This window comes from Virgibacillus sp. 6R (genome assembly GCF_001895305.1).
Classification (GTDB): Bacteria; Bacillota; Bacilli; order Bacillales; family Amphibacillaceae; genus Virgibacillus; species Virgibacillus pantothenticus.
In genome coordinates this window covers 1,499,459-1,557,129 of sequence record NZ_CP017762.1, presented here as the reverse complement: position 1 = coordinate 1,557,129, position 57,671 = coordinate 1,499,459, and the positions used below count along the sequence as shown (strand labels likewise).

Here is a 57,671-nt window from a genome sequence, read left to right as displayed (position 1 = left end):
CCAAGCAGAAATTCCAGTAATTACTGTAGATAGAAGCTCTGAAGGTGGCGAAGTTGTCACGCATATTGCTTCTGATAATGTAGCAGGAGGAGAAATGGCAGGTGAATTCATCGCTGATCAGCTTAATAAAAAAGGAAAAATTGTAGAATTAGAAGGTATCTCTGGGTCATCAGCAGCTAGAGAAAGAGGAGAAGGATTTCATAACATTATTGATGAATTGCAAGATATAGAAGTAATTGCTAAGCAAACTGCCGATTTTGATCGAACAAAAGGCTTGTCCGTCATGGAAAATATTATCCAAGGTACAAAAGATATAGATGCCATATTTGCTCATAATGACGAAATGGCATTAGGAGCAATCGAAGCATTGGAATCACAAAATATGCTGGAAGATGTAATTGTTGTAGGTTTTGATGCAACTGAGGATGCAGTGGTTGCTGTAGCAGAAGGAAGAATGGATGCAACAGTAGCTCAGCTACCGAAAATGATTGGTGAAAAAGCAATTGATGCTGCTAGGAAGGTTGCGAACGGGGAAAAAGTGGAAGCGTTTATTCCTGTAGAACTTGAACTAGTTACAGAATAAACATCTATACTAAAAATTACAGTATATCAAAATATAATCCTAAAACAACTGGCAGGTTATAGTTGAATGCGTTGATTATCCGATTCAACTATAACCTGCCATTTTTATATTAGTCATATTCACCAGCTGTTTGGGTAAGTCTTTTCTTTGTTTGACGTTGTTTAAATGCAATCCAGGATGTTTTTAATGACGCGTACGTCCCAACAGCGGCTGCACTATAAAAACCTCCCATAAAAACTCCTGCCCACAAATCGTTTCGGTGACTAATAAATATGGAGATACTAAATCCAATCACACTGGCAATGGTAGGGAAGTATTGGCGGGGAATAGGGAACAACTTAAATATTTGTGTCATGATTACGATTAGTGGAACGGCAATAACGCCATCCCAAAAATTGGTATGAATAATTGGAAATTCCATTTTGTAACCTCCAGTAAAAGTGTTATCCCTTAAAGATATTTTTTTATAAGATAAGGAAGTATAAAATTAGGTGCTTGTGGATAACGAAATAAACCGAATAGCCACGTCCGGCGCATGAGCCCAGCAACTGGGAGACTATAGAAATGCGCCCTACGGTCCTCACCGGTGGTTCGCCTCTAAGAGGAAGGCCGACTAAAAACGTGCTTGCCGCACAGGCGTCGGCATACCCCTGTTTTTTGTGGCATGATTCCTTTATCCCGGATAAGATGCTGTAGACTCCCACTTCAAGAAGTGGTGAGCTAAACAAGTCGAAGTGGGAGGTAACAGCACCTAAATCCCCAATTCGTTCAAGTGCCTTTAGGTCATACCCTGGTGGTACTAACCATCAGCGGGGATGGAAGGTTCACTTTATCTTTCGTTGATTCGTTACATTCACTACGTGGCGCCCCGCGCCTTTGTTATTCTCCCCTAACTTTTTACAATAATTCTCCTTCAAGATGTTATTGCATTCATTGGAATAATATAGTAATCACCATATTTTACCTGTTTTTGTATCATTAAAAAAATATTGACACTTCTATTATTTTTTATGTAATATAAAGAAAATTAGTAAGAGTAGGAGAGATGCCTTAATGGAAAAGTTCACCAGAGACTATTTACATCAACACAAGCAGTTTTTTGAACAAGTAAGCAAGTATATTTTTGAACATCCGGAAACAAGGTTTGAGGAGTATGAATCCTCTGCATTTTTAGCTGCAGCTTGTGAAAAACAAGGATTTGAAGTGGAAAGAGGAGTCGGAAATATCGACACTGCGTTTGTAGCGACTTATGGAGAAGGAGTCCCAGTTATTGGCTTTTTAGGTGAGTTCGACGCGCTTTCAGGTTTAAGCCAAAAGCCGAACCAGACGACCTACCAACCATTGGAAGCAGATGTTGGTCATGGATGTGGGCATAATTTGCTTGGTACAGGAGCTTTCGCGGCAGCTTGTGCTGTAAAAGAATACCTTAAGGAAAATAATCGTTCTGGCACAGTGAAGTTTTTTGGCTGCCCTGGCGAAGAGGGTGGATCTGGTAAAACATTTATGGTGAGGGAAGGCGTATTTGCTGATGTTGATGCTGCACTAACATGGCATCCGTCCCCGGTCAATGCGATTATGAGTGCTTCGAGCCTTGCCAATTATCAGATATCTTTCGCCTTTAAAGGAACTACTTCGCACGCTGCTAATTCGCCTCATCTAGGTAGAAGCGCGCTTGACGCTGTTGAACTGATGAATGTAGGAGTGAATTATTTACGAGAGCATGTTGTATCTGAAGCAAGATTACATTATGCGACAACAAATACAGGTGGGATTTCACCAAATGTTGTACAAGCCAATGCAGAAGTTTTATATTTAATCCGTGCTCCAAAAGTGAGTCAAGTAGATGATATTTATCAACGTGTTTGTAAAATAGCCCAAGGCGCTGCATTAATGACGGAAACAGAACTTACGATAAGGTTTGACAAAGCTTGTTCTAATTACATTCCAAACAGAAGTATGGAACAGCTATTGTATCAGCATTTGCTCACATCAGGTGTGGAAAAGCCAACCGAAGAAGAAAAAACGTTTGCGAAAGAAATTTGGCATTCCCTTACAGAATCAGAGCAAGAAGGATATTTAGAAATTATTGAAGGCTTCGGCTATGTTGGTAATGGAAATGAATTTGCTGATAAATATGTCACAGAGACCATTTCCCCTTATGAAGCTTCGGATAAAATTTTACCAGGCTCTACAGATGTTGCTGATGTTAGCTGGGTAGTGCCGACTGCACAAGTAACTGCTGCCACTTCAGCTTTAGGTACTCCATTACACTCTTGGCAAATGACTGCTCAAGGCATCAGTAGCTTTGCACATAAAGGGATGTTGCGAGCGGCCCAAGCGATGGCACTGACAGGAATTCAATTGCTAACCGATCCAGTTGCATTGCAAGCAGCAAAAGAAGAATTTCACCAATTTATAGCACAAAACCCTTATAAATGCCCTATCCCCAATGAAGTGCAGCCTTCTGTATTAAAAACATAGTCAGAATTTATAAAACAATTACACCAAGAAAGAGGGAATACGATGAAAGAAAATACGAATAAAAGTTTGTTTCAAAGGTTTCTAAACGGGATTGAGAGGGTAGGTAATAAACTCCCGGACCCATTTATCTTATTTATTGCATTAGCTCTCATCATCATTATCGCTTCTTCTATCTTTAGTATGTTTAACGCCTCTGTTGTCCATCCAGGTTCTGGAGAAGAACTTCCCATTAAAAGTTTGGCTTCTGGTGAAGGGATCCAATACATTTTAAGTTCCATGTTAGATAATTTTACAGGTTTTGCCCCTTTAGGGTTAGTATTAGCGATGATGTTAGGAATTGGTTTATCTGAAAAAGTAGGATTGTTGGATTATGCGATTCGGAAAACCATTATGAAATCACCACCGGCTTTAATTACGTATACGGTTGTATTTGTTGGTATTATGGGTAATTTAGCATCCGATGCTGCTATGGTGCTTATTCCACCACTAGCTGCTATGGTATTTTATAAAGTTGGTCGCCATCCATTAGCTGGTTTAGTTGCAGGTTATGCAGCTACAGGTGCAGGATTTACAGCGAACTTATTTATTGCCGGAACAGATGTGTTGTTAGCTGGTATATCGACAGAAGCTGCTGCCATCATTGATGACTCTATTACAGTAACGCCTGTAGATAATTGGTATTTTAATATTGTATCTGTTTTCGTTATTACCATTGTAGGCGGACTTATTACTGATAAGTTTATTGAACCGAGATTGGGTAAGTATAAAGGTGGTTCTGTCGAGGCTGCGCTGGAAGAAGATCACCCTAAAGCAGGGAAAGGTTTTCGTAATGCCGTTATAGCCGGATTAGCCTACATTGCTTTGATCGTAATTGCCATTTTTATACCGAATAGCCCTTTAAGAGGTGAGGGTGGTACTATTGTTCCATCTCCATTTTTAGATGGAATCGTCCCAATTATCCTAATTTTCTTTGTTGTTATTGGTGTTACTTATGGGATTACTATAGGAAAAATCAAATCAAGTAAAGATGTAAGTGGTTATATGGCTGAATCAATGAAAGACATGGCTGGATACATTGTCTTAATATTCGCGATTGCTCAGTTTGTAAACTATTTTAGCTGGTCCAATATTGGCACGTGGGTAGCTGTAAATGGAGCCGATTTTCTAAAAGAAGTTAACTTTACTGGGATTTGGCTCATTATTGGGTATATTCTTTTTACTGCTGCGTTAAATTTTCTAATTACTTCCGGTTCGGCGAAGTGGGCGTTAGAAGCCCCGGTATTTATTCCGATGTTTATGCAACTAGGATATAGTCCAGCATTTACTCAAGCAGCTTATCGTGTGGCTGACTCTTCCACAAACATTGTTACACCACTAATCCCTTACATGGTTATCATTTTAGCGTTTATGCAAAAATATGATAAAAAGGCCGGAATTGGTACCTTTATTTCATTAATGATTCCATACTCAGCCGCGTTTTTATTAACATGGATTATTCTCATTTTAATTTTCTTTTACGCAGGTATCCCATTTGGCCCTGGTGTTACACCGTTTCTATAAATGCATCATGTATGTGGAGGCTATGTCGCCTCTACATGCATTTTCTACATATCTGAAATGGACGAATAAGAAACAAGCAGCTCGATCCCTAAACGGGGTGATGAGCAGTTAGTTCAATATATACATTTCAAACCGCTTTTTATATTATAAAATCAAATAAAGGAGAGGACATAGCTATGACAGTGGAGTTGAAAGAGAAATTAAGCAACTGGCGAAGAGACCTTCACCAACATCCTGAAACGGGTTTTTTAGAAATACGAACAGCATCGATTGTTGCGTCTGTTTTATCAGAATTAGGATTTACGTTGGAAATGGGTAAAGAAGTCATGTCCGAAAAACATTGCATGGGGAAACCTGATGAAAAAGTGACAGCAGAACATTATGCGTGGGCACTTGATAACGGGGCAAATAAAGCATTTGTAGAGACCTTTAAAGAAGGATACACCGGTATTGTTGCGACTTTGAAAACCAATATTCCAGGGCCTACGATTGCTTATCGTTTTGATATGGATGCACTTGATATTTATGAATCAGATGCGGATGATCATGTTCCTGTTAAAGAAGGATTCCGGTCGCAAGTCGATGGGAAAATGCATGCATGCGGTCATGATGCGCATACTGCGATTGGACTTGGCTTAGCTACATGTATTGCAGGCGAAAAAGAAAATCTGTGTGGAACGATTAAGCTTATTTTCCAACCGGCTGAAGAAGGAACTCGTGGTGCCAAATCAATGGTTGAAGCTAATGTTGTAACAGATGTAGATTATTTTATTGCTTCTCATATTGGAACAGGAGTGCCTCATGGCCATTTTCTGGCAGCCAATAATGGATTTTTAGCTACTTCAAAGTTGGATGTATGTTTTCGTGGGACTGCTGCACATGCTGGTGGAAGTCCAGAACAAGGGAAAAACGCCTTATTAGCTGCTGCAGCTGCTGTATTAAACATCCACGCAATTTCTCGTCATTCGCAAGGAGTTTCTAGAGTGAATGTCGGTGAACTGCATGCAGGAAGCGGAAGAAATATTATCGCTAATCATGCAACGATGAAAGTCGAAACTCGTGGGGAGCATGCCGCTATTAATCAGTATATGAAAGAGCAGGTAAAGTCCATTGTTGCTGGAGCTGCTAAGATGTATCAAGTGGATTACGAAATAAAGACAGTAGGTGAGGCGATTAACTGTACATGCTCGGAGGAATTAGCACGTACGCTTTATGAATGTGCTAATGCATCGCCAGACATTATTCACGCCGAATTGCAAAATGATGCTGGGGCGGGATCTGAGGATGCAACGTACTTTATGGAGGCAGTCCAGAAAAACGGCGGCTTAGCGACATATTGTATTTTTGGGACAGAGTTAGCTGCCGGGCATCATAACGAAAAATTCGATATCCATGAAGCAACGCTGCTCTCAGCAGTACAAATTTTATATAAATCTGTGTATAAACTGTTAGCAGAAGCAGGCTGTTAGTAACGAATCAGTTAGTAGTTGTGATAGATATAAGATGTTGCCATGTGAATAATGAAACTATGGAAGAGGGAGATTTTAAATTAGTTGTCGGGCATCTAAATATTCAGTATAAGTTAAAATATATACAGGGATATTTGTTATTATATTCGCATTTGCGAGATCATAAGAAGAGGGCACTCACCTTTGTTATAATAAGTTTTTGGATAGAAAACTGAAGCAGTATTTCTAGAACTTCTCTTAAAGAATAAGAAAGTATAAACTTAGGTGCTTATGGATAATGAAATAACCGAATAGTCACGTCCAGCTCCATCGCCCAGCAACTAGGCGACTTCACGAAATCGCCCTACGATAAGTCATCATCGGTTCGTCGCTAAAAGGAAGGCCGACTAAAAACGGGCTTGCCGCCCGACGTCGGCATACCCCTGGTTGCAGGGGCATGATTCCTAAATCTTTAGTTGATTCGTTCCATTCGCTACGTTGCTAAACGGGCGCTTGCGCCTTTGTTCAATTAACTCGACATCAAATAAAATCATATCGTGAGATTGACTCCTGTAAATAATCGATAGCCTCCATATTTATCCCTTATAGAAGGTGCTGTAAGACTCCCGCTTCAGAAGTTGGGTAATCTACTGTAACAAGTCTAATTAGGAGATAACAGCACCCAAATACCCTATTTCGTAAGCGGCTTTTAGTTCATACCATTACGGTACTAACAATGAGTGGAGGAGGTTGAAATTCACTTTATGAAAGTTTTTCCATCTTGTTTCAATCATGATAGAATAATAGATAACATATATTATTGGAACAAGGAAGGATCGTATGACAAAGCAAATTCTGTTTAATGACTGGCAGCCATTATTAAAAGAAGAGTTTCACAAGCCCTATTATCTTCAATTGCGGGAGTTTTTGAAACAGGAGTATACTTCTTACATCATTTATCCAGATATGAACGATATATTTAATGCGTTACACTATACTTCATTTGAAGATGTGAAAGTAGTTATTTTAGGGCAAGACCCGTATCATGGTCCGAATCAAGCTCATGGGCTAAGCTTTTCTGTGAAAAAGGGAGTCGCACTTCCCCCGTCTTTAAAAAACATATTTACCGAAATGAAACAAGACTTGGGGCATCCGATGCCTGCCCATGGCTCACTGGAATCATGGGCAAAACAAGGAGTATTATTGTTGAATAATGTACTTACTGTTCGTAAAGGTCAAGCACATTCACATCGAGGAATGGGATGGGAGCAATTTACCGACCGTGTCATTCAGTTGCTAAACCAGAAGAATGACCCAGTTGTGTATATTTTATGGGGAGGAGCTGCACAAAAAAAGCAGGCTCTTATTGATACGGGTAAGCACTACATTATCAAATCCCCCCACCCAAGCCCTTTATCAGCATATAGAGGATTTTTTGGCAGTAAGCCTTTTTCTAAAACGAATAAACTATTAAAACAACTGGATAAACAACCGATTGATTGGCGAATTGAATAGAAAGCGGATAATTGAAATAAAATGAAGAACAAAGGCGTGGAATGATGGTAATTCCATGCTTTTTCCAAATTACGTAAAATGGAGGTTAGCCCTCTTAAAGTTATTTTCTCATTTACAGTGTTCCGCCTTCTAAGAAGAACTCAACAAACTTAAAGCTTTCTCTAGTTGAAAAATTAAATATTGACATCGGATATGGTGCTAGATTAGTATATTAATAATATATTATGCATATTAATACACCGGAGAAGCGAGGAGAAGTCATGGAGCATATGGGGGTTATTTCTTTAATTCCACCAATAATAGCAATTGTTTTAGCCATTATATTTCGGAATGTTATTGTATCTTTATTCACGGGTATATTTGTGGGACTGTTAATGCTCACTAATGGAAATCCAATTACTGCAACAACGAGCACCATCCGCGACTATTTATTCCCACAGTTAACTGATAGCTACAATGCAGCCGTAATCGTTCTATTATGTTTTATCGGCGGGTTTGTTGCCCTAGTGGAGCGCTCGGGCGGGGGCGCAGCTTTAGCAACAAGAACGGTTAAGTGGATTAACACAAAAGCGAAAACCCAATTATCAGCATGGTTTGGAGGCATCATTATCTTTTTTTCCGATATGGGCACGCCTTTAATTGTTGGTCCGGTATTCGAAAAATTGTTTGATAAAGTAAAGGTATCGCGAGAAAAATTGGCTTGGATTCTTGATTCTACATCCTCACCCGTTGCTATTTTAATTCCGTTCATAGGTTGGGGAATATATATCATGGGTATTATGAAAGAAGAATTTGATCGATTAAGTATCGCATCGTCTGAATTTACAACGTTTGTTCAAGCAATTCCATTTCAATTCTATGCTATTTTATCAGTAATTATTGTTCCAATTGTAGCATTAACCAAAATGGATTTTGGAGCGATGGCAAAAGCAGAAAAACGAGTGCAGCAGACAGGACAAATTTACTGGCAACAATCAAAGCCGTTGCGCAAAGCGGATGTAACCGAAGAGTCTTTGCCCGCGAGTCATCCGATGCTAATTTGGCTGCCCCTTGCTGTATTGTTTATAACCTTATTTAGCTTATTGATTGCTTATGGTTTTCCAGTCAAATCTGTATCAGGCAGTGATTTCCGAGTCGCTTTAAGCACGGCTTACTTATTTGCTGCCGTCACATTAATGATATTAATGGTATCATTTAAAGTGAAGAAAATAAATGCGATCTTGGATATTTATTTAAAGGGCATGCAACGAATGGTTCAAGTTATTTTAATTTTAGTTTTGGCGTGGGCATTGGGCTCTTTATTAGGTGAAATGGGGACAGCAGCGTATATCGTTGAACAGCTAGATGGGAATGTGCCGGGCAATATGGTACCAGCAATTATTTTCTTAGCAGCAGCAAGTATGTCATTTGCAACCGGAAGTTCATGGGGAACTATCGCAATTATGCTTCCGCTTGCTATTCCTATGGCAGATGGTCTTGATGCTCCAATGCTTGTTAGTATAGGTGCTGTATTATCAGGAGGGTTATTTGGTGATCATTGCTCGCCAATTTCAGATTCCACCATTTTAGCGTCAACAGGGGCAGGCTGTGATCATATTGATCATGTGAAAACGCAATTACCATATGCGTTAACCAATGGCTTGATTGCCCTAGTATCATTTATTATCGCTGGATTTACAGAGAGTCATTGGACTGTATTAATAAGTGTTGCGCTGATGGTTATGATATTTGTAGTTTTTTCCCGAATAAAAGGTGCCGTAATACCCCTCCCCTCAACGAGGAGATAGAGTAGATACTAAGCGTTTTAAAAGTGGGGGAAAGGCTCCTAAATTCTTGATTCGTTCAAGTGCCTTAAGGTGGGGCATATCCTTGAGGTACTAACAATCAATGGGACGAAAGAATTCCCACTGATTGAAGGTTCACTTTATCAAAAACGGAAAAATAAACAGTAGGGAGTGGAAAACATAGTATGAAGCTTTGGGGCGGACGGTTTACAAAAGAAGAAGACAAACTGATGGAGGTATTTAATTCATCATTGGAAGAGGATCTGGCTTTAGTGGAAGAGGATATTGCCGGGAGTATTGCTCATGCAGAGATGCTCGTTCATTGCAAAATATTATCGCAAAAAGAGGGAGAGAAAATACTCCAAGGTCTCCATAATATAAAACAAGATATTGAAAGTGGAAAACTTACAGTAGAAGGAGAGCATGAAGATATTCATAGCTTCGTGGAAGCTACATTAACAGAGATGATCGGAGAAGCGGGAAAGAAGCTGCATACGTCACGAAGCAGAAACGATCAGGTTGCTACAGATTTAAAGCTATATGCGAAGAAGCAGGCGTTGGAAACTATTCGCGCATTGCAATCATTGAATGATAGCTTGGAAAAAACGGCAGCAGCAAATCGACAAATCATCATGCCTGGTTACACTCATTTGCAGCGTGCCCAAGTAGTGACCTTTGGCTATCATTTACGTGCATATATAGAAATGTTTAAAAGAGATATCAAACGATTGGAGCACACGATGGAGAATTTAAATGAGAGCCCATTAGGTTCTGGGGCATTAGCAGGAACTACTCATACCATTGACCGGCAAATAACTGCAGAAAAACTGGGCTTTCGCAAACCGACAGTTAATTTTATGGATGGAGTAAGCGATCGGGATTTTATTATCGAACTATTATCTGATTTCTCGATGATTATGATGCATTTAAGTAGGTTAAGTGAAGAACTTATTTTATGGAGCAGTCAAGAATTTTCTTTCATTAAAATCGATGATGCATATGCTACAGGCAGCAGTATTATGCCACAAAAAAAGAACCCTGACGCTGCTGAATTGATTAGAGGAAAGACAGGAAAGGTATACGGTGCACTGGTGGCTGTATTAACAACGATGAAAGGTTTACCACTTGCTTACAATAAAGATATGCAAGAAGTAAAGCTACCGATGTTTCAAGCAGTAGACGAAGTATTGCTTTCTGTGCAAATGATGGATAAGATGGTCACTACCCTCCAAGTGAATGGCGAACAAATGAAGCAAGCGATCAAAGCAGGCTTCTTAAACGCAACTGAAGTAGCAGATTACCTTGTGCAAAAGGGCGTTCCTTTCCGTGATGCACATGGAATTGTCGGAGCAATCGTCTTGTATTGCGAAGAAGCAGGGAAAAGCATTGAACAATTGACTTTAGAAGAGCTGCAGAAATTTAGTGATAGCATGGAAGAGGATATATTTGATTATGTGGAATATACGAATTTATTAAAGCGGGGAAATAAACAAGAAATGTTGAGTAAATAAGCTTTGTTTTTGGCTGTTTCAAATTTCAACCTAATTGCTGTGCTGCCTTTGTCTGTAGTGTCGAAGCAGCACAGCAATAAAAGTGAACATAATTTTTTTGCCTTCCCGCTTGCATCAGCGGGAAAGCATGTTGCTTGAGTCATGCATGTCTTCAAAGTAATTGATGTCGTTTAAAACTACGCATCAACCCATCATTTTCAGCCTTTGACGTGATTTCTTTGGCCACTTTTTTTAAATTCTCTGTAGCATTTTCCATGGCAATTCCATAGTGAACAGCTTTAAACATTTTAATATCATTGTTCCCGTCTCCATATGCCATGCTTTGCTCTTTGGGAATTTGTAAATAATCTAATACAAATTCTACGGCTTTGTATTTATCTACTCCTTTAACAGCGATTTCTCCACTTTCTGAACCAAATTGTGCAACCGTTGTTCGATACATGGTAAATTCTTTGTCAAATGTATTGCTGATTTCTTGAAATGGATGTGCTTTGCTGCTAATGAAGGATATTTTATTCACATTTCCATAGTCAATGGCTTTATGTTGATAACTGTCCAGTAGTTGATAAAACCAGTGAAATTCTAGATCTGCATTTTCAAATGCTTCACTTCCTTCAGGTAAGCCCTCTGTAATACGCTTTCGTATAACATCTTTACAATTTTCACTTCCGAACAGTCCGTCATTGGATTCAAGATAATAACCAATTTGATAGCGATGAAAATATGCAATGATTTGGCGTACTGAATCTTCTGGCATTGTTTGATGATGAACAAGCTCATTATTTACTTCAATATAGCCGCCTCCAGCTCCAATAATTCCATCAAAACCAATTTCTAATATACTGGAAATTATTTCAGGTCTAGACCGCCCTGTACAAAGATACACGATATGGCCATTCTCTCTGGCAGCACGAATAGCATGTTTAGCAGATGAAGGGACTTTTCCGTCTGGTGTAGTTAATGTTCCATCCACGTCGATAAAAATAACTTTCTTATTCAAAATTATTAAACCCTCCCAAATATTAGACCACCCAAGAAGGAGAAGCCTTCTAGGATGGTCCCTTTTATCGATATATAAGTTTCTGTAAGACTTTTACTTCAGGAGCGGGATAATCTTGTACTGCAACAAGTCTAAGTGGGTGATAAATTTCCCTAAATGCCTGTTTCTTTCAGAGACCTTTAGGTCATACCCTTGGACTACTAACCATCAGTGGGGAATGAATCAAACCCCACTGATTGAAGATGCAATTTATTGCTTATTAACCTAGATTTTCACCGTTAGAAGTAATTACATGTTTATACCAATAGAAGGAATCTTTTCTATATCGTTTTAGGCTTCCATTTCCTTCGTCGTCTTGATCGACGTAAATAAATCCGTATCTTTTTGACATTTGTGATGTACCACAGCTAATTAAATCAATACATCCCCATGTGGTGTATCCCATTAGTTCAACGCCATCTTTAATTGCCTCTTTCATTTCGATAATATGTTTTTTAATATAGTCAATACGATATGGATCATGGACTTTTCCATCTTCGGTGAGTTCATCTCGTGCGCCTAATCCATTTTCTACGAGAAACAATGGTAATTGATAACGGTCATACAATTTGTTTAATGAAATACGTAACCCAATTGGGTCAATTGGCCAATCCCATTCAGATAGCTCCAAATGCTCATTTTTGATAGGGCTGTCAAATGAACCAGCTATTTTGGCAGCATCAGGGCGTGCTTCTGTCACATGGCTCATATAATAACTGAAAGCAATAAAGTCAACAGTTCCTTCCTGCAATATTTTTGCATCTTCAGGTTTTGTATCAAGGTTGATATTGTTCTCTGCAAAATAGCGTGTCATATATTTTGGGTATTTACCACGAGCTTGTACATCAGGATAGAACATATTAATTTGATCCGCTTTTAACGCTTGTAATTGATCCTCTGGTTTGGTTGTTCGTGCATAAGATTCAATTTGGTTAATCATACAGCCAATTTGAGCATTGGGCATGATTTCTCTTCCCGCTTTTACAGCAAGTGCACTAGCTAAAAATTGGTGATGAGAAGCTTGATATGCTGCTTCCTCGACATGTTCTACTTTATCAGCCAGAACACCGGCACCTGTATAAAGACTATTTAAATTCATATTCATTTCATTAAACGTAATCCAATACTTTACTTTATCTTTATAGCGTTCAAAAAGAACACGAGCATATTTTTCAAATAGACCTACTAATTCACGACTTATCCAGCCGTTATACTTTTGTGTTAAAGTAAGTGGCATTTCATAATGAGACATGGTTACAAGCGGTTCAATGCCGTGTTTTGCACATTCATCAAAAACCTTATCATAGAAAGCTAAACCAGCTTCATTTGGTTCATCTTCTAATCCAGTTGGAAAAATACGTGCCCACGAAATAGATAAGCGAAATACTTTAAAGCCCATCTCTGCAAATAGCGCAATATCTTCTTTATAGCGATGATAGAAGTTAATTCCCCAGCGCTTAGGGAATAAATATTTATCAGGATGATTTAAATACGCTTCTAATTCCATAGAGTTCACATTAAATGTGAAGTTATCTACTTTACCTCCAGCGTATGGATCTTTATATGCTGCCATGTCAGAAGTAGATAGACCTTTTCCATCCTTGTCATAAGCACCTTCAATTTGGTTAGCTGCAGTGGCTCCACCCCATAAGAATCCTTTAGGGAATGTTGTTTGTAATAATTGTTTCATCTTATAGTCCTCCTTTAATTAATAGCTATCTATATGAACCCCCGATAGATGGGGATGTTCACTTAATTAACATGACTAATTTATCATCACATGCAGTGACGCGTTTTTTAGATGTAGCAATTACATCTAAGAAATGAGCTGAATTTGTTACGATAATCGGTGTAATAATTGAAACGTCTTGTTTTTTAATAGTTTCAATATCAAAGGTTAATAGCTTGTCTCCGAGTTTGATATCATCATCGACTTGTACATTTAATGTAAATCCCTCACCGTTTAAATTCACCGTTTCTAACCCGATATGAATGAGTAATTCAACCCCATCATCAGAAGTAATGCCAATTGCATGGCTCGTGGGTGCTATCGTTGTTACTTTTCCGGAAAATGGTGCGACTACGACACCGTCTTTTGGCTCAATAGCTAGCCCTTTTCCAACAAGGCCCTCTGCAAACGTGGCATCTGGAACCGATTCTAAGGGCATTACTTTTCCAGTAATTGGTGATAGAATGTCAATGGTTATATCCTTTTCTGTTGTTGTATCGTACGCTGCAGGTTGTAAAGGGTTTTCTTCGTCCTTAAAGCCAAGTAATAAAGTCATGATAAGTGAAACAGTAAAACTTGCTGTGACACCTATTAGCGCATAGAGTAAATTATTGGTACCACTCATGATGTATGTGGGAATAGACATGATACCTGGTACTGTAAATGCTGTTGTTTTTACGACAAGTGTTCCAAAAATTGCTCCACCAACAGCACCCCCAACTAAACTTGCATAAAATGGTTTCTTTAATTTCATCGTAACTCCGTATATAGCTGGTTCAGTAATCCCAAACATTGCTGGTATAAAAGTGGAGAAAGATAGCTGTTTCATTTTTTTATTTTTTGTTTTAATTAACACGCCTAATGTTGCACCAGCTTGCGCTAGGTTAGCGACAAAGTTCATTGGCAAGAGCATGATGTCATACCCATATTTATCGAAGCTAGCAAATGATCCAGGGAAAAATGCATAGTGCATACCTGTAATAACGATAAGTGGCATCAGTCCACCCATCAGTAATCCAGCAAATGGGCCAGCGACATCAAACAGACCTGAGAAAAATGCATCTAAATAGATACCGGCATAGCTTCCTAATGGTGCGATAAATAATAACGTTAACGGTGCAGTTACGACCAAGGTTAATAATGGAACGAAGATAATACGTAACGACCGTGGAACGATTTTATCTGCACCTTTATGAATATAACTTAAAAGCCAAACACCTAATATAATGGGGATGACTGAGGAAGCATAGCTATTCATTGGTATTGGCAAGCCAAGGAAGCTTAAACTATCTACTTCTGTTCCAGCCGCATATTCCATTATCTTTGGATACATCAGAATACCTGCCAATGCAACAGAGAGGGATGCATCGGTATTGAATTTTTTCGCAGCCGAAAATGCGATTAAGAACGGTAAAAAGTGAAACGGTGCATCAGAAATAAAATGTAAAATTTCATATGTTGAACTCTGATTAGAAAGTAACTGTAAGGCTATAAATAAAGCTAGTAATCCTTTTAATAATCCAGCACCAACAATAGCTGGTAGAATTGGCGTAAATATACCAGAAATAACGTCAAATATGCGTTCAATGACATTCCCTTTTTGTCTTTTGGAGGATGAAGGATGGTTGCTTCCATCACTACCTGTTAATTGGCTGACTGCTGCAAAAACTTCTGCTACTTGATTACCAATAATGACTTGGAATTGTCCGCTTTTAAATTGTGCTCCTAATACACCGTCAAGTGCTCTGATTTTGTCTATATTTACTTTGTCATTACTAATTACATTAAAGCGTAAGCGAGTAATACAGTGCCAACTTTGCAAAATATTTTCTTTCCCGCCCATTTCTTTAATGATTTTTTCTGCAAGCTTTTGCTTGTTCATTATTCGTCCCTTCTTCCGTTTTATTATGGTTGCTAAAAGCAAAGCATGAATAAAAAAAACCTAAGCGAAATTCACACAGCAGTTAATTGCTGTCGCAAATTTTGCTTAGGTTAATGCCTGGTTAAGTAACACACCTAACAAATTATTTATCTATTCTCTTGGAAAATACGCTCTATATGAATAACTAAAAATGCAATTTCGTCATAAGTAACTTCCCAGTTGAATTCTTTTTCTACCATTTCTTTAATAATTAACCCACACGCATAGCTTTTCATATATCTTTCTTCAATAGTTTTCTTTAAAGCCTCATCCATTTGAATGTTTTCCCGGTGGTTCATCTTTTGTCGGGCTATGAAATAGCGTAGATGGGTAATAAATCGAGAATAGTTAATGGTCGTTTTATCGATATTTACTTCAAATAATCGTTGAATAATTTTTACAATATTTTTGATTAGCTTGGTAATTTGTATCGTTTCTTCCATGGATGAGCTATCAATTTGCGCATTGACAAAGTGAAGCGCAATGAAGGCAGCTTCCATTTCCGGAAGGCTATAGCCTAAATCTTCTTTAATTATTTGGACAGCCATTTTACCTACTTCATATTCTTCATAATACAAGTAAGGAATTTCCCATTGTAGTGGGTTATCTTTATTTATGTCATGGTTTCTTTTATCTGTAGCAAATTGCAAATGGTCTGCTAAAGAGAAAAGAATGGACTGATTTAATTTTTTGTGAAGCTTTTCTTCACCGAAACGAATAATTTTCTCTGTAACTGCTAATAGTTCTGGAGAAATTTGTTCTAAAAAAGTACTTGTTTGCATGTTTTTTTCTGCCTTGAAAATTTGGGTGGCTTTTGATTCATCCACTAAATCACCATGTTTTTTTTTGAAACCGATACCAGTGCCAAATATAATTAATTCTTCATTTTCTTCTGACTTGGCTAAAATGATATTGTTGTTTAATGATTTTATGATTGTAAGCAATTTGGTCTCACCCCTAAAAAAGCCATAAAAAAACACCAATATCAAAACATAACAGAAAATGAAGAAAGTTCACTTACGTTACATTTGACTTGGTGGTGCCTGATCGAGTCAGTAACACTCCTGTATCCTACTTTAAATTTATCATATATGTAAAGCGTTGTCAATATCTTAAAATGTGGGGAGGCTGTCAGATATTTATGGGAACTACTTTAAAAAGTGGATACAAATAACTTGAAGGAAAAGTAAAATTGCCTAAAATCAAAACTTTTACTTTGTTGAAAAATGATTAAAAGTATGCTTTGTTTACAATCAACACATAGGCTCTTTTTTTGTTTTATACATTAAATGAATTCAGTTAAAATCATTTGCTAAACGTTCGTAATGCTTATATAAAGAATGGAAACTACCATAATACGTTTTGTACCAAGGCTTTTTTTTGCCACAAAAATGAATAATCGATGTATGATTTATCACATAGTCCATATCGACTTTATGTTTGCTCTTTATTTTATAATAATAATAAAATCGCGCATCAAAATTATAAATCACTTCATCGATATCTTTAATGTATTTAGAATATAGACCGTTTAAAATATCCTGATCCGGGAGAATTAATTTCTTTTTATTTTCTTCGACAAACTCATAAATTGCTTGCTCCGATATGGACTCTCGTTGTTCTGTTAAATTTAGTAACAATACACCAGAATTATAATAGGCTTCTACATCATATGGTCGTAATCTGAGTTTATTAATATTTGTAATTGGCGTACGATCATGATAGGCAGCAGCATACAAATAGCCAGAAATGTCCATGCTATACAAATCTCGTATGGAATTGATAACCAAAATATCTGGATCGAGATAAAGAACTCTATCCAGTGAAGTAGGCAAAAACTTATATGCTAATAACCGGTAATACATTTCCTTTGAAAAGTGTTTAACAACAGGAGCATTAGCAAAATGATGCCCTTCTACGGTGATGATTTCTAACTGATGTCCATGTTCTTCTACAAAGTTAGTCAGCATGTTTATTTCACCATCTCTTAATGAAGATTGCATGACGTAAATGCAGAATGAATCTCTTTGATGATGGGCAAATAGAGAATAAAGCATCACTTTTAATGGATGCAAATAATTGGAATCAATCGTAACTAAAATATTCATAAACATATCTCCCAATATCAGTTTGTTAAGTGACTCCATAAATAAAATGGACCATATTGCATTTCTAACCTTGTTTATTTTTTAAAGATAAGAAACCACCATGGCTCGCCAAGAGCGCGAGCCACCATCTATGATGAAAAATTTTGCTATATAATGTTTAGATTCTTGAAATACTACCTAAAATAAATAACTTATATAATGGTAAAATAGCGTTTTTTTCATACAAAAGTATAAACTTAGGTGCTTATGGATAATGTAATAACCGAATAGTCACGTCCAGCGCATGAGCCCAGCAACGATGCGACTTCACGAATCGCCCTACGATAAGACCTCATCGGTTCGTCGCTAAGGGGAAGGCCGACTAAAAACGGGCTAGCCGCTCAGGCGTCGGCATACCCCCAGTTTTAGTGGCATGATTCCTAAATCTTTAGTTGATTCGTTCCATTCGCTACGTTGCTAAACGGGCGCCCCGCGCCTTTGTTCAACAAGCATTTTATTATTTTCAAGCTTATTCACTTTATCTCACATATAAGGCAGTAAGACCTCTACTTCGACATTACGGGGTGAAATCTAGGAGATAAGCAACTCCTAAGTCAAATGCCTGAATTGATTCTGAGACCTAGACGATATTCTTGTGATACGAACCATTAGAAAGAATAACAGATCCCAAACTGATGGAAGATCCTTTTATAAGTAACGGTGGATTATTTATTAGTTTCCACTTAAAAGATAAATATGCTCTTTGCTTTATCACGATATGTAAAATAAAAATGGTGGGGCTAACCATTTTCTATGTCTTAAGTTTTGTTAATATTCGTCTGTGTTTTTTAATAACCATGTCGTTGTATCAGAATTTTTCAACCGCTATTGTTTATTAATTTGGATACGACGTTTGTTGCTATCTTTTGTTTTTGGAATGTGAAGGTATAGAATGCCGTTTTTATGGTCAGCACTGATTTTGTCTGTGTTTACATTATCAGGTAATGCGAAAGAACGCTGGAATGATCCGTAGCTGTGTTCAATAATACGCATTTCTGTTTCATTGTCTTCTGTTTCTATTTGCTGCTTTTTCTCACCTTTTATTGTAAGCATGTTGTTATCAACTTCAATTTCGATATCAGCTGGATCCATACCAGGAATTTCGGCTTCTACAATATACTTATCTTTCTTTTCACGGATATTGCAGGCTAATGATCCACCTTGTTCTCTATTCCAAAAACTTCTATTAGTGAAAAATGGGTCATTGAAGAAGCGTTCAAACATTCCATCAAGCTCATTTTTAAATTTGCGTAAAGGTTGGTCGTCTCCATTCCATCTTTTAATTGGATTCATTTCTATTCCTCCCTTAAATAACATTTTTCATTCCATCCATGTTGCTTTCATTTAATGAAAGGAAAAAATGGATACAACGACAAAAAAACTTAACGATGATCGAAAAGTTGCCACAGACGTGAGTTTCACTTTGGTTAGCCCTGTTAAACTCCCCTCTATATTATATATAGCCGTTATCAATAAAATAAAACCTCTAGCAAATAAAATAAAAAAATTCCGCAAAGACAAACTATTTTAACTAATCTGCCCATAAAATTTGATAAAAGGAAGGAAGGGAGCTAATTATATAACGTGAATCTTCCATCAGTGGGGGTTTTCATTCGTCGTCTAAGTGAGAGATAACAGCACCTCAATACCCTATTTCGTAAGAGACCTTTAGGTCATATGTTGCAGTACAAATTATCCGACTCCTCAAGCGGGAGTCGTACAGCACCTTATATGCGAAAAAATCTTTTGTGAAGCTTTAACAACTTACCTTACCTTGTATAGAAAATGATCCCGCTTATTGGCAATCTTTTTCTAAGGATTTAGTGGATAGTTGATTATCTTTTTCCATTAAATTTTCTAATAGGTTTATAACGAGCAAGCGCTTATTAACTCCAAGTTTTTTATAGATGATGCTGACATAGTCTCGAATGGTTTTTTCTTTTAAGTGCAGTATTTTTGCAATTTCCTGGTTCTTTTTCCGTTGATATAAGAGATAGACGATATCTAGTTCCCTCCATGTTAAGTCGATGTCTTTTTCCAATAGTTTGGAGTGTAAACGCTGCTTTTCGTCTCCTTTTTGTAGTTGGTGGACGATGGCCATAGCAATTTCCTTTGGCATCACATAATAATTATGATAAACGTTTTCGATCATGGATATAAAATTGGAATAATTTGATTGACTTAGGAAGAATCCCTCTACACCAACCTTTACACTTTTGTTAATGAAGGCTTGGTTAATAGAAGGCAGAATATAAATGATTTTTATTTGCTTTGATATGCTTTTGATCGTTTTAGTTAATTCTATCACAAAGGAATGCGATTGATTTACTTGGAAAAGGACAATATCCGGTTGTTTTTTTAATACCATACGCTGTACTTCATCTTGTTGAAAATAGACTCCTAAAAACTCCATATTCTCCTCTTTATCAATAATTAAACGTATCCCTTCACTAGATATTCCTTCACGATCTACAAGTAAAATTTTTATCACTGCTCATCTCTCCGTTCTCCATCAACTGATTTTCCTGTTCCTTATAGCTTTGCCAAAAAAAGTGATAAAAATGATCGATTTCCATTTTCCCTTTATGTATTGGATTTAATTTGTAGGGGTTTTGTCTATAGAAGTGACCTTGCTTTTATACACGATAAACATTTTTTAAAATGTATGATTAATCTAGGCATGTTACTAGGATAGAGTACGATTCTAGACAATTTCTAAACAAAGTGGAGAGAAGTGAGGACTTATAGATCAGGTGATTTTGCTTGCAATAGCCGTTAGTAGGTTTTTATAGTTATCTAGATGTTGGAGAGCAAAAAGTAAACGAAAAAATGGGGAGTGCTATTTTGGGATGAAGGGATGGAAAAATTAATTTTTTCATTAGAAAAACTTGGTTTGTCGCCAAATCTTATGGCGGAAGCCTTTGTTTTTCTTATACTATAAACCAAAAAATCTTATACTTTCCTATAGTGGAACAAAGGCGCGGGGCGCCCGTTTAGCAACGTAGTGAATGGAACGAATCAACGAAAGATAAAGTGAACCTTCCATCAGCGGGGTTTTCTTCATCCCCCGCTGATGGTTAGTACCACCAGGGTATGACCTAAAGGCCCTTGAACGAATCGGGGATTTAGGTGCTGTTACCTCCCACTTAGACTTGTTCAGTTTGCATCTTCTATTCTTGAAGTGGGAGTCTACAAACGCCTTTTTACGGGATAAAGGAATCATGCCACTAAAACTGGGGTATGCCAACGTCTGGGCGGCAAGCCCGTTTTTTGTCGGCCTTCCTCTTAGCGACGAACCGATGAGGTCTTATCGGAGGGCGCATTTCTAAAGTCGCATCGTTGCTGGGCTCATGCGCCGGACGTGACTATTCGGTTATTTCGTTATCTCCAAGCACCTCATTTTATAGGTTCCTATACAATAAAAAAACTCCCCAATGCTTCGCGCAAAGGGGAACCTGAAAGACGATTATTTTTTAATCAGCTATTTATATTTTACAGCGTTTTTGGCACTAACTCAAAACAGCGTTTATAAATCCATTGGTAGTCCTTTTCAGTTAAATCTCGTGGATTACCAACCGTTTGAGGATCGTTCATAGCTTCTTTTGCTAGGCGATCAATCATATCTGGAGAGACACCTTGTTCTTTAAGTGTAGGGATATCAAGGTCCTCAACAAGCTGATATACTTTATTTACAGCCGCTTTTGCTGCTTCTTCGGTTGTCATATGAAATGTATCAACACCTAACGCTTGTGCAATGCGAGCAAATTTATCAGGATGTCCTTTCCAGTTAAATTCCATCACCGGACCAAGCATAGCGGCGACGCACTGACCGTGAGCAACTGGAATAATTCCACCTAATGTCTGAGACATGGCATGAGCTGCACCAGCTGATTCACTTCCGTAAGACAGCCCAGCAAGCATAGCAGCTTGAGCCATTCCATAGCGAGCTTCTAGATCACCGCCATCTGCATATGCACGTCGAATATATTTCCCTACATATTCCATTGCTAATAGTGCGACAGCGTCTGTTACCGGCTGGGCAAAATGCATGGTATAGCATTCAATCGCATGAGCTAATGCGTCTATTCCTGTCATTGCTGTTACATGTGGCGGCATAGAGACATGTAATATAGGGTCAATGATTGTTAAATGTGCTGCGATTAATGGACCACCTGTATTAAATTTAAATTCTCGCTCTTCATCAGTTATAACTGCCCATTGGGTAACCTCGGATCCAGTTCCTGCTGTTGTCGGAATTGTTATTAAAGGTGGGATGCGATATGCTAAAGGTTTTTTTCCTTCTGCAGCTTCATAATCTAATACACTAGCATTATGCGTAATTTCAACACCAATAGCTTTAGCAGTATCCATGGAGCTACCTCCACCAACAGCAACGAGCCCATTACAATTTTCTTGCCTATATAATTTGGATCCTGCTGCTATTAACCGTAGAGGCGGATTTGGCTCTACTTTATTGAAAATAACTATTTCAACTCCAGCTTCTTTTAAATACTTTTCTACTGATTTTGTTACCCCAGCTTTATAGATGCCAGGGTCAGTGACTAATAAAACTTTTGATACACCAAGTTGTTTCACTTCATTTCCGATAGATTGTATGGCATTAATGCCATGCTTTATAGTAGTCGGTATTTCAAATGTATGCAATTTATGCATATGTTCAATTTTCATATTTAAACCCATGAATGAGCCTCCTATTGTTTGTACTTTTTGTAAGCTTTTTAAGCGAACGATGTGGACAAATTCACTTCCATTATGTAATAGTTTATGTCCCTTTGGTTAATCGAGCTTTCTTTAGAACCAGTTCAGCGCTTTTGGTCGTAAATTTTGAAATACATGCTTTGCTTCTTGATATTCTTCTAGTCCTGCTTTACCAAGTTCGCGACCAATGCCAGATTGCTTAAACCCGCCCCAAGGTGCATGTGGGAAGTAGACATTATAATCATTCATCCAAACGGTACCCATTCGCATTTTGGCAACACAGCGTTCTGCTTTGGCAATATCCTTCGTCCACACACCCCCAGATAGACCATAGATAGAATCATTGGCTAACTGAACGGCTTCTTGTTCGGATGTGAATGTTTCTATTGTTATTACAGGTCCAAATCCTTCGTTTTGCACGACACTCATATCAGATGTGCAATTCGTAAGCACGGTAGGTAAGTAAAAGAATCCATCCTTTAATTCAGGAGCATCAGGCTGTTTTCCACCGACAGCTATTACTGCGCCCTCTTTTTTTCCGTTTTCGACATATTGGATTACTTTATGCAAATGTTCTTTAGAAATAAGTGGTCCCATTTGGGTAGAAGATTCAAATCCACTTCCTAACGTGATGTTTTTTACCCGTTCAACTAAAGGTTCAACAAAGGAATCATGAATCTTTTCTTCAACAATGATTCTTGTACCGGCAGAACAAATCTGCCCCGCATGAAAGTAAACCGCATGTAATGCTTGATCAACTGCTATATCTAAATCGGCATCGGCGAAAATAATATTGGGGTTTTTTCCACCTAATTCGAGAGCAAGTTTTTTTACATTTGAACTAGCCGACTGCATAATTTTCTTTCCGGTATTAATTCCCCCCGTAAAAGAAATTAAATCTACTTCCTGGTTAGATGATAGTTCAGCGCCAACGGTATTTCCCTTCCCTAGTACGAGGTTGACAACACCGTTTGGCAGCCCGGCTTCTTCCATTAATTCAAAAACTTTTACTGTTGTTAATGGTGTTATTTCGCTTGGCTTCATAATTAATGTATTTCCTGCAGCTAGTGCTGGCGCTATTTTCCATGAGGCTTGTAATAGTGGATAATTCCATGGCGTAATTTGACCACAAACACCAACAGGCTCGTAAACTACTTTGCTAATGGTGTTTGGAATAGGAGAGTCGATAACTTCTCCGCCATGTTTATCTGCTAATTCGGCATAATAACGAAATACACCAGCTATATCCTCCATATCGCCGCGACTCTCATCAAGTGTTTTGCCTGTATCGAGGGTTTCCAACTGAGCTAGTTCTTCATTATCTCGTTCGATGAAGCTCGCTATCGTATGTAACTTTTTACTACGTTCTGTTGCTGATGTCCTCGACCATTCTCCTTTATCAAATGCTTCTCTTGCAGCAGCTATGGCATATCTTGTATCCGTTTCATCGCTCTCTGTCGCTTGAGCAATGATTTCTTGGTTAAATGGGTTCATAATATCACGTTTGTTGCTTGTATGAGAGGGCACCCATTTGCCATTGATAAAATTTTGTTTGAAATTCACTATTCTCCCTCCAGTTTTATTAAATTTGTTAAATTTTTATTTAACGTTCTTAACATTTTTAACATAACATGCTATGATTAGAATTGTCAAAATAAAAAATGAAATTTAAATGTTGAATAGCAAAAAAATCTTTAAACCGGTGAAGATTGCATTTGACATATTTTATTGATGCGTTAACATTAAGTTTGTAAAATATATATTTAACGTATTGAACGAATCTATCCCACATATAAGGTGCTGTAAGGCTCTCACTTCAGGAGTTGGATAATCTGTCCAGCAACGAGTCTTGTGGAAGATAACAGCACCTAAATGCTCGATTCGTTCAGAGGTTATTTAGGCGATACCATTACGGTACTAATCATCAGTGGGGGATGAATGAAAACCCCAATTATTGAAGGTTCACTTTATTTTAAAGGAGGGAAGACAATGGCTGCATCTCATGATGAAATAGCACGAGAAAAATTGGAAGAAGCAAAAGGTTATGTTATCGAAACCATCGCAGAAACGATGGATGTGTATGGTGTAACACCAGCCGCAGGGAAGCTTTATGCAACCATGTATTTTAAAGAGCAAATGAATCTCGATGAAATGCGCGAAGAACTCGGCATGAGTAAACCGAGTATGAGTACAAGCGTTAGGAAGCTACAAGAAAATGAAATGGTAAAGAAAAAATTTCAAAAAGGTTCTCGTAAACATACGTATGCTGCGGAAAAGGACTTTTTTCATTCCTTTATGTCTTATTTTTGTCAATTGTGGGACCGAGAAGCAAAAATGAATATGGAAGCTATTAAACAAGCAGAATTTACGTTAGATCAAATTTTTGAAGATGAGAATGTGTCAAGTGAGTTGATTGAGGAAGCACGAGAAATCTATGACCAGCTTGAACAATCAAAGGTATATTACCGGTGGCTTGAACGTTTAGTCGCTAGTATACGATCAGAAGAGATTTACGAATTTTTGCCGAAAAATCCGTAATATAAGGTGACCAAAAAAGTAACAAAATATTCCTTAGGCATGTATTTTGCGACTTAGGTTTAAAATTTTTCTTAAAAAAGCACTCATGTATGGTAAGGAATGAAGAAGTAGGTTGCCCTAGTTAAGCTTGTTACTAAAAGGTTCGGCACTGATAAGGTGCAAGTTTTGATCCAGTAATAGGAGTACGAAGGTTATAATTGACCTTGTACGGTTTTGCAAACGCAATACAAAATAGGATGGGAGAGAGTAACTCAATTTATGTTTTTTATGAAGAGAAAGTTAATCAGTTTCAGTTTGGTGTTAGTCGTTCTATTAGCTGCATGTGGAGAAGAAACAGACTCAAAAAATGAAACAGATTCATCAACAGGGGAAAAAGGTACAATTGAGATGGCGCAAATTAGTTGGGCAGAAAATATTGCTGTTTCTAATATGTGGAAGGTTATTTTAGAAGAACAGGGCTATAAAGTGAACTTAAACTTGTTAGATATGGGAACCATTATGAAAGCCTTAGCAGAAAATGAACTGGATATTAATTTAGAGGTGTGGCTTCCTGTACAGGATCAGGCCTATTTACAAGAGTATAAAAATAACGTATTCTTCTCTGAAGAACCTTGGTATGATAATGCAAAGGTTGGACTTGTTGTTCCTGAATACTTAGAAGAAATTAATAGTGTGGAAGATCTAAATAAACATAAGGATATGTTCAACGGGGAGATAACGGGCTTTGACGCTGGTGCAGGAACGATGGAAGTAACTGAAGAATTAATAAAAGCGTATCATTTAGATTACGAATTGATTCCAAGCTCTGAACCGGCTATGATTACGGAGATCGCTCAAGCAATGAAGAATGAAGAGCCGATCGTTGCTCCACTTTGGAATCCGCATCGGGTATTTTCTCAATATGACTTGAAATATCTTGAAGACCCGAAGCAAGTGTACGGAGAAGTAGAAAAAATCCATCATGCGACAAGACAAGATTTTAAAGATGACTTTCCAGAAGTATCCGAATGGCTGAAAAATTGGAAAATGGATGATGCATCGATCGGAGAGTTAATGACTTATGTGAATGAAACAGAGGAGCCGATTGATGGAGCAAGAAAATGGGTCGAGGATAATCAGGAATTGGTTCATCAATGGCTAAAACTAGAAGAAGAATGATAATTAATCATTTTTGCAGAGACTGTAAGACTGTCGAGAGCCTCGACAGTCTGTTTTTGTACTATAGGAAAGCATAAGATATTTTGGTTTATAGTATAAGAAAAACAAAGGCTTCCGCCATAAGACTTGGCGACAAGCCAAGTTTTTCTAAAAAGATAAGAAACCAGCATGGCTCGCCTAGAGCGCGAGCCACCATCTATCATGAAAAAACTTTTGCTTTATAATGTTTAGATTCTTAAAATACTGTCTAAAATAAATGAGTTAGATAAGTTAAATAGAGTTGTTTTTCATACAAAAGTATAAAATGAGGTGCTTATGGATAACGAAATAACTGAATAGCCACGTCCGGCGCATGAGCCCAGCAACGATGCGACTTTAGAAATGCGCCCTACGATAAGTCATCATCGGTTCGTCGCCTCACCGTATTCCTTTATCTCCGTTGATTCGTTCCATTCGCTACGTTGCTAAACGGGCGCCCCGAGCCTTTGTTCTTTATCCTGTATATAAGTTACTGTAAGTATCCCGCTTCAGGAGTAGGATAATCTGTACTGCAACAAGTCTAAGTAGAGATAACAGCACCTATCTGCCCTATTTCGCAAGCGGCGTTTAAGTCATACCATTACGGTACTAACAAGCGTGGGAGATATGAACACTCCTACTGATGGAAGATTCACTTTATTTGCTTAGAGGGTTTGAATGAATTTTGTTAAAAAATACTTTTCTAAATCCAATTCATGGTAGTCATCTAAACACAAATCGAATAAAGCACAGGATTCCTTTTTATGTGCCATTTACATCAACCTGACTTGATAGACAAGAACAATCGGATACAGTACCTTCCTAAAATATGAAGGCGTTATCATCTTGACGATAAAGATGTGTTTCAATTATTATAGTTTTAAAATAATACGTTAAAAATGAACCAAGTACATGGTATGATGATCCGTGCTGGGGTGATTTATTTTTAGTAGATTATTTCATTGGCTCAGAAGCAATCCATTCATTTTCTTCTTGCTTATGAGTTATTAGCAGCTAACTTTACAGCAAATTTAAAGGAGAGGGACGTGATGAACATTCGTAATAAAGGAAATGGTATTTTTAAGCGATTAATAGAGCGATATGATACAAAGCTTGATAAAAATGGAATTTGCGGAAAACGGATAGCTGAGCGTTTACATACACTTTCCCAAATCGGATTAACCGCTGATAACGGCTCTAACCGCCCTGGTTATTCCGAAGACGAGGCAAGAGCTCAAGAACTGGTTTCCAGCTGGATGAAAGAGGCTGGGATGGAAGTGAGACGGGACGGGGCTGGTAATCTTATAGGCAGGTTAGCTGGCAAAAGAAATTTCCTCCCTGCTATTATGAGTGGTTCACATGTAGATACAGTTCCCAATGGGGGACATTTTGATGGCACATTAGGAGTAATTACAGCGTTAGAGGTTGTTGAAGCTTGGAAGCATGAAAAGTATCAACCGGTACACCCGCTTGAAATTGTTGTATTTGCTGATGAAGAAGGCTCACGTTTTAATGGGGGGCTAAATGGTAGTGAAGGGATGATTGGCGGTAGAGATATAGAAGCGAAAAAGCAATTGATCGATCGAGATGGCTATAGCTTTTCTGAAGTATTGCAGCAACGAGATTTAAGCATTGATAGCTATAAAAATGCGACACGTGATATGGAAGAAGTAGCGCTTTTTATTGAAGTACATATTGAACAAGGTAAACGATTGGAAAAAGAAAATCTACCTTGTGGTATTGTAACAGGGATCGCTGGTCCTTGCTGGCTTGAAATTACTTTTTATGGTGAAGCAGGTCATGCAGGAAATACCCCGATGAATGATCGAAAGGATGCTTTAGTCGCAGCTAGCGAATTTATTTCGAAAGTGAATCAACTTCCTGGCAACATCAATGATACGGCAGTAGCGACAATCGGTAAACAATTGGTAGAACCGAATGGAGTAAACGTTATTCCAGGTAAGGTAACATTATACGTGGATATAAGAGATATTTATGAGCAAACGAGAGATCAGCTTGTTGAAAAGGTGAAGCATTTGGCTGAGACAATAGCAAACGATCAGCAGCTAAAAGTTGCGGTAACGGAAAAAACGAAAGTAAAGCCTGTACCAATTAAAAAGGAAATGCAGGATTTGCTAGCTCGTTCAATCAAGGAACAAGGTATACAGCCGTTTTATTTACCGAGTGGTGCTGGTCATGATGCGATGATTATTGGAGAGAAAGTGCCAATTGCTATGCTGTTTGTAAGAAGTGAGAATGGTATCAGCCACAATCCACAAGAGTGGACCAATTTAGCGGATTGCGTGCAAGCAGCACTTGTTTTAAAATCATTTATCGAGGACTTGCAGACAGACTGGGAAGACGACAATTTAAGTTGAAAGCAATTCAATCAAGGCTAGATATGATGAAGTAGATACACTAGGATGAAATCTAATTAAAATACATTGATTTTATTTCAGTTTTTTCATGTATATGCTAGGAAATTATAAATTCGCTAGATATTGTTTGATGGAATTTTATGTAAAGACACCGAAGTTCACAAATAGGTTTGCACCGACGTCTGTCAAGTGGACACGATAATTTGTTCACATTTTATCCCGTATATAAGGTGCTATAAGACTCCCGCTTCAGGAGTTGGATAATCTGTATAGCAACACGTCTAAGTGGGAGATAACAGCACCTAAATGCCCTATTTCGTAAGAGCCTTTAGGTCATACCATTACAGTACTAACAATCAGTGAGGGATGGATGAAAACCCCCACTGATTGAAGATTCACTCTATCATGCATAAACGGACGGTAAGACAGAACTTCCGTACTCTATGGGCAAACTTTTAGAAGGATAAGTTGGATAACTGACTTGAAGTAAACCTCTCCGTTCTGAACCGAGCTTTTAGGTCAGCCAACTTAGGGGCTGACCACCAATGGGCAAGGGGCCCAATTGGTGGAAGATTCCCTATGTGTTCTGGACATTGTAATACACGTTTCCTATTAATTTAACTTCTTCTTAGAATAAAGTGGGTAAATATTTTTTCTGTAAAAAAACATACTGTTTACAAGTAATTCATTATTTACAATAAACCTTCTTGTTCAAAGAGAAAATCATATGGAATATCAATAAAGATAAAACGATCTGAAGAAATAGGGTAAGAATACGTTCGAATTCGTTCATCTCTTTCAATATCGGTATATAAGTCCGATAGTATCCCTTTCTTTTCCATATTCATCCGTGCGATATTTTCAAAAAAGTATGGGCGCCAGCTCCAATTTTTTTGTCTGCCTTCGGGTAGTAAACGCCATGTACCATCTGCATCTTTCTCTGCATTGGAAGATAACTGAAAACCAGCTTCGTTACAAATATAGACTCGAAAACTATAATCATCACAGTTATTGGCAACAGAAAGGATCGTTTTATCGTAAGGGTCATCTGATTTAACAGTTTTTAATGTGTTCTTTAATTGTTCATTTATTTTTTCTGTTAAATCCAGTTGTGCCCACATTTTTTTTCGTTCGAACGTAATAAAATGCTGGAAGTCTTTTTTCACTTTTTCCTTACAGCTGTCCATCGGTATGAATTCCGACTGTGTTTTTTCTAGATATTCCCCTTGATAATAGCGCCCACCATTTCTCCACGCGTAATTTAATTGATGAAAAGAAGCGATTCCTTTAAATAATAAAGCAGCCCCAATTTTGCGAGAAAGCATTGAGAGTAAATGGTGAACATCCTGATATAATTGCGGCAAATCGTCCTCTTGTAAAAATGAAACATCAACTTTAATAATATTTGGTTTAATTAAAGCTAATTTATCTAAATTACCGTTTTTCTCTCCCACATCATCAATGGCAATTTGGATACCAAATGTTTGAATATATGCAAATAAATGCTTTAATGAAGCAATATGCTCGCTAACAAATGCTTCTGAAAACTGTAGAACTAGCCTATTCAATGAGAGGCCTTGGTTTTCATACGTTTCTAAAATAGATATCATACTGTCGCCATTGTTTTTGAGCAACAGTTTTGCATCGTAATGAATAAATAATAGTTGCGACTGATCTGTCGTCATATAAGCATCTAACACTTTTTGCAAAACATTATGCGTAAGCTCTAGCCTAAATTCACTTGGGATGCTGCTATCTTTAAAAAACCAAAGGAGATTATGTAATTCATTTTCATCGTCCTGAAAATATGGGATCGTTTCATACCCAATAATGAATTGATTTTCTGCACTTATAATCGGATCGAAGTATGGAACGATCTGATCAAGCCTCATCATGATATCTAGTGGATCCATACTAACCAACTCCATTTTTTACTTTAGTTTTCAGTATAGCATGGAAGTCCACCATTTTTCCTGCAAAAACCAATGATAAAGGGTACTCATTCTATTTCATATATTCGGATTTTTTTGTAAAAATATCGGTCTTATGTGGTGTTTTCCTCCTTGGAAATGGTTCCGTCTAGACCTGTCATCAAGGCTTGGAATAGCTAGAAAGAAGTAGATATACAAGAAGTTTCCTAATACATTTTCTTAGTGCGATGTTCACTGCCGTAGTTTTCCTTGTCCTGTGGAAATGGAACAGCCAAAATCTCATTGGGAGCCGTTTTTTGCTCCCGAGTAAGCACTGAATAATTGTTCGGTCGCGGAAAGCAAAAGTATGTATCTACTGCTGGTTCAGTAGCGATCATGCTAAAATTTTTCCTGAAATCAATCAAAACATCAAATAACAGCACATGGAGAGACTGGAGAAACTTTACAAAGTTTGCTTTCCCTTGTAGACGACAAGTAAGCAATTGTAGGACTTTTACTTCATGATTATTTGGAGTCCAAGCGTATCATTGTCAGCTGTATCGTTATGAAATCACTTTATTATACATAATACCATCTCTTAATCGAATTAATTTAAGTCGGTTTGTTTCTTTGATAAAAATGGATTTATATTCATTTTTGTTATCTGTATTCTCTATTAAAATAACACGCTTGTATGGATTGTCATCAACGATATTTAGCTTATAGTTGGCTAGATTTACTTTTTCTTCTAAAATGCTATATTCTTTTAAATCCTTATTGACCGGAACAGTATCTGCTGTGTTGTTTGTAGTGTTAGCTGGTTCCTCTATTGAAACCTGTTTATCATTGCAACCTATTAACAAACCTGCAACTAAAATAATTACAATGTATATGCTCATATCCTTTTAGCTCCTCCTTCCATGTTTAGTTGCTCTATACAGTTTATAATTAACGATCTTTCTATGAACGAAAGGAGAAGAAGATTAGAAATTGATTAAAAAATAAAAGACAGACCATTTTCCCGGTCTGCCGCTTTTATTTATCCTGCATATAAGATGCTATAAAAACCTAGGCTTCAATAGTGGAAAATCTGTATAGCAACAAGTCTAAGTGCGAGATAGTGCCCTATTTCGTAAAAGACCTTTGGTTCATATCATTGCGTACTAACAATCAGTGGGGATGATGAAAGCCCCCTTTAATTGAAGATTCATATTATCTAATATTGAAGTTATATAAATATTCCAATTTGAACTTATTAGCAAAGCAAATAAATTTTAATTCGTAGATGCCTGATTTGTTCAAACTGACAGGAAGTATTTTAGGTTTGCTTCTCCTTTAAAAAGGTTTTAATGGCAGGCGGCTCGTATATACGGAACTTTTCTATTAATGCTTTTGCCTCCGTATCAGATAAAACAACGTCGAAATGTTTTTGCTCCATAAATTGCTGTTCTGTCATATGTTGGAACAGGGAAAGTAGTGGATCATAATAGTGCTGGATATTTAATAACCCACAGGGCTTTCGGTGCAAACCTAATTGTGCCCAAGTAAACACTTCGAAGTATTCTTCCAGAGTACCAGGTCCTCCGGGTAAGGCAATAAAACCGTCCGCTAAATTTGCCATGGTCATTTTTCTTTCGTGCATGGAATCAACGATAATGAGTTCCGTTAATCCTTTATGATAGACTTCTTTGTTTTTTAGAAATTCAGGAATAACCCCGATTACTTCTCCGCCTTCATTAAGAACAGCATCCGCGACTGCTCCCATAATACCAACACTTGCGCCACCGTATACGAGGGTAATGTTTTGCTTAGCTAGTTCCTCCCCAAGCTTTGTTGCCTCTTCTACATAAGTCGTTGAAGCTCCAGGTCTCGAGCCACAAAAGACAGCTAGTTTATTCATCCTTTTACCTCCTTAATAGTTTAAGTATATAGAAGTTACTTTCGTTTGTTAACTTCCTTTTTGTTATGTAATAAAAAATTAAGGTACAGGGTCTTTAGATGAACTGCTTGTAAGAGGTTAGCCTTCAGTTAAATGAAGGTCTGAAAGTATAGGAGGGAAGTGCGTTGAGAACTGAACCTATTATCTTGCATTTAAAGTATTATTTCTAAAGGCAATATACGCATAGATTTTTAGGAAGTAGAAGTAAATTGATAAAATGCTCACCTTTTTAAGGAGTTAGTTTGCAGAAAATTATGTAATTAACTAAAAACATCTATCTCTTGCTATTATCAGCCGATATAATGGGCAACAGCGCTTAATTAAAACAGAAAGGGATGACCAAATGAAAAGACTAATGCGATTTAACCGTGTGAAACATAAATTATTCATAAGTTATATCATTATTGTTTTTGTTCTTATCGTAGTTGGCGCATATTCATTTTACAATGCTTTCAAAGCAAATCAACAAGTGGAGCTCATGGTAAGTTCAAAATTAGAGGCCGTCCAATTAGCTGAACGTCTCCGTGCTAACATATCTGAGCAGGATGCGTTAGCACGAGGGTATTTATTATATGAAGAAGAAAATCTTCGCCGACAATATGAAGATATACAAACAAAAGGAAATGAATTATTGAAAGCGTTACAGAATCTAGTAGCATCTAAACAAGTTACGGAATTATCCAATACACTGCAAGACTGGCACCGTGCTGTAGATGATAGTTTTAATCTGTATGAAGCCGATGACAAGGAAGAAGCAATAAATGTGATGACCACGGAAGCAGAAACTTTAGGATCTGAAAAAATTGAACCGCTCGTTCAACAGGTTTTAGATGTTGAAACAAAGAAGCTGGATAATGAAAAGAAAAAGATTGTTTCCGAAGCACAAGACGCACAAACATGGATTATCGTATCTACCGTGGGACTAATTTTGTTAGTGATTGTGATTGCCAGCGTGACGGTGAAGTCTGTTTCTAAGCCACTGGTGCGTTTGTTGGCACGAATGAAGGATATTGCTAAAGGAAAGGTGCATATGGAGCCATTATCTATTCATTCAAAGGATGAATTTGGACAGATGATGGAAACGACCAATAAAATAAGCGATAACCTTAACATCATTCTGCATAAGATCACTGTCGTATCAGAAGCAGTAAATAATTATGGGAAATCTTTTTCCTTATCTGCAAAAGAAGTGATGGAGGGAGCAGAACAAATAGCGACAACGATGCAAGAATTAGCTGCGGGATCAGAAACGCAAGCAAACCGAGCTAGTGATTTAGCAATAAATATGGAAGCTTTCACAAATAAAGTAAGTGAGACAAATGAGCAAGGAAAGCTAATTGGGCAGGCATCACAGGAAATTTTAACGATGACTGAAGAAGGGGATCAGATGATGAAATCTTCTTCGGAACAAATGAGCCAAATTGACCTCATCGTGAAAGATGCGGTAGATAAAGTAAAGCAATTGGATGAACAATCACAAGAAATTAATCATTTGGTTCAAGCGATTAAAGATATTGCGGAGCAAACTAATTTACTTTCTTTAAATGCTGCCATTGAAGCGGCAAGAGCTGGTGAGCATGGAAAAGGGTTTGCTGTTGTAGCGGATGAAGTAAGAAAGCTTGCAGAACAAGTAAGCGATTCCGTATCAGATATCACGCAGATTGTTACACATATTAAGCAAAACTCAGCTTCAGTAGCGGGAACATTGCAAAATAGCTATGAAGAAGTGGAAGCTGGCACATCTCAAATTCTTGCTACACAGCAAACATTTAGTGGAATTACCATGTTTGTAAGCGAAATGGTACAAATTATTAAAAATATGGCTACGCATTTACAAGAAATGAAAGAAAATAGCAGTCAAATGAATGAAGCTATTCAGGACATAGCGTCTGTTACAGAGGAATCATCAGCTGGAATTGAACAGACAGCAGCCTCAGCACAGCAATCAAGTGGTTCCATGGGAGAGGTTGTTGACCAATCTAAGGAGTTATTTAATCTAGGTAATGAATTAAATGAAATTGTGGATCAGTTTCAGTTGAAATAATGAAACAAAAATGCATTTTACGGATGATTAAAAGACTATAAAGTATATGGGGATTGAGTCATATAAGTTAGCAAAAGTATCTATTAGGAACATGGATTACTTTGAATGGAAGGTACCGCAAAATCTACGCTTAATAGTTGAGAGAAGGACAGGAAATCTAAGTAAGAGATAACGGCAATATAAATTCCAATTTGTTCAGGCAGATAGGGGGTGATTGGAGAAGGCGTGACACGCAAAAAAATGTTTTTTCAAACACACTTGAGTCCGTATCCTTTGACCGGATATATCAAAAAAATTCTTGTATTGAAAAATTACTTATGTATTTGCGAGGTTATTTTATATCCATCATTCATTCAGAGTGGGAGGGACAAATTCCACTCTGAATGAACATGGATAGCGTGTATCCTTGCTCGTTAGGCATTTTGTATTTGCTATCTTCGGTTACTCTTCGGGTTAAAGGCATCCCGTAACCCATCGCCAATAAAGTTAATGGATAATACGGTTATTAAAATGGCTAACCCTGGAGGTATCCAAGCCTCTGGATGGTCACGTAAAATTCGTATATTCTGTGCTTCAGAGATCATGTTCCCCCATGTTGGAGTAGGTTGGGGAATACCAAAACCGATAAAGCTAAGACCTGATTCAACAATAATGTATGTTGCCATCATTAACGTAGCATTTACAATAATTGGACCAATGGCATTAGGAATAAAATGCTTAAAAATAATTCGTATATCACTAGCTCCAATGGCACGAGCACCAAGCACAAACTCCTGTTCGCGTAATGATAAATATGTAGCACGTATTATTCGCGTAAGGTTTGGCCAGGATGTTAAAGCGATAATTGTAACAAATAGACCGATGGTAACTTTATCAATAACTGCCATAATGGTTAACACAAGTACAAGGAATGGTAACATTAACATTATATCTGCACCGCGCATGATGATGCTGTCAACCTTCCCTCCATAATAACCAGCGATTGATCCAAGCAGCACTCCAATGACTAAGGTAAAAAACATGGCGCTGAATCCAACAATTAATGAAATCCTTCCACCGTAAAGCAAACGGGCAAAATTGTCTTGTCCTTGTCCATTTGTACCTAATATATGTTCATCAGTAGGGCTTTTTTCAATGTTAAACACATCTGTCTCAATCGGATCTTGACTTGTCAATAAGGGAGCAGAAATACAAACAATAACAATAGCCAATAAAACAAATACGCTTATGACAGCTAACTTGTTTTTCAAAAATCGTTGGTACGCCAACTGAAATGGTGTTTTATGCTGATACTGTTGGTCAACAGGCGCATTTTCAGGTCCTGTAGGTAACGAGCTTTTTAAATTTGTATGCATATTGATTCACCTCAATCGTATCGAATTCTTGGATCGACAATACTATATAAGATATCGGCAATTAAATTACCAATTAAAATAAGAATTCCTAGTATCAAGGCTATTGCCATAACTACAGGGAAGTCACGGTTCATAACAGAACTTAAAAATAATGTTCCTAAACCGGGGTATTGAAACACTTGTTCGGTAATAACAGCACCACTTAATAACACACCAATTTCAAATCCCATTAATGTTATGATTGGAATGAGTGCATTTCGTAATGTATGTTTATAAAGTACATTACGTTCAGACATGCCTTTTGCCTTTGCTGTTCGTATATAATCGCTACCTAATACGTCTAACACTTCTGAACGCATATAACGCATATAGGTGGCTGTGCCAGCTAAGCCAAGGGTAATACCTGGAAGAACCATATGATGGATTCGATCGGTAAATGCAGCAAATCCACTTACTCCAGGAGATGAAAGTGTTCCTTGTGAGGGAAACCAGCCTAAGTTAATCGAAAGGACATAAATCGCTATTAATCCAAAGAAAAAGTTCGGTATGGCAAGCCCTAAAAAACCAAACCCAGTTGCTCCATAATCGAGCAAGGAATACGGTTTTTTCGCAGAATAAATACCAATAGGGATAGCGACAATAATGGTAATGGCTAAGGAAAAAAGACCTAAATATAAGGTGTTGGCAAATCGGGCTTCAATCAATTCCATAACAGATCGACCATTAAAGATAAGAGAGTTACCAAAATCTCCTTGTGCTGCTGAACTGATCCAATTCCAATACTGTACATGAATCGGGTCATTTAAGCCTAACGCCTCCCGTTGCTGCTCATAAATCTCCGGATCAACGTTTGGATCAGCGAGTGATTTACCGGATAAGGCGTCTCCAGGTGCTAATTGGGCAAGCCCAAACACAATAATGGTGAGAGCAAAAAGCATCGGGATGAATATTAATATGCGGCGGATAATATATTTGTACATGAATTTTCCTCCCTTAGTAAATTCGTGTTAGAAGGCTTTTAATTAATATAGAGTTAGGAAATAAAGGACATGCAAAGCATCGCACGTCCTTTTTCACAAATGAATAGAGTTAATCGGAAACCCACCAGTTTTCTGGTTCGTTATTATAGGAGTATGGCATTGGATTGACACCATTTAAGCGTTTGTTATGTGCATAAATTTTATTTTGTGCATAAAGTAAGAGCGCTGGTAGGTCTTCTGAAAAGACGGATTGCCACTCACTATATTTTTTAGCTCGATATTCTTGCTCAAATGCTTCCGGCGTTTTGACGGCTTCTTTTAACAATTTTTCAGATTCTTCATTATTCCAACGTGAATAGTTATAAGGAGCTCCTGCATTCCATAAGCCAACAGGGTCAGGGTCACCGCTTCCTAAACTCCAGCCAAGAAGATAGAGATCCCAATCTGAATTATCTTTTTCTAATTCTTCCTGATATGCTGTCATTTCTTTTGGCTGACGTAAATCAATATTAATACCAACATCCTCCAGAAACTTTTCTAGAATTGGTGCTGAGTCTTCTCGAAGTTTGTTTCCAGTTGGATAGTTTAAATTGACAACCCACTCTTTTCCATCCGGAGTTTCACGGAAACCATCGTCATTTGTATCTTTATAGCCTGCTTCATCCAATAATGATTTTGCTTTTTCGGGATCAAATTCATATTTCGTCGCGGCCTCTTCGTCGTAAGCCCAAAATTGCTGTGCAATCGGCGCGTTAATCACGGAACCGTGACCATAAAGTAAATTATCAACAAGAGCGTTACGGTCAATAGCATAAGCCATTGCCTGGCGAACCTTTTGCTCACTCATGTCCTCATTTGGAACCCAGTTATCCGGCTCAATTTTACCAGCTTCCACATCTGCATCTGTACGATGATTGATTTTAAACCCCATTAGTTGATAACCAAAGTCCGGTTGTTCAATAATTTCCACATGCTCAAGACCAGAAACGGTTTCATAGTCAGGGGCAGGAACTCCACTTGGATCAGCAATAAAGTCAATTTCTTCGCTTTCTAATAATCCTAACATGACGGATTGGTCAACAACACGCCAGACGATCTTATCCAGATAAGGCTCTTGCTTCCAATAATCTGCGTGTTTCTCTAATACATATTGCTCCCGCTCAAGCATTTCTGTAAATTTGAAAGGCCCTGTTCCAATTACTTCTCCTGGATTAAGAGTTGCAGGATGTTCTGGCATTTCATCGATAGGCACTTCCCCGAAGATATGCTCCGGAATAATTGAAAAGGAAACATCCTTTAAAATCGTTACATTTGGCTCGGTAAATTTAAAGGTTACCGTATAATCATCTTCAGCTACAACACCTTCAAATTCATCTGTCTCCCCTTTACTGAACTCCTCATACCCTAATAATCTTTCAGCAAATTCGGAACTACGAATTCCTCCTGCTTCAATGTATCCATGGGTAGATATTGCTTTATAGGTGAAGACAACATCATCAGCAGTAAATTCTTCGCCATCATGCCACTTTACACCTTCTTCAAGCTTTAAAGTGATTTCGGTCTGATCTTCATTGATTTCCCACTCTTTTGCAAGATGCGGTTCGAATTCCAACTCTTTATTTTGGCTTACTAAAGATTCATGTGTAAAATCAAGAATATTTGCCTCATATGCTTCTTCGTAAAAGATAGGATTAAACACACCGGCTGGTGCAGTATCCATTGCGCCAGTTATCGTCCCGCCTTTTTGTGGTTCACCACTTGCACCATCATCCCCACCCTCAGCTTGAGTTTTGTTTCCTTCTTCCTTGGATGAATCATCCTCATTACAGGCTGCTAATACAAATCCAACTGATAACATAAATACAAAAAACAGCAACCATTTCTTTTTTAACACGCATTCATTCCCCCTTATTAGTTGAATAGGATTACAGGTGTACACCAGTTTGTTTCAGGATGTAACCACCTCCTTAAGTATATGTTTAAGAAGTGGATAAAAAGACAAATTATTCAGAAATAAGAAACCGTTACCATTTATTAGGAAAACAAAAATACGAATAATCTGAAATTAATGCATTCTAATCAAATAGATGGCAAGCAACGTAATGTCCATTCTCCACTTCATTTAATTCCGGTCGTTCTGTTCCACAACGGTCATGTACCATAGGACAGCGCGTACGAAATGCACAACCAGAAGGCGGGTTTGCTGGACTTGGTAAATCACCACTAAGTTTAATTTTTTCTCTTTTTTCTCGTACATTTGTTGACGGGACGGATGAAAGCAATGCTTTCGTATACGGGTGAAGCGGGTTACTGTAGAGTAGTTTCTTCGGTGCAAGTTCGGCGATACGCCCTAAATACATAACGGCTACACGATCACTGATATGCTTGACAACACTTAGATCATGTGCGATAAACAGGTAGGTTAGGTTAAATTCTTCTTGTAAATCTGCCATTAAATTTAAAACTTGTGCTTGGATGGAAACATCTAACGCAGATACTGGCTCATCACATATAATGAACTTCGGGTTAAGTGCCAGAGCACGAGCAATACTAATTCGCTGGCGCTGACCGCCAGAAAATTCGTGTGGGTACTTTGTACGGTCATTAGCTCGCAGTCCAACTTTTTCTAATAATTCGATGCTTTTTTGTTTACGTTCTGATTTTGTAGCTGAAGTTTGTACGAGCAAAGGTTCTTCAATTAACTCACCAACACTCATTTTAGAATTCAGAGAGGCAAACGGATCCTGAAAAACCATTTGCATATCCTTTCGATATTTACGTAACTTTCGATTGTTTAAATGAGAAATATCTGTTCCTTCAAATAAAACTTCTCCTTCTGTAGGTTCTAAAAGGCGAAGTAGAACCCGACCGAGTGTTGACTTTCCAGATCCTGATTCTCCAACTAGACCAAGTGTCTCTCCTTTTTTAATAGATAAAGAAATATCATCAACAGCTTTTACATGGCCAATCGTATGCTTGAGTATACCTCCTTTGATAGGAAAGTATTTTTTTATATGGTTTGCTTGCATGATAATTTCATTATTTTGTTTGTTTTCAGATTTTTGTGTTAGTCGTTGTTCTTGTTCGATTGCCATTAGAGCGGCCTCCTTGTTCATAAAGGTAACAGCGTACTTTGTGATTTGGGACTATGGACAGCAAATCTGGATTCGATTCTCTGCACTGGTCCATGACATGGGGGCAACGGTCGGCAAAACGACACCCTTTAGGAAAACTATGGGCTGGAGGCACAGAACCCTTTATGGCTCCTAATCGCTCGACATCTTTGTCTAGACTTGGCAAACTGTTTAGTAGGCCAATAGTGTAAGGGTGCTTCGTGTCTTCAAATATGGACTTGACTTCTGTTTCTTCAACAATTTGACCACCATACATCACCAGAACACGATCAGCGTATTCTGCTACTACTCCAAGGTCGTGCGTAATTAAAAGAATCGACATATTTAAACGCTCTTTCATCTCCATAAGCAGATCTAAGACTTGTGCTTGAATGGTTACATCTAAGGCAGTTGAAGGCTCATCAGCTATAAGCAGCTTTGGATCACATGATATAGCCATAGCAATCATCGCTCGTTGTCTCATGCCTCCGGATAATTGGTGTGGGTATTCATCCATGATTTCTTTGGCTCGTGGAAATCCGACCATGTTCAATAATTCAATGGCTCTTTCACGTGCAGCCTGCTTAGATAACTTTTTGTGCTTTTTGATTGTTTCGATAATTTGGTTTCCAATGGTGTAAACTGGGTTCAAGGCTGTCATTGGCTCTTGAAAAATCATTGCTATTTCATTTCCGCGTATTTTAGTCATCTGTTTACTAGATTTTTTTAATAAATCCTCATCTTCAAGCGAAATCGTTCCTTCAATAATTCTTCCAGGCCTATTAACAAGCTGCATAATGGAGAGCGAAGTGATACTTTTCCCACTGCCTGACTCTCCAACAATTGCTAACGTTTCTCCTTCGTTTATTGTGAAATCAACACCGTCTACAGCCCGAGCTACAAGGTTATCTTCTAAATAAAAATAGGTCTTTAATCCTGTTACCTCTAATAATGGATTCCCAGTCATTCACTTCACCTCTATGTATAATAGGTCTGTATCTTAATATTGTCGACTAGATAAATTATATAATAAATACGAATTTTTTCAATACTTATTTAAAAGAAAAATAAAAAAATTGTTTAAATACAATTTATTTGTTTAGTGTTAAGGGGTGAAATTGGTACCATTACCTTGCTACCATCGGTTAAACATGATATATAAATGAGGCTAGGACATAACGAAAGCGGCTGATTAAAAAAACGAACCATAAATCGCCAATTGTGTATACGCAAGTTTTAGCGTAGTCAAAATAGGTAGACTCCCTGTGGGAACAGCGCGATCTGAAGATCCCACAGGAAAGCGGTTTTTGCTTACGAGGAAGCTGAAGAGACCTGCGGAAAGCGAAGTATTTTGACATAGCGGTGATAAAATTTTTAAATGCCTATTAGCCGAACAATGATAAATGGATTATTCGGCTTTTCCTATATAGTATTTGCTTATGTCCCAGCCTCTTCATTTACTTGTATATATTTTAAGTAAGATCCATTGAATAACCCCGCCTATACTAAGCCCAATTGGTAAAAAAATTATTGGAAGCCACATCGGACCAATGAAGTAGCCAAATAGTTTTAACTTTGATGAGAAAATGAGTCCAATGGTTACAAAGTAGGCAGAAAACACAAGTGGGAGGTAGGAAAAGGCTTTTTCTCCTCCGCCTGCATCTTTGTACGCATCCCAAATAGCAAAAAAGTATAAGCACGGGTAAAACATTAACCATGAATAATTGGTTGCTTCAATGGCTTCTTCGATTTTAAGCTGAAAACTATAGATAATGATTTGATTAAAATTACCCATCACGTTAATAATAAACTCTAAGGTAATCAACAAAAATCCCTTCATATACTTATGATTCAACAATTGACCAAAGCCTGGTAACGCAATGCTCCACAGTAAAGCCTCCAACTTTTTGCTTTTCTTGCCTACGTTTGTTTCCATAGAGTATCCTATTTCGCCAAATCGTTGCGGTTTGCAGCCATGGGGGGTTGTTCTAGCCAACCATGACGGATAAGTATTTTCAGACCTTCGTTCGCATATTTTCCCACTTCGGCCATTAAACGAGAATACTGTAAACTTAAATCATGTCGGGGGCTTGTAGATATAGAAAAACCATATTGTCCAATACTGGAAGCAATTAGATTCGCAACGAAAGTTATCATTAAACGGTCCGAAAAAGGGGCGATTTTAATATCCGTTACTTCTGAAGTCATTAAAAGGGCACCATCTGATAAGAAGTCCTCATGCAATATAGAAGTAAACACTTCTAAATGTTTTCCTGATATATCTCTGCCTTTTTCAAAGAATCTCCTTACTTCTTTTGATTGAGCTACCTGACTAAATCCTGTAATGACAGCATGTCCCAAGGCATTGCGTTTTGAGTGGAACACTAAATTTGTAATTTCCATACCGAGTAAAGGTCTGCGTTCGCCAAACCACCCTGCAAGATAATTTTGGTCGCGAACAAACGCTACTTTTTCCTGTCGAGGTATGCGTGGAGAGCGAATATAAATTCCCTTCTCTTTCTCTAGTTCTTTTGCTTGTTTATTTAGCTTTATCGCTGCTTTCAGATTAATGGCGTAGTAATCACTGATTTCCTTATGGTCAGCAACTGAAAAAGCGAAGCTATACATACTCATCATAAAAAAAGTCATATTGTATATATATTCCAGATAAAGGATGTCCGAGAATAATCGAGGAGCCTGTAAATGGACATCTTCTTCCGTAAAACCAAAAGGGATTTGAAAGCTTTCTTTTTGGAAAATGTCCTCCATATGAGAAAGATTTTTCTCGACAAGAGTTAACGTTTCTTTTAATAATTGTTGAATAGCATTGTCTTCCACATGCTGCAGAAAATATACAATCCCCCATTTTATAATCGTTTCACTTTGATACATATCCCATAATGGGGAAATATCAGAAGAAGTAAGAGCGACAGAATTGGTACGCTTCATGAAGTAAACTCCTTTCAAAATATCAGATGGTTTCACAATCATAGTTTAAGCAACAAAAAGAATCTTATACAGAAAGATGTGACAAGGATTGTATAAAACAAAGGGATATCGGGCAAAAGAAGAAAGACAATTTATTTTTGTCCAAAAAATAGTGTAACTTTAGCATGGAAAAGAAGATGAAGAAGCCATATGGAGCAATACGGAAACTGGCTAATGCAAGCACCTGGGACGATATGTGAAAGAAACGACTGCGTAAAGAGACCCTTCAATAAAAGGAGAGTTTCTTTAAAAGTAAGAAAGTATAAAATGAGGTACTTGTGGATAACGAAATAACTGAATAGCCACGTCTAGCGCATGAGCCCAGCAACGATGCGACTTTAGAAATGTGCCCTACGGTAAGTCATCATCGGTTCGTCACTAAGAGGAAGGCCAACTAAAAACGGGCTTGCCGCTCAGACGTCGGCATCCCCCTGTTTTACTGGCATGATTCCTAAATCTTTAGTTGATTCGTTCCATTCGCTACGTTGCTAAACGGGCGCTTGTGCCTTTGTTCCACTATAGGAAAGTATAAGATTTTTTTGGTTTATAGTATAAGAAAAACAAAGGCTTCCGCCATAAGACTTGGCGACAAGCCAATTTTTTCTAATCTTTTGTTAGCAAAACAAGGGTATAACTAAAGGCATCTGAACGAAATAACAGGATTGGACATTTGACTTGCAGTTGAACCTTCCATGCCATACGTGAACAATTCTTAGCATAGAAGTGAAGGTCTTATTATTAGTTACATGCGGGATAAACTTTGCTTTAGTAGGATGTGATTTGCTTGGCTCGGCGAGTAATAAAAAGAAAAAAACAAAAGAACAGAACGAGTGAAAATTTTAATACAAATTTAACGAAAACATTAAAAGAGAATATCGATAATATTAAAAAAATGCTAGATTCGCCAATGGATTTAGTTATTAGAGACCTTCGTTTAGCGAATCACAAATGTGCCATTGTCTACTTAGATGGATTATCAAATAGCATTCAAATTGAACAAAGCGTGTTGAAAAATTTGGGAGAAATTGAACGGAAGCAGGAATTACCAACTAATCTCGATAATCTAATAGCTCTTATTCATGAGGAACTAATCAGTATTTCTGGGGTTAAAAATGTAGCGACAATGGACGAGCTAATGCTTGAATTACTGTCTGGGAGTTCTGTGTTTTTACTTGATGGAGTCAATCGTGTTCTACTTTTAGATACAAAGAAGTGGGAAAGTCGTGCAATACAGGAGCCAGTATCTGAATCATTGATTCGTGGACCAAGGGATGGATTTGTGGAGAATTTAAGTACAAATATAATGTTAATTAGGCGACACATCCGTGACCCCAACTTACATTTTAAAGTACATGATGTTGGGAGAAGGTCAAAGAAAAAAATAGTTGTAGCATATATTGCTGGAATTATTCACCCACAAATATTAGACGAAGTTAACCGAAGGCTGGCGTCGATTGATACAGACGCCGCATTAGAATCAGGTTATATTGAACAATGGATAGAAGATAGCTTTTTGTCGCCAATTCCACAAATGGATAATAGTGAACGACCTGATAAAGCAGCAGCAGCCCTAACAAAGGGGAAATTTGTCATTATTTTGGATGGAAGCCCGTTTGTTCTAATTGCTCCGTCCACTATCGGAGGTGCTTTTCAATCACCAGAGGATTATTATGAACGGTGGTTAATTGGTACGTTAATTAGAGGACTTCGTTATTTTGCTGCGTTTATTACAATGTTTTTACCCGCTTTATACATTGCTTTAGTTTCATATCATCAGGGTATGATCCCTTCCCAGTTGGCTTTTTCAATAGCGGCTACGAGACAGGGAGTTCCGTTTCCAGCTTTTGTCGAAGCTGTACTAATGGCAATTACGATGGAATTATTACGTGAGGCAGGGGCCAGATTGCCAAAGACAATTGGTCAGACAATTGGAATAGTAGGTGGTTTGGTAATTGGTGAAGCTGCTGTGTCGGCAGGGGTAGTTAGTCCGATCATGGTTATCGTTGTTGCGTTAACTGCGGTAGCTTCATTTACGATTCCAATGTACAGTGTAGCTATTTCATTTCGACTCATTCGGTTTGGATTTATGGTAGCGGCTGCATTTTTAGGGTTATATGGGATTATCCTTGTCTATATTATGGTTAATATCCATATCGTTAACCTGAAAAGCTTTGGTATACCTTATTCAGCACCATATGCACCAACTTTCATAAAAGATTGGAAGGACCTGGTGCTACGTATGCCAATACCAATGTTGTCAAGCAGACCTGAGCATTTACAACCAAATGATAAAGTTTCAGGTTCGATGAGAGGAGATAAGAATGCGGGAGTTTGAGTATGCTGATGCAAAGATTAGTGATAAGGAATTAATGATTGCAATTCCTTCCATTACGGTTGGGGTAGGAATTTTAAACTTACCAAAAAAAATTGCGGAAACTACAGTTGGTTCAGATGGATGGGTCGGTATTCTTATTGCAGGTATCATTTTTACTGGTTTAGCTTGGGCTATTACAAAGCTCTGTTCGATGTATCCGCATCAACTATTTGTCGAATTTGCTGGATCATTGGTTACGAAACCAGTTGCTATTATCATTACAATTCTACTTTCTTTAAAGGGCATCTTGATTTCCGGATTTGTTCTTCGGACTATATCTGAAATTGCGAAAGAGTATTTATTCGATCGTACACCAATAGAAGTTATTGCATTAACCTTTATACTCGTGGTTATTTATGCGATTTCTGGGTCAAGAGTAGGCTTGTTTCGTTTAAATATGATGTTTTTTCCAATTATTGTATTTATTATATTTCTCGTTGGCATATTTTCCATCAATTGGTTTGATACAATTAATTATTTACCAGTATTTAAAACAGATCTGAAAGGGTATGTTTTGGCTACAAAGAGTAGTGCCTTTGCATTTACAGGTTTGTTTATGTTGTTATTTTATACAACATTAGTAAGAACACCAAAAAAAGCACCGAAATCAGCTTCGATTGGAATGTCCATGGTCCCTGTATTTTATATTATCATTTATTTAATGTGTATCGGTGTATTCGGTTTTACAGGGACGAGCAATTTGAACTATCCAATTATTGAGTTAGCCAAAGAAATTGAAATACCAGGAGGTTTTTTTGAACGATTTGACTCCATTTTTTTTGTTATTTGGATCATGGCTATTTTTAATACAGTAACAATGGCTTTCGATGCTTCTATTTATGCATTGGAAAGTGTCTTTAAGGTGAAGAAAAAATTGCTTATTTACATTCTTGCTCCAATTGTATTCCTTATCGGGATGTTGCCCCAAGATGTTTTATCGCTACAAAAGTTTGGGGATTTTGTTAGTATGTATGGTGTTTTTATAACAGGAAGCGTGACAATTGTTCTTTTGCTAATCAGTTACTTTAAAAAAAGACGTAAAGCCAAGCAGCGGTAATCGTGCAATTACAATTATAGCGAACAACATGCAGCTGCACGGTTCTTCATTTGATTTCCGATGCTAAAAAAGTGGATTTTTAAACGGGAGCAAAACACTGATGACAGGGGTGTTCAATATGAATGGCTGGCCTTCTTTTCTACCTAGTATAGAAACTTTTATATACACAGCTCTTGCGTTTATTATTCCATTGGTCATTTTTAAAATAAATCAAAAATTTCATAAATATGGTGATCCGCCATGGAAAAAAGAGGAGAAGGGTGAAAATGAACAAAATGGGAAATAGGCGCTTGGAAATTTACGTTTTGTAGTGTTACACTGATAGAAAATGAATAATGAGGTGTAGCAGTGAAAATTAGTGAGTATATAAACTATGATGCCACCGCCTTAGCTGAATTGATAAGAAAAGGGGAAACAACACCAAAAGAACTCCTAAAAGCTTCGTTAGAACAGCTTGAATCTATTAATCCCAGTCTAAATGCAGTCGTTTCCGAGCGCATGGATAAGGCCCACAAAGAATTAGACAGGTATATAGAAGGAGACCGACCATTTAATGGTGTACCTGTTTTGCTGAAAAATACAGGGCAACAATTAATGGGGGAGCGAACAACTTCAGGCTCCAAATTATTGAAGGAACATGCTTCAACAGCAAAGCAAGATTCTCACTTTGTACGTGCTTTTCGCGATGCTGGCTTTCAATTTATTGGTCATACGAGTACACCGGAATTTGGATTGAAAAACATTACAGAACCAGAAATAGACGGGGCGACACGAAATCCTTGGAATCTGGAATATTCACCAGGTGGATCGAGCGGTGGATCAGCAGCTGCTATTGCGGCTGGAATTGTACCGTTGGCAGGCGCTAGTGATGGTGGTGGCTCCATTCGCATCCCTGCTTCATTTACTGGGTTATTTGGTCTAAAGCCGACAAGAGGGAGAACACCAGTGGGACCAGGAGTTGGACGGCAATGGCATGGAGCGGCGATTGACTTTGTGTTATCTAAAACTGTACGTGATAGTGCAGCAATGCTAGACGTCTTACAGACAACTCAACCTGAAGCTGCATTTCAAGCCCCGCTCTATTTGGAAAGCTATCTAGAAACGATGTACCAAACACCGCATGAGCAACTACGTATTGCATATTCTGTCACCTCACCTGTTGGTACGCCTGTGTCCAATGATGCGAAGGAAGCAGTCTTGAAGACAGTGCGATGGCTGGAACGCCAAGGATGCTTTGTAGAAGAACGGGATCCTGACATCGATGGGAAAGAACTCATGCGAAATTATTATCTAATGAATAGTGGTGAAATTGCTACGTTAATGATGCAGTTGGAAAAAATGATCGGAAGAAAGGTTACCAGCGAAGATGTAGAAATCGAAACATGGTTGTTGCATTGTGCTGGTCAAACTGTATCAGCGGCTGAATTTTCTCACAGTCTAGCTTCTTGGGATGAAGCTGCTGAGAAAATGGCTCATTTTCATAAAGTATATGATTTCTATATTACGCCTGCTACTGCTTATGTAGCGCCAAAAGTTGGAGAATTAACTTGGAACGAAAAAGGAAAGAAGCGACTGATAGACCAGATGGAAGCAGCTAATGCAAAAGAACAACAAGAGGTCATTTATGATATGTTCCTTCCAAGTTTAACCTATACCCCGTTTACGCAACTAGCTAATTTAACTGGTCAGCCGGCAATGTCTTTACCACTTCACCTTACTTATGAACAACTGCCATTAGGGGTGCAAGTCATGGCTAATAAAGGAGAAGAGCATCGTTTATTACAATTAGCTTATCAATTAGAACAATCAGATTTATGGCAAGGAATGCAGGGCAATCCATATTTTGATGCGCGTTAAATCTATCATTTTAGCGTAGGGTTAATACTGTGTTGAAGTATGGAAGTAATCGTCTAACCTAAAGTTGTTGATTTTTTAGGGTAGTAACTGATTTTCTTATAAATCTATGGAGAAGCTTCACAGAATTATTTCTCCATAGGTTTAAATCTTATTTTCATTTTATAATTTTAGCTAGATTGAAAGCTTTCCACCTCGGTTTAACTCCTTAAAATTGTTTAATTTCAAATTAATTTTTTAAATCTTGCTAAAAATAACATTAGTGTTTTTTATTGTTTTTCTATTTTCAAGAAGGAATTAGACATATATAATAAAAAACAGTATGCGTTTGCAATGTAATTTTATTTTTCGAAATATTGTACTTTTGCTTACAAATGGAAGGAGAAAAAGTATGGGGAAGAAGAAAGGAATATTTCAACGTTCGTTGGACGGGGTTGAAGTAGTAGGGAATAAACTACCTCATCCCGTTACATTATTCGCAATATTAGCTCTATTGGTGCTGCTATTGTCGGCAGCCTTATCTCCGCTCGGAATTAGTGTTGAACACCCAGGTGAAGAAGGAGAAATGGTAGAGATAAAAAATCTACTAAATGGAGAAGGAATTAACTATATATTTTCTAGTATGACAGATAACTTCATTGGATTCGCACCACTTGGCGTGGTTTTATTAACCATGCTTGGGATTGGGATTGCTGAACGGGCAGGATTAATCAGTGCTATATTACGTGGCTTCGTATTAGCTGTTCCTAATCGATTTATTACGATCGGTCTGGTGTTTGCAGGTATTATGTCCAGTGTCGCTTCTGATGCTGGCTACGTAGTATTGCCACCACTTGGCGCATTATTGTTTGCTGCCGTTGGTCGTCACCCTTTAGCCGGTCTAGCGGCTGCGTTTGCAGGAGTGTCTGGAGGGTTTAGTGCGAACTTGGTACTATCAGGAACAGACGCATTGTTAGGGGAGCTTACTATTGCTGGTGCAGCCATTGTAGATCCGGCTTACGCAGAAGGCATGAGTATTGCGATGAACTGGTGGTTTATAGCTGCTTCCGTATTTTTGTTAACGATTATCGGAGCATGGGTAACTGAACGAATTGTAGAACCGAGGTTAGGAGAATACAAAGGGGAGTACCGAGAAAAAGTCGAAAAGCTGACGAGTCTTGAGAAAAAAGGTTTAGTTTGGGCTGTTGTTTCCATTGTTGTTTCACTTATTTTAGCGGCGCTGCTCGTTCTTCCAGAAGGAGCTCCAATGCGTGGAACAGGAGAGCGACCAATTATCGAGTCTCCATTTATGAGTTCCCTAGTACCTATTATTGCTATTCTGTTCTTTATTCCAGGACTTGTTTATGGAATTGTGACGAAAGCTGTTAAAAATGATAAAGATGTCGCTTATCAACTGTCCGATACAATGGCTTCAATGGGAATGTTTATTGTACTTGCATTTACGGCAGGTCAGTTTGTAGCTTATTTTAATGAGTCCAATATGGGATTAGTGTTAGGTGTTTACGGAGCAGACTTTTTACAAAATATTAATTTAACTGGGATCCCGTTAGTCCTTGTGTTTATCATTATTGCCGCATTTATTAACATATTCATAGGAAGCGCTTCAGCGAAATGGGCAATGATGGCTCCAATATTCGTTCCAATTATGATGCAGCTAGGCTATTCACCAGAATTAACGCAAATGGCTTATCGGATTGCCGACTCATCAACGAATATTATTTCTCCATTAATGACGTATTTTGCGATCATTATTGCCTTTGCACAAAAGTATGATAAGAAAATGGGAATTGGTACACTCGTTTCAACGATGATCCCTTATTCTATTTTCTTCTTAGTTGGTTGGACACTCATGCTTATAGTTTGGATGCTGTTTGGCGTTGAACTAGGGCCTGGCGCACCTATTTTATATGAATAATCAAGACAATGAAAGTGAACAAGCATGTGTGATACTTAAAATAACCTCGTTTCCTGATAAAAAGGGACGAGGTTATTTGTTAGGTAAAGAGGTAAGGAATTAATTGGATTTAAATGGAAATTCGCCGGAGTTTACAAGAAATTCGCCGAAGTTTACTGAGAAATCGCCGGAGTTCACAGATAGGTCGCTCGAAGTTCACAACTTTTTCGCCGAAGTTCACAATTTTCCCCCAAATCAGCAGCGTACCGTATGCCGAAAACGAGTACTCCTTTTTCAAGGAAAGGCAAGCTACGGAAGCGACCCATCAAACACTGAAAAGGAGTTCTTCCTATTTCAAGACCAAGGAAAGCTACGGAAGCGACGCACCGCACGCAGAAAAAGAGTACTTCTTTTTCAAGGAAAGGCAAGCTAAGAAAGCAGCGCATCGTACGTTGAGAAGAGTATTTTTTCTTCAAGGATGCTTGCCCTGCGTTCTTTGACTTTTGAATCTCTATTTCAAGGAGGAAAACTCTTACTTTATGGAGTTTTACTTGACTTTGTTATTTACGTTCCCACACCTCTGGATTAAGGAGATTTTTTGGTCTTTTTCCACATAAGCCGGCAAGTAAATTTTCAGCAGCCAATTGTGACATCGCCAATTCTGTTTCATAAGTGGAAGATCCTATATGCGGTAATGTAACCACATTGTCCATACGAAGCAGTGGGTTTGAAGGATCAATTGGTTCTTGTTCATATACGTCTAATCCCGCTCCGGCAATTGTATTATTTTGTAATGCTGCTATTAAATCTTGTTCAACGACTGTTTTTCCGCGAGAAGCGTTGATGAAAAAAGCTGATTTCTTCATTAATTTAAATTCCCGTCTTCCAATCATGTATTCAGTCTCTTTCGTTAACGGGGTAATTAAACAAACAAAATCCGAGACAGCTAATAGCTCATCAAGACTTGCATAGGTCGCTTGAAACTTTTGTTCAACTTCAGGCTTTCTTGTTCTACTATGATATACAATGTCCATATGAAAACCAGCATGAGCACGTTGGGCAATAGCAGTCCCAATACGCCCCATACCAATAATTCCAAGTGTTTTATGATGTACATCTGTTCCGTAATAGGTACTATCTAAAGACTCTTCCCAGTTCCCGTCTTTAACAAACCGATCCAATTCAGGTAATCTTCTAGCCGTAGAAATTATCAATCCCATCACCATATCAGCAACGGTATCTGTTAAAACACCCGGCGTATTTGTCGCCATAATCTGACGTCGGCTCAGTTCTTCAATTGGTAAATTATTAAAACCTACTGACACGTTGCTAATAATTTTCAAACGCGGGGCACAGTTTAATAGTGTTTGGTTAACTGGCAGATCTAGACCAATAATTCCGTCAGCTTGTGATAGAAAATCAAGAAATGCCGGATCGGAATTGGTGTCGATATTTTTAAAAAAACGAACGTCGTGCTGCTCTTTTAGCTGTGTAAGAACGGGAGTTTCTACCCGTTGATAGGCAAGTATTTTCATAAGCTACAACCCCTATTCGTTAGTTTTTGAGTTACTGCAACGATAGCTATTTAACATCTTTAAGTCAAGCGCGTAGACGTAAGAGATTGCCCCAATAAAGAAGGAAGTTAGGGGAATTTCTAATCGATATATTTATAGAAAAAAGCTGTCTCCATGCAATCGGCAATAAGATCTCACCTTCCATGTTAACAAGTGGATCTTCAAGACTGGAAGAACCAACTTCAAGTTATAGTGCAAATTCTTCTTAACTAAACATCCATAGATATAAACGAACGCCTGTGCATTTAAAGTTCACCTTAATTGGTAGTTATTGTTTGTGTTTCCTTCAGTTTTCTATTTAAAAATAGTTGATAATCCTGCAAGCTTACAATATTTCGTATAAACTACTAGTATATGGTTATACTAAAAATAGATAAAAATTTAGATGTTAAGAATCCTCGCTATTTGATGTTGGGAGCATAACCAAAAGATAGATTCGTAGTCGATTTGACATGGAGCCTCAGCGGACAAGTTTTTCGAGCTAAGACGCCAAAGGGATATTTTTTCACGCATAGAAATGCTATCATCCCCGCCACTCTACGTAAAACCTCCTAAACTATCTTCTGCTTCCAATAAATAGCGGAGGGGCGGTTAATGAAGAAATCCTCTATCCCAATATGACTGGTAGTCTCAGGTCTTTCCCATGCTGGGAGGTTGAATCGAGATATAGATCTTGCTTTTAGTTTGCTTTCTCAACTATGGTGCTTAAGAACGCTTAAAACATTGGACCTGTAAAGCAAATTAGGTGGAGTAAAGAATCTTGAAACTATTAATATCTCTTTCTTTTGATTGTAATACTTTTTTAGTATAGTTAAATAAGGGAGAATGGTTAAAAAAATAACAACAAAACAAATATTAATATATATTTCTAACTCATATTAGAGAGGGGCTTATCATGGAAAACACAATGGCATATAATGTAAAAATTGAAAATGTATTACAAAATATAAATAAAGTAATGATCGGAAAAGAAGAGGCAGCTGTTTTAAGTCTTGTTGCTTTACTAGCGCAAGGGCATGTATTATTGGAAGACGTTCCTGGTGTGGGAAAGACAATGCTCGTGAAAACACTAGCTAAATCTTTAGATTGTGATTTTCGACGAATCCAATTTACGCCAGATTTATTACCTTCTGATGTAACAGGAGTATCGATATATAATCCAAAAACATTGGAGTTTGAATTCCGAGGTGGGCCAATTCTTGGTAACATTATTCTAGCAGATGAGATCAATCGCACATCCCCAAAAACCCAGTCCGCCCTATTAGAAGCAATGGAAGAGAACCACGTCACTGTTGACGGTAGAACAATTCCTCTAGCTCGCCCATTTTTTGTAATGGCTACACAAAATCCAATCGAATATGAAGGAACATATCCATTGCCGGAAGCTCAATTAGACCGATTTATTTTAAAGTTAAACATGGGATATCCAACGTTTGCAGAAGAGATGGAAATGCTTACCCGAACTTCCCATGATCATCCAATTGAGACCATTGAATCTGTGTTGACAAAAGAAGCGTTAGAACAGATTCAAGATGAAGTGAAGCAAGTGTACATGGATAAAAATGTGCAGCATTATATTATTGATTTAGTGACGAGTACGAGAAATCACCCTCAAGTTTATTTAGGTGTCAGCCCACGAGGGTCGATTGCTTTAATGAAAGCTGCAAAAGCATATGCTTATATTTCAGGACGTGACTACGTGTTGCCGGATGATGTAAAATATTTGGCTCCATATGTATTGGCGCATCGAGTTATTCTTCATTCAGAAGCAAAATACAGTGGAAAAACGGTAAATGATGTCATAGCGATGATTATCGAGCAAACTGAGATACCAATACGAAAGGAATTTATTTAATGAAATATCGCTTTCGTTTGTTAGTAAGCTGTTTATTTCTCGTTACTACTTTTCTGCTGCTATTCTCCTATGCTATGTTTCAGGGCGGGTTTGTTAGTTGGTTCTTGTTTTTTAGTTTTCTACCTATTTTAATATATGAAGTGGCTGTCTTGATATATCCAATAAGAAAGTGGAAGGTTGGCAGACATTTATCTCATTATATATCCAATGCTAGTGGGGCAATTACGGTGAAATTGGAGGTTAAGCGGCGCTTTCCATTTCCGTTATATTATTGCATTTTAGAAGATATTATGCCAGAATCATTAAAAACTATAGATAATCAAGTAGGAAAATTTCAATATATGAATCAGCCAGAACGATTAGTTGTTAAACGGCAAATGAAGAAAATGCTACTCCCTGGCTTCAAGCGTACGTTTTCTTTTACGTATCGATTGGAACAAATTCCTCGAGGGGAACATCAATTTCAGACGGTACGAATACGGACAGGAGATTTTTTCGGGCTTGTAAAAAAGGAGCATTACTTTGCTGTAAGTGACTTACTTGTTACTTATCCGAATGCACGTCCATGGTTATTGGAAGGACAAATCACCAATCGACAGGAAGGCAATTTGCTTACTGCATCCCTTCGTTTTACGAATGCAAATGTGGCAACAGGGATAAGGGAATATATGCCAGGGGATCGCTTTTCCTGGATTGACTGGAAGCAAACAGCTAGGAAAAATACCGTTATGACAAAAGAGTTTGAACAGGAAAAAGGCACGAATATGTTACTTGTGCTAGATGCTTGTAACTCACTGAATCCGATTATTTTTGAAGGCATGGTTGAAGTTACTTACTCGTTGCTTACCTATCTGAGGAAGCAATCTATTGAAACGGGATTACTAACTATCGGAAAAAGTGGCAGTTTTTATCCATCGACTTATGGTGTTTGGGAATTTGACCGAATGAAAGAACATTTAACGCAACTGCAGCCAAATAAGAATGGTGTGTTTTCACTAGCTATCCAAAGCTATTGGAACAAGCTGGTGAATGGGGGCGTTCTTCTATTTGTTGTAGGAAATGTAGATAAACCGTTCGTAGAGATGATAAAAAAACTGCACCAGAGAACGGAGCATATACATGTTTTACTTGTTCAACCGGAGGAACAGCAAAAAAAATCCGCTTCTCTTGTTCGGCAATTGTCAGCTTTTGGGGTGGATATCTATGAAATGACTGAGCACGAGTTGATGAAAACGCCGTTAGAGGTGAAACGAATATGAGTAAACCTAAACAACATCCATCTATTTTTTATACGTTAATCCTTTATATTTGTGGATTTATTTTATTTCTGGAATGGTTCTACCCTTTACAGGAAATAACGGATACGACAAGTATAAGTATTTTTATACTTTATGGTGTGTTCTGTTTTCTGCTTTCCTTTATACAAATCCGATGGTGGCTATCTTTTCTTTTGAAGGGATCTGCATTACTGTTCGTGTTAAATAGTTTGTTTTTTACTATCGGCTTTTTTAATCCATTGTGGTTCGGAGAGTTGATTCAGGATACTATCGTCAATGTACAAGCTTTATTCAACAGAGCTTGGTATGAATTTACACCCTTATTTCGTAGCATGCTGTTTCTCATCTTAATCTGGTTAATGAGTTATTTGCTGCATTATTGGTTTGTTATAAGAAAACGCGTTTTTTTATTCATCTTATTGACAATCGCTTATTTAACCGTTTTGGATACATTTACCGTTTATGACGGCAGTACTGCGATTATCAGGATCTTTATCACTTCTTTTCTTGCCTTAGGAATAGCTCATTTTATGAGAGAAATGGACAGAGAGGCACTTCGTTTTACATTCGTGAAGAAATCTGCCATTTGGTTACTTCCATTAATAGCGGTTGTATTGTTTTCTTCAGCCGTCGGGTTAGCCGCACCGAAGTTTTCTCCCCAGTGGCCAGACCCGGTGCCTTTCATTCAGAGTAGTGCTGAAAATGCTGGTTTTTCTAGAGAAGGAAATGGAGCGATTCAAAAAGTTGGCTATGGGGAAGATGATAGCAGATTGGGCGGTTCATTTGTCCAAGACTATACACCAGTATTTGAAGCTGAAGTAGAGGAAGAGCATTACTGGCGTGTGGAAACGAAGGATGTGTATACAGGAAAAGGCTGGGAAATGAGTCAGGACTCTAAATTTGTCGAACTAGCAAAAATCCCTCCGATGTTTCAGGAAGATGTCCATGTCGATAGGAAACAAGCAACGATCGCATTTCAAGGTGACGAAGCGTTAGATAAGCTCGTACATCCATATGGCTTCAACCATGTAGAGGCAAGTGAAGGGGAAGCTTATATTGATACGACATCAGAAGCTATTCAAGTCATGGATAGCAGCAATGAGCCCATTACATTACAAGATTACACGGTCGGTTATGAGTATCCTACTTTCCAAATTGAAGCTTTACGGGAAGCTTCAAGTACGGGGGAATCTTTAGAAGCATACACTCAGATTCCAGATTCGTTACCGGACCGAGTGGTCGAATTAGCTGAGGAAATAACTGCTAACGAGGAGACCCAGTATGATAAGACAAAAGCGATTGAAAGCTATTTTTCAAGTACTGACTTTACGTATCAGACAACAGATGTTCCAGTGCCCGAGGGCGATCAAGATTATGTAGACCAATTTTTGTTTGAATCCAAAGCAGGCTACTGTGATAACTTTTCTACTTCGATGGTCGTTATGCTGCGAGCATTGGATATTCCGGCAAGATGGGCAAAAGGCTTTACTGGTGGAGAATTGATCGACGCAGGCACGGGTGATGAAAAAAACACCTATGAAATAACAAACTCCAACGCGCACTCTTGGGTAGAAGTCTATTTTCCGGGTTCGGGTTGGGTTCCATTTGAACCAACGAAAGGATTTACCAATTTAACAGATTTTCAAACTGCACCTGTGGATGGAACAGCTACGCAACAGGATACTTTAAAGCAATCGGAACAGGAAACAGATAAAGACGAACAGCCTGCAGAAGCTTCGCCTGATAAGAAGAAGGAAGAGGAATCTGAAGTTGTACCAGCTGCTGAATCAAAATCAGGCACTACAACCAACGTTTGGATGTGGGGAATTATTGCAGCTATATTGTTGCTGCTGATTATCGCTATTATGGTTTATCGAAGTCGGTTACGTTTGCAGTCGAAATGGGTAGGCCGTAAATTTACAACCGATAATCATGTGAAAAATTACCAGGAAGCATACCACTTTCTAATGAAAGTATTGCAAAAGCAAGGTGAACCAAAGCAGCCAGGAGAGACATTACGTGAGTATGCGCTGAAAATTGATGAAAAGTATGAGACAACTGATATGCAGAAGCTTACGGAGCATTATGAACGGCTTATTTATAGAGATGACAACAAATCTATTCCTAAAACGGAAATGGCGCAATTATGGCAAAATTTAATTAAACGAATATTGACTTGACCATGATTCGTTCCGTTATGTAGAATAAGGACATAATGGAATGAAAATAATCATTTGCCGTTCGTATATCCTCGACAATATGGGTCGAAAGTATCTACCAGAGCACCGTAAATGCTTTGACTATGAAGGCAGAACATCCATATAGCTGGATGCTGCCTTTTTGCATTTTTGTCGACGCAAAAGGTGGTAATCCAGTTTTTCAATTTCTGGTTAATTAAAGCGAGTGATAAGGATCTTTCTGGAAATGGTCGAGTGGCTACTCGATACGAACGCATGATGTTGGAAGGAACAGAATATAGATAGGGGTAACGCAAATGAAGACAAATGAAATGATTTTAGTATTGGATTTTGGCAGCCAATATAATCAATTGATTACACGGCGGATTAGGGAATTTGGTGTGTATAGTGAATTGCACTCTCATAAGCTGTCAGCTCAAGAAATTAAGGAAATAAACCCAACAGGAATTATTCTTTCTGGTGGACCACATAGTGTATATGATGAAAATAGTTTTCGCTGCGATCCAGAAATTTTTGATTTAGGCATTCCCGTATTAGGAATTTGCTATGGTATGCAATTGATGGCATTGCATTATGGCGGAAAAGTGGAGAAAGCTAAAAATCGCGAGTATGGAAAAGCTGAAATCGACGTTCAAGGAGAACCGACGTTGTTTACAGGTACACCAAAACAACAAATAGTGTGGATGAGCCATGGTGATAAAGTCGTTCAAGCACCAGAAGCCTTCCAGGT

Annotated in this window: 41 protein-coding genes and 1 riboswitch (2 of these 42 running past the window's edge); of the genes, 20 read left to right on the top strand and 21 right to left on the bottom strand. The window is 38.0% G+C overall.

Annotated features, from left to right (window positions below; genetic code table 11):
- A protein-coding gene (gene rbsB, locus BKP57_RS07055) for a ribose ABC transporter substrate-binding protein RbsB (protein ID WP_050351873.1) crosses the window boundary here: on the top strand, positions 1–583 show its 3' portion. The gene continues 353 nt to the left of window position 1, outside the view; the window shows 583 of its 936 coding nt (coding positions 354–936); its start codon lies beyond the left edge, outside the window; it ends in the stop codon at positions 581–583.
- Between the two features lie 109 nt (positions 584–692).
- Here rbsB and BKP57_RS07050 read toward each other — a convergent pair whose 3' ends face one another.
- On the bottom strand, positions 693–1,004 hold the full coding sequence (locus BKP57_RS07050; RefSeq protein WP_050351872.1) for a hypothetical protein: 312 nt from the start codon (positions 1,002–1,004) through the stop codon (positions 693–695).
- A 632-nt stretch (positions 1,005–1,636) separates the two neighbouring features.
- On the opposite strand from BKP57_RS07050, the gene BKP57_RS07045 reads away from it, so the two are divergent.
- From BKP57_RS07045 to argH, 6 genes are all read left to right on the top strand, one after another.
- Positions 1,637–3,064: a M20 family metallopeptidase gene (locus tag BKP57_RS07045; RefSeq protein WP_050351871.1), complete on the top strand. Its 1,428-nt coding sequence runs from the start codon at positions 1,637–1,639 to the stop codon at positions 3,062–3,064.
- A 42-nt stretch (positions 3,065–3,106) separates the two neighbouring features.
- Entirely contained in the window at positions 3,107–4,624 is a 1,518-nt protein-coding gene (locus BKP57_RS07040; protein WP_072741243.1) for an AbgT family transporter, read from the top strand.
- 176 nt (positions 4,625–4,800) lie between these two features.
- Positions 4,801–6,093 (top strand): amidohydrolase, encoded by a 1,293-nt coding sequence (locus BKP57_RS07035; RefSeq protein WP_050351869.1) that lies wholly within the window; start codon positions 4,801–4,803, stop codon positions 6,091–6,093.
- Between the two features lie 819 nt (positions 6,094–6,912).
- Complete coding sequence (locus tag BKP57_RS07030; protein WP_050351868.1) at positions 6,913–7,587, top strand: uracil-DNA glycosylase; 675 nt, start codon at positions 6,913–6,915, stop codon at positions 7,585–7,587.
- Between the two features lie 224 nt (positions 7,588–7,811).
- Complete coding sequence (locus BKP57_RS07025) at positions 7,812–9,374, top strand: Na+/H+ antiporter NhaC family protein (protein ID WP_232231352.1); 1,563 nt, start codon at positions 7,812–7,814, stop codon at positions 9,372–9,374.
- Positions 9,375–9,556: 182 nt separating this feature from the next.
- Positions 9,557–10,882, top strand: a complete 1,326-nt coding sequence (argH, locus tag BKP57_RS07020; protein ID WP_050351866.1) for an argininosuccinate lyase — start codon at positions 9,557–9,559, stop codon at positions 10,880–10,882.
- A gap of 151 nt (positions 10,883–11,033) precedes the next feature.
- Here the strand turns inward: argH and BKP57_RS07015 are convergent, their stop codons facing one another.
- The 9 genes from BKP57_RS07015 to betB form a co-directional block, all read right to left on the bottom strand.
- Positions 11,034–11,882, bottom strand: coding sequence for an HAD family hydrolase (locus tag BKP57_RS07015; protein ID WP_050351865.1), 849 nt, complete (start codon positions 11,880–11,882; stop codon positions 11,034–11,036).
- A 259-nt stretch (positions 11,883–12,141) separates the two neighbouring features.
- Positions 12,142–13,611: a glycoside hydrolase family 1 protein gene (locus BKP57_RS07010; protein ID WP_050351864.1), complete on the bottom strand. Its 1,470-nt coding sequence runs from the start codon at positions 13,609–13,611 to the stop codon at positions 12,142–12,144.
- A 58-nt stretch (positions 13,612–13,669) separates the two neighbouring features.
- Positions 13,670–15,532, bottom strand: coding sequence for a beta-glucoside-specific PTS transporter subunit IIABC (locus BKP57_RS07005; protein WP_072741242.1), 1,863 nt, complete (start codon positions 15,530–15,532; stop codon positions 13,670–13,672).
- A 146-nt stretch (positions 15,533–15,678) separates the two neighbouring features.
- A complete protein-coding gene (locus BKP57_RS07000; protein ID WP_050351862.1) occupies positions 15,679–16,515 on the bottom strand; it encodes a PRD domain-containing protein in 837 nt (278 codons plus the stop codon).
- 351 nt (positions 16,516–16,866) lie between these two features.
- Positions 16,867–17,679 (bottom strand): glycosyltransferase family 8 protein, encoded by an 813-nt coding sequence (locus BKP57_RS06995; protein WP_050351861.1) that lies wholly within the window; start codon positions 17,677–17,679, stop codon positions 16,867–16,869.
- Positions 17,680–18,543: 864 nt separating this feature from the next.
- The gene (locus tag BKP57_RS06990) at positions 18,544–19,011 is read right to left on the bottom strand and encodes an Hsp20/alpha crystallin family protein (RefSeq protein ID WP_050351860.1); all 468 of its coding nucleotides are present in this window, start codon (positions 19,009–19,011) and stop codon (positions 18,544–18,546) included.
- A 502-nt stretch (positions 19,012–19,513) separates the two neighbouring features.
- Entirely contained in the window at positions 19,514–20,209 is a 696-nt protein-coding gene (locus BKP57_RS06985) for a response regulator transcription factor (RefSeq protein ID WP_050351859.1), read from the bottom strand.
- A gap of 1,001 nt (positions 20,210–21,210) precedes the next feature.
- Positions 21,211–22,419, bottom strand: a complete 1,209-nt coding sequence (locus BKP57_RS06980) for a choline dehydrogenase (RefSeq protein ID WP_050351858.1) — start codon at positions 22,417–22,419, stop codon at positions 21,211–21,213.
- A gap of 111 nt (positions 22,420–22,530) precedes the next feature.
- Positions 22,531–24,000, bottom strand: a complete 1,470-nt coding sequence (gene betB / locus BKP57_RS06975; protein ID WP_050351857.1) for a betaine-aldehyde dehydrogenase — start codon at positions 23,998–24,000, stop codon at positions 22,531–22,533.
- 426 nt (positions 24,001–24,426) lie between these two features.
- Between betB and cudC the strand changes: the two genes are divergently transcribed.
- The 3 genes from cudC to BKP57_RS06960 all read left to right on the top strand — a co-directional run bounded on the left by cudC (position 24,427) and on the right by BKP57_RS06960 (position 28,529).
- Entirely contained in the window at positions 24,427–24,975 is a 549-nt protein-coding gene (gene cudC / locus BKP57_RS06970; protein WP_050353470.1) for a choline uptake/conversion transcriptional regulator CudC, read from the top strand.
- A gap of 258 nt (positions 24,976–25,233) precedes the next feature.
- On the top strand, positions 25,234–26,133 hold the full coding sequence (locus BKP57_RS06965) for a glycine betaine ABC transporter substrate-binding protein (protein ID WP_050351856.1): 900 nt from the start codon (positions 25,234–25,236) through the stop codon (positions 26,131–26,133).
- A gap of 980 nt (positions 26,134–27,113) precedes the next feature.
- Positions 27,114–28,529: a M20 family metallo-hydrolase gene (locus BKP57_RS06960; RefSeq protein WP_306423700.1), complete on the top strand. Its 1,416-nt coding sequence runs from the start codon at positions 27,114–27,116 to the stop codon at positions 28,527–28,529.
- Between the two features lie 692 nt (positions 28,530–29,221).
- Here the strand turns inward: BKP57_RS06960 and BKP57_RS06955 are convergent.
- The 3 genes from BKP57_RS06955 to BKP57_RS06945 all read right to left on the bottom strand — a co-directional run bounded on the left by BKP57_RS06955 (position 29,222) and on the right by BKP57_RS06945 (position 32,339).
- On the bottom strand, positions 29,222–30,442 hold the full coding sequence (locus BKP57_RS06955) for an EAL domain-containing protein (protein WP_072741241.1): 1,221 nt from the start codon (positions 30,440–30,442) through the stop codon (positions 29,222–29,224).
- A 560-nt stretch (positions 30,443–31,002) separates the two neighbouring features.
- Positions 31,003–31,338 (bottom strand): hypothetical protein, encoded by a 336-nt coding sequence (locus tag BKP57_RS06950; RefSeq protein ID WP_050351853.1) that lies wholly within the window; start codon positions 31,336–31,338, stop codon positions 31,003–31,005.
- 419 nt (positions 31,339–31,757) lie between these two features.
- Positions 31,758–32,339: an LOG family protein gene (locus BKP57_RS06945; protein ID WP_050351852.1), complete on the bottom strand. Its 582-nt coding sequence runs from the start codon at positions 32,337–32,339 to the stop codon at positions 31,758–31,760.
- A gap of 382 nt (positions 32,340–32,721) precedes the next feature.
- Here BKP57_RS06945 and BKP57_RS06940 point away from each other — a divergent pair, with 382 nt between their 5' ends.
- Positions 32,722–34,422 (top strand): methyl-accepting chemotaxis protein, encoded by a 1,701-nt coding sequence (locus BKP57_RS06940; protein ID WP_072741240.1) that lies wholly within the window; start codon positions 32,722–32,724, stop codon positions 34,420–34,422.
- 431 nt (positions 34,423–34,853) lie between these two features.
- Here BKP57_RS06940 and opp4C read toward each other — a convergent pair whose 3' ends face one another.
- From opp4C to BKP57_RS06905, 7 genes are all read right to left on the bottom strand, one after another.
- On the bottom strand, positions 34,854–35,777 hold the full coding sequence (opp4C, locus tag BKP57_RS06935) for an oligopeptide ABC transporter permease (protein WP_072741239.1): 924 nt from the start codon (positions 35,775–35,777) through the stop codon (positions 34,854–34,856).
- Between the two features lie 11 nt (positions 35,778–35,788).
- Positions 35,789–36,757 (bottom strand): ABC transporter permease, encoded by a 969-nt coding sequence (locus tag BKP57_RS06930; RefSeq protein WP_050351850.1) that lies wholly within the window; start codon positions 36,755–36,757, stop codon positions 35,789–35,791.
- Positions 36,758–36,866: 109 nt separating this feature from the next.
- Positions 36,867–38,651: a peptide-binding protein gene (locus BKP57_RS06925; protein WP_050351849.1), complete on the bottom strand. Its 1,785-nt coding sequence runs from the start codon at positions 38,649–38,651 to the stop codon at positions 36,867–36,869.
- A 181-nt stretch (positions 38,652–38,832) separates the two neighbouring features.
- Positions 38,833–39,786 carry an ABC transporter ATP-binding protein gene (locus tag BKP57_RS06920; RefSeq protein ID WP_280528742.1) on the bottom strand — a complete coding sequence of 318 codons (954 nt, stop codon included), beginning with the start codon at positions 39,784–39,786 and terminating at the stop codon, positions 38,833–38,835.
- Between the two features lie 25 nt (positions 39,787–39,811).
- The gene (locus BKP57_RS06915) at positions 39,812–40,837 is read right to left on the bottom strand and encodes an ABC transporter ATP-binding protein (RefSeq protein ID WP_072741237.1); all 1,026 of its coding nucleotides are present in this window, start codon (positions 40,835–40,837) and stop codon (positions 39,812–39,814) included.
- 486 nt (positions 40,838–41,323) lie between these two features.
- On the bottom strand, positions 41,324–41,806 hold the full coding sequence (locus BKP57_RS06910; protein WP_050351846.1) for a hypothetical protein: 483 nt from the start codon (positions 41,804–41,806) through the stop codon (positions 41,324–41,326).
- A gap of 8 nt (positions 41,807–41,814) precedes the next feature.
- Positions 41,815–42,819 (bottom strand): DUF3231 family protein, encoded by a 1,005-nt coding sequence (locus BKP57_RS06905; RefSeq protein WP_050351845.1) that lies wholly within the window; start codon positions 42,817–42,819, stop codon positions 41,815–41,817.
- Between the two features lie 823 nt (positions 42,820–43,642).
- Here BKP57_RS06905 and BKP57_RS06900 point away from each other — a divergent pair.
- The 5 genes from BKP57_RS06900 (at position 43,643) to BKP57_RS06885 (ending at position 50,058) form a co-directional block, all read left to right on the top strand.
- The gene (locus BKP57_RS06900; protein WP_050351844.1) at positions 43,643–45,193 is read left to right on the top strand and encodes a spore germination protein; all 1,551 of its coding nucleotides are present in this window, start codon (positions 43,643–43,645) and stop codon (positions 45,191–45,193) included.
- The gene (locus tag BKP57_RS06895; RefSeq protein ID WP_050351843.1) at positions 45,180–46,289 is read left to right on the top strand and encodes a GerAB/ArcD/ProY family transporter; all 1,110 of its coding nucleotides are present in this window, start codon (positions 45,180–45,182) and stop codon (positions 46,287–46,289) included. The genes BKP57_RS06900 and BKP57_RS06895 overlap by 14 nt, the downstream gene beginning before the upstream one ends.
- Before the next feature lie 118 nt (positions 46,290–46,407).
- Positions 46,408–46,575 carry a hypothetical protein gene (locus tag BKP57_RS21975; protein ID WP_169770797.1) on the top strand — a complete coding sequence of 56 codons (168 nt, stop codon included), beginning with the start codon at positions 46,408–46,410 and terminating at the stop codon, positions 46,573–46,575.
- A gap of 62 nt (positions 46,576–46,637) precedes the next feature.
- A complete protein-coding gene (locus BKP57_RS06890) occupies positions 46,638–48,146 on the top strand; it encodes an amidase (protein WP_072741236.1) in 1,509 nt (502 codons plus the stop codon).
- A gap of 388 nt (positions 48,147–48,534) precedes the next feature.
- Entirely contained in the window at positions 48,535–50,058 is a 1,524-nt protein-coding gene (locus BKP57_RS06885; RefSeq protein WP_050351841.1) for an AbgT family transporter, read from the top strand.
- A gap of 539 nt (positions 50,059–50,597) precedes the next feature.
- On the opposite strand, the gene BKP57_RS06875 is transcribed toward BKP57_RS06885, so the two are convergent.
- On the bottom strand, positions 50,598–51,572 hold the full coding sequence (locus BKP57_RS06875) for a 2-hydroxyacid dehydrogenase (protein ID WP_072741235.1): 975 nt from the start codon (positions 51,570–51,572) through the stop codon (positions 50,598–50,600).
- A 934-nt stretch (positions 51,573–52,506) separates the two neighbouring features.
- On the opposite strand from BKP57_RS06875, the gene BKP57_RS06870 reads away from it, so the two are divergent.
- From BKP57_RS06870 to guaA, 4 genes are all read left to right on the top strand, one after another.
- Positions 52,507–53,466: an AAA family ATPase gene (locus BKP57_RS06870; RefSeq protein WP_175609432.1), complete on the top strand. Its 960-nt coding sequence runs from the start codon at positions 52,507–52,509 to the stop codon at positions 53,464–53,466.
- Positions 53,466–54,725 carry a DUF58 domain-containing protein gene (locus tag BKP57_RS06865; RefSeq protein WP_072741233.1) on the top strand — a complete coding sequence of 420 codons (1,260 nt, stop codon included), beginning with the start codon at positions 53,466–53,468 and terminating at the stop codon, positions 54,723–54,725. The genes BKP57_RS06870 and BKP57_RS06865 overlap by 1 nt, the downstream gene beginning before the upstream one ends.
- A complete protein-coding gene (locus BKP57_RS06860) occupies positions 54,722–56,923 on the top strand; it encodes a transglutaminase TgpA family protein (RefSeq protein ID WP_072741232.1) in 2,202 nt (733 codons plus the stop codon). Before BKP57_RS06865 ends, BKP57_RS06860 begins: the two co-directional genes overlap by 4 nt.
- A 41-nt stretch (positions 56,924–56,964) precedes the next feature.
- Positions 56,965–57,066: riboswitch (purine riboswitch) on the top strand.
- Between the two features lie 171 nt (positions 57,067–57,237).
- Positions 57,238–57,671, top strand: the 5' end (the start) of a protein-coding gene (gene guaA / locus BKP57_RS06855) for a glutamine-hydrolyzing GMP synthase (RefSeq protein ID WP_072741231.1). It continues 1,102 nt past the right edge of the window; only the first 434 of its 1,536 coding nucleotides appear in the window; the start codon lies at positions 57,238–57,240; its stop codon lies beyond the right edge, outside the window.

Excerpts from the sequence above, each read along its gene's own strand:
- BKP57_RS06950 (WP_050351853.1), bottom strand. The coding sequence starts at position 31,338 with ATGAGCATATACATTGTAATTATTTTAGTTGCAGGTTTGTTAATAGGT.
- BKP57_RS06895 (WP_050351843.1), top strand. The coding sequence starts at position 45,180 with ATGCGGGAGTTTGAGTATGCTGATGCAAAGATTAGTGATAAGGAATTA.
- BKP57_RS07030 (WP_050351868.1), top strand. The coding sequence starts at position 6,913 with ATGACAAAGCAAATTCTGTTTAATGACTGGCAGCCATTATTAAAAGAA.
- BKP57_RS06945 (WP_050351852.1), bottom strand. The coding sequence starts at position 32,339 with ATGAATAAACTAGCTGTCTTTTGTGGCTCGAGACCTGGAGCTTCAACG.
- BKP57_RS07050 (WP_050351872.1), bottom strand. The coding sequence starts at position 1,004 with ATGGAATTTCCAATTATTCATACCAATTTTTGGGATGGCGTTATTGCC.
- BKP57_RS06990 (WP_050351860.1), bottom strand. The coding sequence starts at position 19,011 with ATGAATCCAATTAAAAGATGGAATGGAGACGACCAACCTTTACGCAAA.
- BKP57_RS06980 (WP_050351858.1), bottom strand. The coding sequence starts at position 22,419 with ATGGGTTTAAATATGAAAATTGAACATATGCATAAATTGCATACATTT.
- opp4C (WP_072741239.1), bottom strand. The coding sequence starts at position 35,777 with ATGCATACAAATTTAAAAAGCTCGTTACCTACAGGACCTGAAAATGCG.
- BKP57_RS06965 (WP_050351856.1), top strand. The coding sequence starts at position 25,234 with ATGTTTTTTATGAAGAGAAAGTTAATCAGTTTCAGTTTGGTGTTAGTC.
- cudC (WP_050353470.1), top strand. The coding sequence starts at position 24,427 with ATGGCTGCATCTCATGATGAAATAGCACGAGAAAAATTGGAAGAAGCA.
- BKP57_RS07025 (WP_232231352.1), top strand. The coding sequence starts at position 7,812 with ATGCATATTAATACACCGGAGAAGCGAGGAGAAGTCATGGAGCATATG.
- BKP57_RS06995 (WP_050351861.1), bottom strand. The coding sequence starts at position 17,679 with ATGAATATTTTAGTTACGATTGATTCCAATTATTTGCATCCATTAAAA.
- BKP57_RS07010 (WP_050351864.1), bottom strand. The coding sequence starts at position 13,611 with ATGAAACAATTATTACAAACAACATTCCCTAAAGGATTCTTATGGGGT.
- BKP57_RS06870 (WP_175609432.1), top strand. The coding sequence starts at position 52,507 with ATGGAAAACACAATGGCATATAATGTAAAAATTGAAAATGTATTACAA.
- BKP57_RS06955 (WP_072741241.1), bottom strand. The coding sequence starts at position 30,442 with ATGGATCCACTAGATATCATGATGAGGCTTGATCAGATCGTTCCATAC.
- BKP57_RS07005 (WP_072741242.1), bottom strand. The coding sequence starts at position 15,532 with ATGAACAAGCAAAAGCTTGCAGAAAAAATCATTAAAGAAATGGGCGGG.
- BKP57_RS07045 (WP_050351871.1), top strand. The coding sequence starts at position 1,637 with ATGGAAAAGTTCACCAGAGACTATTTACATCAACACAAGCAGTTTTTT.
- BKP57_RS06915 (WP_072741237.1), bottom strand. The coding sequence starts at position 40,837 with ATGACTGGGAATCCATTATTAGAGGTAACAGGATTAAAGACCTATTTT.
- BKP57_RS07035 (WP_050351869.1), top strand. The coding sequence starts at position 4,801 with ATGACAGTGGAGTTGAAAGAGAAATTAAGCAACTGGCGAAGAGACCTT.
- BKP57_RS06930 (WP_050351850.1), bottom strand. The coding sequence starts at position 36,757 with ATGTACAAATATATTATCCGCCGCATATTAATATTCATCCCGATGCTT.
- BKP57_RS06905 (WP_050351845.1), bottom strand. The coding sequence starts at position 42,819 with ATGAAGCGTACCAATTCTGTCGCTCTTACTTCTTCTGATATTTCCCCA.
- argH (WP_050351866.1), top strand. The coding sequence starts at position 9,557 with ATGAAGCTTTGGGGCGGACGGTTTACAAAAGAAGAAGACAAACTGATG.
- BKP57_RS06920 (WP_280528742.1), bottom strand. The coding sequence starts at position 39,786 with ATGCAAGCAAACCATATAAAAAAATACTTTCCTATCAAAGGAGGTATA.
- BKP57_RS06860 (WP_072741232.1), top strand. The coding sequence starts at position 54,722 with ATGAGTAAACCTAAACAACATCCATCTATTTTTTATACGTTAATCCTT.
- BKP57_RS06885 (WP_050351841.1), top strand. The coding sequence starts at position 48,535 with ATGGGGAAGAAGAAAGGAATATTTCAACGTTCGTTGGACGGGGTTGAA.
- BKP57_RS21975 (WP_169770797.1), top strand. The coding sequence starts at position 46,408 with ATGAATGGCTGGCCTTCTTTTCTACCTAGTATAGAAACTTTTATATAC.
- BKP57_RS06865 (WP_072741233.1), top strand. The coding sequence starts at position 53,466 with ATGAAATATCGCTTTCGTTTGTTAGTAAGCTGTTTATTTCTCGTTACT.
- BKP57_RS06910 (WP_050351846.1), bottom strand. The coding sequence starts at position 41,806 with ATGGAAACAAACGTAGGCAAGAAAAGCAAAAAGTTGGAGGCTTTACTG.
- BKP57_RS06875 (WP_072741235.1), bottom strand. The coding sequence starts at position 51,572 with ATGAAAATACTTGCCTATCAACGGGTAGAAACTCCCGTTCTTACACAG.
- BKP57_RS07040 (WP_072741243.1), top strand. The coding sequence starts at position 3,107 with ATGAAAGAAAATACGAATAAAAGTTTGTTTCAAAGGTTTCTAAACGGG.
- BKP57_RS06940 (WP_072741240.1), top strand. The coding sequence starts at position 32,722 with ATGAAAAGACTAATGCGATTTAACCGTGTGAAACATAAATTATTCATA.